A 49,714-nucleotide genomic window follows, 5' to 3' on the forward strand; every position below is an offset into this window, starting at 1 on the left:
GCTGGTCAGACTGACCCACCCAGGGGCTGGGGGCAGCACTGCAGGCTGCCCCCGGCCCCCACCAGGAAGATCACGATCTACGACTGGAGTACTAGCACACCTGCCAACGCGTCGACCGTTCCCGCGTCCAGACGGGAAGGTTGGGCAGCGCTGCGCGCCACTCGCGATTCGTCGTCAGGGTCGAGCACGATTGCGGCCAGAGCGCCCCCCGCATTGACGAGAGCGTCAAGCGATTGCGCGAGTTTTGGCGACGGTTTCTGCTTTCCGTTGAGTACGCGAGACAGATAGGCCACGTCGTAATTCATTGCGCGTGCGGCAGCCTTCATCGAATAGCCGCTGTCGCGCAGCGCTCTGCGAGCAAGATCGGCAAAGTCACGCATCGTGAACCTCGGGGGGTTGACTGGTGGTGCATCCAGAGTAGTCAACTCTGGTCAACTCCCGTGTGAGCATTGCGATTCCCGAGCATGGTCTGACGCAAGTAAGTACCCCCGCGACGCTGCGAACGTCCGGGGGCGTGGCCGACGCTTCAGAGGAGCGACGACATGACAGACCTTATCCGCCTCGCACTCGAACGGGTGAGAGCGGTCCTACTGGGCCGACGCACCCCCGGCAAGCACAGCAGCGCCTACGCGCCCCAGGGAGCGCCCCAGGCGCCCCGTACGGCGCCCAGGCCGGACGTCATGGGCGCCCGACTGGTCACGGCCCGCAGGACCCGCAGGGACAGGCGCCCAGCGCCCCCGCAGCCTCACCCCCGACGCGCGCCCCGTGACTGGGAGGCAGAGGAAGCCTGGGAACCCACGGGCGCCATGGTGCGGCCCTACGTCGCCCACCTGGGCGCCTCGCCCAGGAACGCCCGGACAGGCGCCCAGGCGGGGCCGTGGGCAGGCCCCTGGGGGAATGCCTCATGAGCGGAAAGCACCCCTTGATTGGCAAGCGCGTGAGCGGCCCGGACGGGAAAGTCGGCATTCTCACTGACGTAATGGGCACAACCGCATATCTGCGTCCGGAACGCGGCGGGCGGGAATGGCCTGTGCCCCTCGCGGACGTTGAGCCGGTAACCGAGAATGCCCAGGATTCCGACACGCTGAGCGTGAAACTCGCCGTGGTCAACAAGCGCAGTAGGGGTGAACTGTGACCCGCTCAATCATCAAAGGTGCCGACTGGACACTAGGGCCGGAAACGGCGCCGGAAGCGCCCAGGGGTATCTACTCCGCCGTATGCATCACGTGCGGCGCGGAGGCTCCGGCATCGGACAACGACGCGGTACCGGTCGAGATTTGGGCGCTCAAGCACACGGGTTTGAATCCGCATCATCGGCAGTACAAAGCCATGGTCGAGACCTATTGGCGGGTGGCCCCTGCGGTCGGTAACCCGTACCGGGAAATCGACGCGCAGAAAGCCGCACAGGGCGCCTGAGCGCCCAGTACGACCAGCAACACCCCCCGATGGCTGCCGCTCCGGGGCGCTGCGAGGCGCAAGGGCAGCACGCGAGGCACCCGCCCAGACTCCCCCCGTCCTGGGCGGGCAATGCCCCCAACTGCGCGAGCAAGGGCCGTAGTTGGGGGCCTCTTGGTGTGTGCGCCCAGGCACGCGGCGGGTCACAGTCCAGTCACGGTTTCTGACCCCGTAATGTGCTCCTGAACGGCCGTTTCCGCAGGTCACGGCTAGGTTCCCTTCAAGCTGTGTCCCCTTCGCTCGAGCGGGGGGACCCCCGTCGCCCCAGCGGCACGACTGCCCGCGGGAGCGGCGGGGGTGGCTGCCCGCGGCCGCGTACGGCGGCCGGGTACCGCCGGCGGTGGGCGGGGTCGGTCGCGCGCGGCGGGAAGGGGACGGGGCGGGGGTGTTCGCCCGCAGCGACTGGCGCGTCCGCACCCCGCACCTCTCGAGTCACCCATTGCGCGCCGGTCCGAGGACGGACACCCCCGACGCGGCCCCGACCCACCCACCCACCGTGGGCGCTACCCAAGCCCCCACCGGACCGAAAGCTGCGCCGCAGGCATAAGACCCGCACCCCCACCGGACAGGCAGCCACGCAGCGGTGGGGCATGGAAGAGCGTCAGTCGCGGCCGTGCATCGTGTTGGACGAACTGGGTTCGCTGAACGAGCCGTTGCTACCCGAAACGGGGCCGTCTGCGGACGGCCACAGGCAGCAGGGACTGCGGCAGGTCTTCAAACGCCACGGCTACTGACCGCGTCGGACGGCGGTGATCAGGTCGTTGGGGTCGGCGAAGGCTCGGTCGGCCGTGGTGGTGCGCATCACTGTGATGTGTTCTCCTGGTTCAGACCGCGGCAGGGACCGTGAACTCGTAGACCAGGACGTCCTGCTGAGCGTCCGTCACCAGTTCGGTGATCTCCAGCGCGCGGGCGTACTGGTCGTGCACCCGTCGGGTGACCCGGACCGATGGTGTCCCCGGGATCCGTGTGATCGTGTCGCGGTGGTGCAGGGAAAGACCCGCCCGGCGCATCCAGTCGTAGGCCCGCCGCAGCTCCGCGGCTCCCGTGCCGTCGGCCCGGTCGCGATAGCGGGACAGTTCCTCGACCTCGGCGAGCGCCACGGCGGAAAACGATGTCACCGCCGTCCGGGATTCCCGCCCGTCGGCCGACGCCGACCAGTAGCGGTGCACCAGCGTCGGCCGGCCGGGCGCCACTCCCAGAGCTTCGGCGTGCCCGGGCGGCGGCGCCTCCCAGGTGACACCGGCCCTGGTCACCGTGCCATGGGCGACGCGCCCGGCGCCGAGCGGGAAGCCGGAGCAGGCCGGTGTCTCCACCGGCACGCCGGGCAGCGCGGCATGACTGCCCCGCCGGTCGGTGGCGACCAGTCCCTCACTGCGGAGCAGGTGCAGCGCCTGGCGCACGGTCTCCCGGCTGGCCCCGAAGTGCTCGGCCAACTGCCGCTCCCCGGGGAGACGTTCACCGGGCGGAATGGTCCCGTCGTGCAGCTCGCCGAGCAACTGTGTCGCGATCCTCCGGTAAAGGGGCTCCCCTTCGGTGAGCGGATGGTCGTACGGGGTGGTGCGGGCCATGCCGCGCCTCCTGTTGGTGACGGTCCGTAGCTGTGTGGGCTCAGTGCGCCATCACATCTAGCATTGGTCTACACCAGCACGGAAGAGCGCTCCCACAGTTCGGCCGGAACCGTTCGGTCCTTCAGCCGCCGGAGCCCCCGTCAGATGTACGAGCGCATCCAGCGCAGCTTCGCCACCTGGTGGAACGGCCCGCCGCCTTCGTGGTCGTTGAAGTCGTACACCTCGATGGCCTTGTCCTCGTGCGCCCAGGCGTTGAAGGCCCCGAACACCGTCGAGGGCGGGCAGGTCTGGTCCTCCAGGGCCGCCGAGAAGAGCGCAGGGGACCGGCCGCGGGCGGCGAAGTGCACGGCGTCGAAGTAGGACAGGGTGCGCAGGACGTCGTCGAAGCGGCCCCGGTGCGTCTTGAGGTACAGGCCGATTTCCCGGTAGGGCTGCCGGTCGGTGAGCGTCGTCGCGCGCGGGAAGTCGCACAGGAACGGTACGTCCGGCGCGATGCCCGCCAGGTCCGGAACCAGACCGCCCACTGCGAGGGTGATGCCCCCGCCCTGACTGGCGCCGACGGCCACGGTACGGCTCGCGTCGGTCAGCGGATGCGCCCGCGCCGCCTCCACCGCGCGTACGGCGTCGGTGAACACCCGGCGGTAGTAGTAGTTCGCGGGCGCGTCGATGCCGCGTGTCATGAACCCGGGGTATGCCGGAGCGCCGCCCACCGGGTCGGCGGTGCCGCCGCCGGCGCCCCAGGCGCTGCCCTGTCCGCGGGTGTCCATCACGAAGTGGGCCCGGCCCGTGGACGCCCACAGCAGATGCTCGTGGGGCAGTCCTCGCCCGCCGCCGTACCCGATGAACTCCACCACCAGTGGCAGGGGGGCATCGGCATCGGCGGGCAGGGTCAGCCAGCCCTTGACCGGATGGCCGCCGAAGCCCGCGAACGTCACGTCGAGCACCCGCACCGTGGACAGCCCCGTGTCGACCGGCTCGAAACGTGCGTCCAGATCGTGCTCGCGCGCCTCGTCGAGTGTCTTGGACCAGAAGGCGTCGAAGTCCTCGGGCGCCGTGGACGCGCTGCGGTACGTGCGCAGTTTGTCGAGAGGGAGATCGAACAGGGCCATCGGGTACCGCCTTCGGGAAGAGACAGTGCGGAGCGAGGACACCGTACGTGGATCACCAGGGATGCCGCCAGAGGTTTCCATAAAAGCACCAGGTGAGAGGCGCAGAAAGCGATTTCTGCACCGCCGTCCGCACCGCCGTCCGCACCGCCGTCCGCACCGCCGTCCGCGCCGCCGTCCGCGCCGCCGCGAGTCAGCCGAAGCGCTCGATCCGGATGCGCTCCACGGGCTGCCCGGCCGCCACCAGCAGCCGGGAGGCGTGCTCGGCGAAGGCGTTGGAGCCGCACACATAGGCTTCCCACCCACCCGGGGGCCGCTCCGCCATGACGGATGCCACATGTGCGGCCGCCATGCGTCCCACGGCCACACCTTCCGGCGCGCTCCGCGTGAACACCACGGTGGTCTCCGCGCCGAACTCGCGCGCGTAGATCAGCTCGCCGGGACCGCGCGCCGACACCAGCAGCCGCAGCGGCAGGGCCAGGTCCCGCGCCCGGTGGTGCCGCACCATCGACATCAGCGGGACCACGCCGGAGCCGGCGCCCACCAGCAGCGCGGGCCGGTCGCCCGGCCAGGCGAAGAAGCCGCTGAGCGGGCCGCGCACCTCGATGCGGTCACCGGGGCGGGCCACCGTGTGGAACCAGCCCGAGACCTCGCCGCCCTCGACATGGTCCAGGGTCAGCTCGATGTGTCCCGAGTCGTCCGGAGCGGATGCGATCGAGTAGTGGCGCTGGGCCACATAGCCGTCGGCGGCGATCAGCCGCAGCATCAGATGCTGTCCGGGAACATGCCCCGGCCAGCCGGGCACCGCGAACCGGAACGTCGCCACCCGGGCGGTCTCGCGACGGATCTCGGTCAGGGTGGCCGTCCGCCACGTCGAGGCGGTCTGCTCGCTCACGCCGATACGCCCGGGCACCGCGAACCGCGTGGGCGGAACGAACGGCTCCGCCGCATTCCGCCCCGTCCCCCTCCCGAGCGCCGTCCCTGCCGTCCGTGTCGTCCCCATCGTCCCCGTCGTCCGTTCAGTCACCGGAGTACCGCTGCTCCTCCCAGGGATTGCCGCGAGGGTGGTAGCCGTTGCCCTCCCAGAATCCGGGCTCGTCGTGGTCCAGGAGCCGCAGCCCCGCGATCCACTTGGCGCTCTTCCAGAAGTACAGATGCGGCACCAGAAGCCGCGCCGGACCACCGTGCTCGGCGGGCAGCGGACGCCCGTCGTACTCCCAGGCGATCCAGGCCCGGCCACCGGTCACGTCGGCGAGGGGCAGGCTGGTGGTGTAACCGGTGTGTGCGTACGCGACCACATGGGTCGCCGACCCGTGGGGCCGGACCACGTCCAGGAACGCGTCGAGCGAGACCCCGCCGAACCGCACCCCGAACTTCGACCAGCTCGTCACACAGTGGATGTCACCCTCGTACGCCGACGCCGGCAGTGCGTGCGCCTGCTCCCAGTCCCAGGTACGGGGTGCGGTCACCAGACCGTCGATCCGGAAGGTCCAGTCGGCCGGCGCGAGGCGGGGGGTGACTTCGGCGGACAGAACGGGCCAGTCGTCTCCGGCGTCGTACTGGCCGGGCGGCAGTCCGGGATTGTCCACACGGGGCCGGCCGGTGAAACCGCGGGTGATGTTCACGTGATGGGTGTTCCGTTACGACAGGTGCTCAAGTGTTTCCGCGTTCAACCGTACGCGGTGGCCGCGGCCACCGCGCGGCCGGCCCGCTGGGGCGCTCCGGTGCCCGGCGAACCGGGCGATCCCGGAATCCGTCCGGATCACATCGCACGGCCGAGGAGATCGTCGGGTAATGTGGCCGTCCGGCTGCGGACCGCCCCAGCCCCGGATGCCGTGGGAGGTGAGACCCATCACCGCTTGTCAGATCGGGTGCTCTCACCTCGAAGCGACGCGGTTCACCGGCAGCAGGTGACCGCGAGGGCGCCCTTCGGCTCCCGAAAGGCTCCACGCCCATGCCGCATGTGCCGTACCGGTCCCCCTCACCCCTTTCTTCTCCTCCGTCCGGCCCGCCCTCCCGGGACGCGGTCGTCGCGGCCCTCCGCGCGGCCGGGTGCGTCTTCGCCGAGGACGAGGCCGACATGATCATCGCCGCCGCGCCGGCCCCCGGGGACATCGCCCCGATGGTCGAGCGCCGGGCAACCGGGCTGCCCCTTGAACTCGTGGTCGGCTGGGCGGAGTTCCGTGGCCGGCGGATCACCGTGGAATTCGGTGTCTTCGTGCCCCGGAGGCGTACCGAGTTCCTCGTCGAGCAGGCTCTCGCGCAGGCGCCGGGCGCGGCCGTCGTCGTGGATCTCTGCTGCGGCTCCGGTGCCGTCGGCGCGGCCCTGGCGGACGGGCTCGGCGGGGCCGAACTGCACGCCGCCGACATCGACCCGGCCGCCGTGCGCTGCGCCCGCCGCAATGTCGCCCCTCTCGGCGGCCGGGTCCACCGGGGCGACCTGTTCGCGGCGCTCCCCGGCGAGCTGCGGGGCCGTGTCGACATCCTCGCGGCGAACGTGCCGTACGTGCCGAGCGGCGAGATGGGTCTGCTGCCGCCGGAGGCCCGCGAGTACGAGCCGCGGGTCGCGCTCGACGGCGGCGCGGACGGCCTCGACGTGCTGCGCCGGGTCGCCGCCGGGGCACCTGGATGGCTCGCGCCGGGCGGCTGTCTCCTGGTGGAGATCAGCAGCAGGCAGGCCGAGTCCGCCGTCGACGCCTTCACCGCCGCCGGGCTGCGCACGCGCCTGGCCGTCTGCGAGGAACGGTACGCCCATGTCGTGATCGGCGTAGCGGCGTAGGACCGGACGCACGGACACAGCCGCGTGGTAGGGCGGGACGTCCACACGCAGCCGCGCGGCAGTGCTCACGTACACACGCGCCCGCGCGGCAGCGCTCACACACGCAGCCGCGCGCCACCGCTCACGCGTCCGGCGGTGTCGTCGCGCGGGCGATCAGGAGGGCCACGTCGTCGAAGTTGTCGGGTTCGTGGAGGGTGCGCAGCAGCAGGTCGCAGACCTCCTCCAGGGAGCGGGCGGGCCGGCCCAGCAGGGTGAGCAGCCGGTCGAGGCGCTCGTCCAGCGGGTCCCGGCGGGTCTCGACGAGACCGTCGGTGTAGAACACCAGCCAGTCGTCCGGCTCCAGCTCGACGGTGGTCGTGGAGAACCCCACCCCGCCCACGCCCAGCGGCACTCCGGTGGGCAGATCGAGCAGTTCGGGCGCGTGGCCGGCCCGGACCCGGGCCGGCGGCAGATGCCCGGCGTTGGCGATGGTGCACCGCCGCTCGCGTGGATCGTGGACGGCGTAGACACACGTGGCGATCGCCTCGTCCAGACCGGCGGTGATCAGGTCCAGGTGCTCCAGGAGCACGGCCGGGTCCAGGCCCAGGGAGGCCAGGGTGTGGGTCGCGGTGCGCAGTCGGCCCATGGCGGCCGCGGCGGGGATGCCGCTGCCCATCACGTCCCCCACGACGAGAGCCGTCCGGTCGTCCTCCAGCGGGATCACGTCGAACCAGTCGCCGCCGACCTCGCTGGTCGTGCCGGCCGGCTGGTAGCGGGAGGCGACCTCCAGTCCGCCCGTCACGGGAGGGTGGCTCGGCAGCAGACTGCGCTGCAGGGTGAGGGCGGTGTCGCGGGCGTTCTGGTACCAGCGGGCGTTGTCGATCTGCACGGCCGCGCGGGAGGCCAGCTCCCGCGCGAGCAGCAGATCGTCGTCGTTGAAGGGACGGGGGGTACGGCTACGGGTGAGATCGAGGGCGCCGAGCACTTCCCCGCGCGCGGTCAGCGGCACGGCGAGGTACGAGTGGACACCGGCCCGCATCAGCAGTGCCGCCGCCTCCGGGGAGCGGGCGATCCGCGCGAGATCCTCGTCCTTCACCCGCGGCACCATCACGGGCAGCCCGGTGCGCACGCACTCGGTGATCAGCCGGTCGGGCGCGTACTGGGTCACCGTGCCCGGCGGGTCGGCCGCCGACGGCACATCGGCCACGTCCACCGACCGCACCGCCAGGGCCCGCATCAGCGCCGGCTCGGTGGGACCGAGGGTGCTGCGACGGCCCCGCACCACCGCGTCCAGCAGATCCACCGCCGCCGCGTCGGCCAGTTCCGGCACGGCCACGTCGGCGAGTTCACCGGCCGTACGGTCGAGGTCCAGCGTGGTGCCGATCCGGGCGGAGGCGTCGGCGATCACGGCGAGCCGCCGCCGCGCGGTCTCGGTCTCGGCGTTCGCCCGGCGCTGCTCGGTGATGTCCACCACCGACATGGCCACACCCAGTACCGAGCCGAGCGCGTCCTCCAGCCGGTACAGCGAGATGGCCCAGGTGCGGTCCTCGTCAGGATCGGCCGGGGTGCGGCCGGTCGTGGGCCGGGCGACGACGGGCCGGCCCGTGTCCAGGACCTCGCGCGCGGCGTCCTCGACCGTGTCGACGCCCACCAGCGGCAGCACGTCCCGCATGGTGCGGCCCAGATGCTGTTCGGCCGGGATGCCGTTGATCTGCTCCAGCGCGGGGTTCACCGAGACGTACCGCAGATCGACGTCGAGCACGGCCAGGCCGATGGGGGACTGGGCGACCATCCGGGTGGAGAGCGCCACGTCCTGCTCCAGCCGGCGCACGGTCGACTGGTCGACCGCGAGGCCGAGGGCGTACACGTCCCCCTGGACGTCCAGCAGCCGCATGTTGCGGAACTCCACCAGCCGGGTGCCGCCGTCCTTGCGCCGGATCGGGAAGGCCCCGGCCCAGCTCACACCCGTGCGCATGACGTCGGCGAACAGCTTCACCACGGTGTCCAGATGCTCCTCGTGCACCATGATCCGGGCCGCGTACCGGCCCAGTGCCTCCCGCGCGCTGTACCCGAACAGCTCCTCGGCCTGAGGGCTCCACAGCACGATGCGCCCCTCGGTGTTCAGGACCACCGAGGCCACGCGCAGCACGTCGAGCAGGCCACTGGGCCGCACCGGGCCGGTCGCCGGTCCGTCCCCGCCGGCCGGGAGTGACCCCGCTGCACTCATCCCACGCCCCGCCTTCGCCGATTCCACGGCACGCCGTCACCGTGCCGACACCCCTTGTTCTACCGCGCGCGGGGGCGATTTTCCGCCGCTCCTGCCGTTCGGTTCCAGCTTCTCCCACCTTCGGGGCGGCCGCCCCGTGAAGCGGTCGCCGCCGCGGCGGCGCGCGGGTAGTGCTCCCCGGTATGTGGTGCTTTGCTGAATGAGGGGTGGAGCGGTGTGGCCACGGAAGGAGCGTTCACCATGGGTAGCCGGCAACCGCACCCGGAGTCCGTCTCGGTCGAGATCAGCGGATGCAGCAAGGACGACGCCCGGATCGTCTTCGACACGCTGTGCGCGTGCTTCTCGTCCGACCGGTGCTCCGACGACGTACCCGAGGAGTTCCACGCGACCCGCCCCATGGTGTGGCTCGGCACGTTCGACGTCGCCGACGCACACGAGGGTGGTGTCCGGCCGGCCCGTCTGTCGTCGTCGGTCGACGCCGACGTGCAGGGCGGCTACTGGGCGATCGACCGGTTCCGCACCACGCTCGACACCCTGTTCACGGTGCACGACCTGACCACCGTTCCGGGCGACCAGGAGAAGGAACTGCACGTCCGCCTCGAGAGCCGCTGAGGCCTCCGCGGGCGCTGTGCCCTCGATCCCGATTGTGCAACTAGTTGCACAATCGGGTGCGCGTGCCTTACAAATAGCGGGCACTGCCACCGCGCACGGAGGGCCCGATGAGCCGATACCCCCACCTGCTGACGCCCCTCGACCTGGGCTTCACCACCCTGCCCAACCGGGTCCTCATGGGCTCCATGCACGTCGGTCTGGAGGAGGCCGAGGGCGGCTTCTCCCGTATGGCCGAGTTCTACGCCGCCCGCGCGCGCGGCGGTGTGGGTCTCATCGTCACCGGCGGCATCGCCCCCAATGACGAGGGACGGCCCTACGAGGGCGGCGCGAAGCTCACCACCGAGGCCGAGGCGGAACAGCACCGGATCGTCACCGACGCGGTGCACCGCGAGGGCGGGCGCATCGCGATGCAGATCCTGCACTTCGGCCGCTACGCCTACCACCGGGACCTGGTCGCCCCCAGTCCCGTGCAGGCGCCGATCAGCCCCTTCCCGCCGCGTGAGCTCACCGAAGCCGACGTCGAGCGGACCATCGACGACTACGTGCACGCCGCCCGCCTCGCCCGGCAGGCCGGCTACGACGGCGTCGAGATCATGGGCTCCGAGGGCTATCTGATCAACGAGTTCATCGCCCGGCAGACCAACCACCGCACCGACCGTTGGGGCGGCTCCTACGAGAACCGGATGCGCTTCCCGGTCGAGATCGTCCGCCGCGTCCGCGAGGCGGTCGGCGACGACTTCATCCTGATCTACCGGCTCTCCATGCTCGACCTGGTGCCCGGCGGCTCCACCCTGGACGAGGTGATCACCCTCGCCAGGGCCGTCGAGTCCGTCGGCGCCACGATCATCAACACCGGCATCGGCTGGCACGAGGCACGCATCCCCACCATCGCCACCTCGGTGCCGCGCGGCGCCTACACCTGGGTGACCAAGCGGCTCATGGGCGAGGTGTCGGTCCCGCTCGTCACCACCAACCGCATCAACACCCCCGATCTCGCCGAGCGGTTGCTCGCCGAGGGCACGGCCGACATGGTGTCCATGGCCCGCCCGATGCTCGCCGACCCCGACTTCGTCGCCAAGGCCGCGCAGGGCCGTCCCGAGGCGATCAACACCTGCATCGGCTGCAACCAGGCCTGCCTCGACCACACCTTCAGCGGGCAGATCACCTCCTGCCTGGTCAATCCGCGGGCCTGCCACGAGACCGAGCTGGTCCTCTCGCCGACCCGCCGCCGCAAGCGGATCGCGGTCGTGGGCGCCGGCCCCGCCGGACTCGCCTGCGCGGTGAGCGCCGCCGAACGCGGCCACCACGTCACCCTGTTCGACGCCGCGAGCGAGATCGGCGGGCAGCTCAACGTCGCCCGAAAGGTCCCCGGCAAGCAGGAGTTCGACGAGACCCTGCGTTACTTCCGCACCCGGCTCGCCGAACTGGCCGTGGACATACGTCTGGACACCCGCGTCGCCGCTGACGACGTGGCGGGGCACGACGAGATCGTCGTCGCCACCGGCGTCTGCCCGCGCCTCCCCGACATCCCCGGCGTCGACCACCCGAGTGTCCTCGGCTACCTCGACGTGCTTCGCGACGGCGCCCCCGTCGGGAACCGGGTCGCGATCCTCGGGGCGGGCGGTATCGGCTTCGACGTGGCCGAGTTCCTGACCGACGGCGGCGACAAGGCGCACGAGAACCCCGAGACGTACTTCCGTCAGTGGGGCGTCGACCTCGACTACCGCGGCCCCGGCGGCCTCGCCGCACCCGAGCGGCCCGCCCCGCCGCGCACCGTGCACCTCCTCCAGCGCAAAACCACCAAGGTCGGCGCCGGCCTTGGTAGGACCACCGGCTGGATCCACCGCACCGAGCTCAAGCATCGCGGGGTCACCATGGTCCCGGGGGTGCGTTACGACCGCATCGACGATGCCGGGCTGCACCTCACCGTCGACGGTGAGAGCACCGTCCTGGAAGTCGACACGATCGTCCTGTGCACCGGGCAGGAGCCGCGCCGGGACCTGTACGAGACCCTGCTCGCCGCCGGCCGCCCCGTCCACCTGATCGGTGGCGCCGACGTGGCCGCCGAACTGGACGCCAAGCGTGCCATCAAGCAGGGCACGGAGTTGGCGGCGGCGCTGTAGGGGCGGCGCCGACCGTCCCTAGGATGAGCCCATGTCACTCCCGCACGCGATCCTCACCGCCCTGCTCGAGAAGCCGTCGGCGGGGCTGGAGCTGACCCGCCGGTTCGACCGTTCGATCGGCTACTTCTGGTCCGCGACACACCAGCAGATCTATCGCGAGCTGGGAAAACTGGAGGCCGAAGGTCTGATCCGGGCCCTTCCCTCCGAACATCCGGCCCGGGGGCAGAAGAAGGCGTACGAGGTGCTGCCGGCGGGCCGGGAGGAACTGGCCCGCTGGACCGCTGCCTCCCAGGATCCCAAGCCGCACCGCGATGTCATGCTGCTGCGGCTGAGGGCGGCGGCCGTGGTCGGCACCGAGGGCCTTCAAGCGGATCTGCGGCGCCATCGGGAGTTGCACGAGCGGCAGTTGGAGACGTACCGGGAGATCGAGCGGCGCGACTTCCCGCCCGGCAAGGACGGGCCGCAGGACCGGCTGCGGCATCTGGTGCTGCGGGCCGGCATCGACCTGGAGACGTTCTGGACCCAGTGGCTCGACCACGCACTGTCGGAGTTCGACCGACTGCCGCCGCCGGAGGGGCAGGAGCCGCCCCCAGCGGGGAAGGACTGACCACCGGGCAGCGGGGGTGGTCGACGCCGGCCGCCCGTCCGGAGCGCGTCGGACGTGATGGCGGCCGGCGCCGGTCTGGGTGTGCCGACCGCCGGACGGGCTGGTGACACGGTCGGCAGGGGGTGCGGTCGGCCGGTGACACGGTCGGCAGGGGGTGCGGTCGGCCGGTGACACTGCCGGGCGTGCGGTCGGCCGGGGGTGCGGCCGTCGATGTCCCCGTCCGCCTCGTAGCCGGCCGCACAGAACCCCTCGGCGCGCGCGGAAGCCGCCGGTCACCTCCGACGCGGGGTCCCCGCTCGGGGGAAGCCGGGCGTGGGGATTCGGCAACCGAGGACGACACCGCGGACAGGCGTGCCGGCCGCGCGGCTCCGGCATGAGCCGCCGGCCGGGCCCTAGCTGCGGCCGGCCCGGTTGCGGCGGCGCAGGTGCCAGGCCGTGGCGAGGAGACCGGTGGCGACCAGCGCGCCGCCGCCCACCAGCGTCACCGTGCCGTAGTCCGTCGAGCCGCCGCCGACGCCACCCATCACCCCGAGGGTGGGCGAGGCGGTGGGAGTGACCGACGGGCCGGACACCGGGGAGACGACGACGGCCTGGGTACCGGCGGTGCTGCCGTCGGCGCACACCACGACCACCGTGTAGGTGCCCGAGCCGACGTTCGACCAGGCGGCGGACTGGCCCGCGGCCGTCCCCGAGAGCGCCACCTGACGCCCCTGCGAGGGGCTCGTCTGGCCGCTGCTGAGCAGTGAGGCCGTGCCCCAGTGGCCGTCGATCCGGCTGCACGCACTGGTGACGACCGAGACCGTCGAACCGGTGGTGCTGACGGAGATCCCGGCCGCGGCGGCCGGCCCGGCCAGGGTCAGAGTGAGCGCGGCGGCGGCTGCCGCGGTCGGTCCGGAGCGGAGCAGTGGCTTCGAGATGCGCATGTGGACTGCCTTCCGGCGGCACGGCCGGCGGTACATCCCTTGCGCCGCCGAGGTCGGGGAGCGCCCGTGCTGCCACGAAGCCAGCCAAAGGGCAGCGGGACCGGCCCGCACCCCGGCCGCATCCGGGCAGGTGACGCCCGCCCCGCATGGTGTCCTCGGGGGTGTCTCAGCGCCGCCCGCCCGTCGTCACCGTGCGCTCGGCCGAGAAGCCTCCCCAGGTCCCGTCGGGCAGCACCGCCCGGATCCGCACCCGGTGGGTGATTCCCGCCTCCCGGCCCAGGTAGAAGCGGTAGGCCGCCCGGTCGCGCGGTGCGTCACCGCCGTAGACCAGCGAGGTGGCCGTGCGGCCGTCCAGACGCAGCTCGTACTCGGTGATCACCCCGTCCACGCGCGGCGGCGTCCAGGTGAGAGCGAGGTAGTGGGCGCCGCCGGATTCCTGGCTCACGGCGCGGAACGCGGTCGGTGCGGTGGCGGCCGGGCCGTCCGCGCCGCTCGCGCTGCCCGCGGTGGTGAGGCGGACGGTGGCGCCGGGCGGGGAGACATTGCCGGCCGCGTCCCTGGCCCGGACGGTGAAGGCGTAGCGGGTGCCCGGCCGCAACCCCGTCACCACGGTGGACGTCTGGTCGCCGCCCACACTGTGGATCTTCTTCCCGCCCTGGTGGATGTCGTACGACACCACGTCCCGGTCGTCCGCCGAGGCGGACCACGACAGCTGGGCCGCCCGGCTTCCGGCCGGCCGGCCGTGCGGCGCCGCCGGAGGTGTGGGAGGGGAGTCGTCGGCCGGGCCCGCCCCGGGTGTCGTCGTCCGCACCGCCCGGCTGGGCGGCCCCAGCCGTCCGTCCGTGCCCCGGGCCCGCACCGTGAAGACATGCGTGGACGCGGGCCGGAGCCCGGTGATGTCCACCATGTGTTCGGAACCCGGAACGTCCCTGACCTTCGTGGTGCCCCGGTATATCTCGTAGCGGTTCACCTTCGCCCCGGTGGCGGCGACCGCGTTCCACATCACATGCGCGCTGGTGGCGCTTCCGGCCTCGGCCGTGACACCGGTGGGCGCCCCGGGCGGCTCGCCGCTCGCGTCGTCCTGTCCGCCCCATCGGCAGGAGGCGGCCAGCAGGACGGCCCCGCAGAGCGCGAGGAGGCGACGCGGGGACACGTGACGCGAGGACACGGCTGGGGGAACGCCACGCACGACTCTGCCTCCCGGGGGATGGGGCGCGGGACCGGTCCGGATGTTGGTCCGTACCAATATGCCGCCCCTGGCATGTCCTCATCAAGGGTCGGGTGGAGGTCGCCACGCATCGCGGTGAGCGCTGTGGTCATTAGTGTGATCGTGTGCCGTATGACCCTGTCGGGGGTCGTCGCGTCACCACATTCAGGATGAATGGTGCAAAGTGCCCGAATGTGTGCGTCAGTGTCCCCGACGAGAGGTCCTCCTGATCGTGTCCCGTGTCCGGTCGCTCACCCTGGCCATGGCCGGTGCCGCCCTGCTCGCCCCCTCGGCGCCCCCCGCCTCCGCACCCCAGCCCCGCACCGAACCGGCCGCACGGCGCGCGCACCCCGGTCCTCCACGGCACGCGGAGCCCGTCATCCGACGATCCGCCGAGCCCCTCATCGGGGGACACGCGGAGCCCGTCATCCGGGAACACGCGGAGCCCGTCACCCGACGACACGACCGGGACGCCGTCGCAGCACGGCGTGCGGAGCCCGCCGGCGCGCGGAGCACGGACCCCGTCAGCGCCGCGGACCTGCTGTCCAAGGTGCGCGCCTGCACCCCCGTCTCCCGCGGCCGCTACCGCAAGGACCACGGCTCCCGGGCCACCGTCCCGGTCTGCGGCACCCGTGACGCCGTGTTCTGGAAGGCCGACATGGACATCGACTGCGACGGCCGCCCCGGCAGCCGCTGCAACCCCCGTACCGACCCCCACTTCTCCGCCTCCACGGCCTTCGCCCAGTCCGACGGCCGTCCGCTGAGCCCGGAGAAGCTGCCCTATGTCGTCGTACCCGCCCCCAGCGCCGTTTGGAACTACCGGTCCCACGGTGTGCGCGGCGGATCCGTCGCGGCGGTGGTGTACCGCGACCGGGTGCGCTACGCGGTCGTCGGCGACACCGGCCCCGCGGACCTCATCGGTGAGGCGTCCTACGCCGCGGCCGAGTCGCTCGGCATCGACCCCGATCCACGTGCCGGCGGTACCTCCTCGGGGGTCACCTACATCGTGTTCAAGGACAGCGAGGTGACCCCCGTCGAGGACCACGAGGCCGCGGTCGCGGAGGGGAAGCGGCTGGCCCGGGAGTTCGTGGACGGCGACGGCTGACGACGCCGACCGGGCGTCACCGCTTCCTTCTCACACCTTCCGGTAGGCGTACGCCTCCGTGGCCGCCGCCTCCACCGTGGACAGGTCCGCCCCCGTGGACGCCGTGACCACCGCGGCCACCGCCCCTTCGACGAACGGCGCGTCCACCAGCCGGGTGTGCCCGGGGAGTTCGTCCCCCTCGGCCAGCAGCGCCTTCACGGTGAGCACCGCGCTGCCCAGATCGGCGAGCACGGCGACCCCGGCCCCGCGGTCGACGGCCGCGGCGGCCGCGGAGATCAGCTCGGCACTGGTGCCGAAGCCGCCGCCCTCGGTGCCGCCCGCCGGTGCCACGGACACCGCGCTCCCGGCGCCCGCCAGGCCCTTCGCCAGCTCCGCCACCGACTCGGCCACCGCCGCGCTGTGCGACACCAGGACGATCCCCACCAGCTTGTCCTCATTCATCGCCGGCCTCCGCCTCCGCCGCGGCGTCGGTCAGTGCGGCGATCAGCAGCGCCGCCGATGTGGCCCCGGGGTCCTGGTGACCGATACTGCGCTCACCCAGATAACTGGCCCTGCCCTTGCGGGCGAGCAGTGGCGTCGTGGCGACGGCTCCCTCCTCGGCCGCGTCGCGGGCCGCGGCGAAGGAGTCGCCGAGCGCGTCCACCGCGGGCACCAGCGCGTCGATCATCGTCTTGTCGCCCGGTGCGGCGCCACCGAGCTGCATCACCGCGTCCGTGCCGGCCCGCAGCGCCTCCGCCAACTGCCGCTCGTCCACCTCGTCGGCGTCACCGAGCGTCTTCCCGGTGCGGCGCAGCAGGGTCCCGTACAGCGGGCCCGAAGCGCCGCCGACCTTCGAGATGAGCAGACGCCCGGCCTGGGTCAGCACCGCTCCGGGAGTGGTGGGCGGCTCCTTGTCCAGCGCGTCCCGCACGGCCCGGAACCCGCGCTGGAGGTTGGTGCCGTGATCGGCGTCCCCGATCGGTGAGTCGAGTGCGGTGAGCCGTTCCGCCTCGCGGTCCACGGACGCGGCGGTGGCTGTCATCCAGCGGCGGAAGAAGTCGGCGTCGAGCACGGTCACTCCTTGCGTGGTAGGTACTCCGGAACCCTTCACCCGGCGGTGTTCACCTGGCTCCCCCGAGGATGCCCCGGCCTTCAGGCCGGGGAGGAATCGGACCCCTGCGAAGCAGGGCAGGAAACGGGGTTTCGCCGTCAGGGCGAAGGACCGCCCACCCGGCCGGGTATACGGCACGCCGTACGTTGCGAGAACCAAGCGCGTACGTCGTGCTGACCGAGAACCAGGACAGCACATGGACCTCCGAGCTTTGCTGTATGACCCCGGGCTGGTTTCAACCCGGCTGGTGCTGATCGTGGAAGACCTGTCTGGTCGCTGACCCGCAGGCGGCGTGAGCCAGGAATCCCCTGCTTCAGCTGGGGGAGGATTCAAATACCCCAGCGCAGTCCCGCGGTACGTACCGGCGCGTCCCACAGCCGCAGCAGTTCCTCGTCGATCTGGCACAGGGTGACCGAGGCGCCCGCCATGTCGAGGGACGTGACGTAGTTGCCGACGAGGACACGGGCCACGGGGACCCCGCGCTCGCCGAGCACGCGCTGCACCTCGGCGTTGAAGCCGTACAGCTCCAGCAGGGGGGTGGCGCCCATGCCGTTGACCAGGACCAGCACGGGGTTGCGCGGGGTGATGTCCGCCAGGATCGCGTCGACGGCGGCCTCCGCGATCTCACCGGACGTCATCATCGGCCGCCGCTCCCGGCCCGGCTCGCCGTGGATGCCGATACCCAACTCCAGCTCCCCGTCGGGCAGATCGAAAGTCGGTGAGCCCTTGGACGGAGTGGTGCAGGCGCTCAGCGCCACACCGAAGCTGCGGGAGTTCTCGTTCACCTGCCGGGCGATGGCCTCCACCCGCTCCAGCGGCAGGCCCTGCTCGGCCGCGGCGCCCGCGATCTTCTCCACGAACAGCGTCCCGCCCGTGCCCCGGCGGCCGGCCGTGTACAGGCTGTCGGTCACCGCCACATCGTCGTTGACCAGGACCTTCGCGACCTGGATGCCCTCGTCCTCGGCCAGTTCCGCGGCCATGTCGAAGTTGAGTACGTCGCCGGTGTAGTTCTTCACGATGAACAGCACCCCGGCCCCGCTGTCCACCGCCGCGGCCGCCCGCACCATCTGGTCGGGCACGGGGGAGGTGAACACCTCGCCGGGACAGGCCGCCGAGAGCATTCCCGGCCCCACGAATCCGCCGTGCAGCGGCTCGTGCCCGGAACCCCCGCCGGACACCAGGCCCACCTTCCCGGCCACGGGGGCGTCCTTGCGGACGATCACCCGGTTCTCCACGTCCACCGCCAGTTCGGGGTGCGCCGCCGCCATGCCGCGCAGCGCGTCCGCGACCACGGTCTCCGGTACGTTGATCAGCATCTTCATGGGTGCCTCCTGGGGAGCTTGACAGTTGGGTCTTCCTGCGTTTTTGCTGGTCAGAGTAGGTAGGGGCAGGCCCCGACGTTGACGGTGCGCAGCGGCCCGAAGCGGGCTGTGGCGGTACTGATGCTGGCTCAATGCTGACTATGGTGACGGGACGTCAGGTCTGCTGGGTGGTCGGATGCGGGCCGGCTGAAGTCCTCTTGTCCGAAGTATCGACCTTGCGGGGGCGAAGGTCACGTACGCGGGCACTCAGGTGTGCCCGGGAGCGGGGCGGGCCGATCGGTGCGCCGGCGGCGGCCGCCGGTGCGCGGCCCACGCGGCTGCATCTCCACCCAGGGCCCCGCTCCGTGCAGGAGCCCCGGCTTCACCTCCTCGGCCATGGCTACTGGACGGGCCCCGCCTCCGCCACGCTCATCGGCGTCGGACGACCGGCCCGCGACGCTGCCCGTGAGATCGCCGGGTTCCTCGCCGCCCGAGGGTGGTCCGGGTGGGACGTCGGCCCAGTACGCTGATCATCGGGCAGGGCACCGACGCGGGCAGTTGTGATGTACGGCGGTCAGTCGCGTGAAGTCCGGGGCGCCGGGTCCAAGATGGACCGAATCCGCTGCAGTCCCTCGTGATTCACGGAGAACCAGGCCCAAGTGCCGCGCCGTTCGCGTTCCAGGAGCCCGGCCTCGGTCATGATCTTGAGGTGATGGCTGACGGTGGATTGCCGCAACTCCAGGCTGCCGGCGAGGTCGCATACACAGGCCTCACCATCGGGCGCCTGCTCCAGTAGCCGAAACAACTGCAACCGGGTGGGCTCGGCGATGGCTCTCAGCATCGCGGACAACTGTTCGGCTTCGGAGCGCTCCATAGGCTTGCAGTTCAGCCCCGGCCCGCACGAACCACCTTCGAAGAAGCCGTTCTCCGACGCTTGCAGATCTATGGCAACCACCCGTGGACCATATAGGCCGTGGGATCGCTTTGACACGATCGAAAGTGGTCGCACCGTCCTTTCAACGAAGGTTCGGCAGTTGTTGGGGTCTGGCCAGGGCTGTCAGGTGGTGCCGTCGGTTGGCGTGGTGTGCCAGGCAACGAGTGCGGCAGTGGCGGACACCAGCGCGAGGACGACGAACAGGTGGGGGTACCCGCCGAGAGGAACGGCCAGGGCGGTGCCGGCGAACGGGGCGAGTGCGGAGGCGGTCGTCGCGGGGGCGGCAAGGATGCCGGAGAGGCGGCCGTAGCGGTTGGCGCCCCACCGGTCGGTGATGGCGGTGGCCTGCAGCAGGGTCAGGTTGCCGCGGACGGTACCGGCGATGACGGCCAGGACTGCCAGCAGAAGGTAGGGGCCGGTGATGCATGCGAAGGCGGCGGTGGTCGCTCCTCCCACGCCGATGAGGGCGGTGGCGCGCATGGCGGGTGAGCTTCGGCGGGTCAAGGCGGCATACAGAGTACGGCCGAGAGTTTGGCCTGCTCCGCCCAGCCCCAGAGCCCAGGCGGCCTGGGTGGGGGTGTAGCCGCGGTCGAGCAGGAGGGGGACGAGGGTGATGACCACGGCGTACATCGCGAACGCCGAAAGAGTCAGGGCAGTGGCCAGGAACAGGAAGGGACGGCTGCGGGTGATGGCGGCCGTAGTGGTGGTTGCGCCGGCTGCGGCCGGGGGCGGGGCGGGGGGCCAGGGACCGCGCAGGGCGAAGGCGTGGGCGGGTACGGTGACGGCGACCAGGACGGCGGCGAGGATCAGATAGGTGTGCCGCCATCCGAAGCGGTCGGCCAGTTGGGCGGTCAAGGGTGCGAAGACCGTGGAGGCCAGACCGCCGGCGAGAGTGACGATGGTCAGGGCGCGTACGTGGTCGGGGGCCCACCAGCGCGTGAGTGCCGCGAACGCGGGCTGGTAGAACGTGGAGGCCATGGCGAGACCGGCCAATAGCCATCCGGTGGTGAACAGGGCCAGGTTGGGCGCGGTCGCGATGATGATCAGGGCGGCCGTGCCAATGACGGAGCCTGTGGTCATGACCGTGCGGGGGCCGTGGGTGTCCAGGATGCGGCCGACGCGGATGCCGGCCAGGGCGGAGACGAGCAGAGCGGCGGAGAAAGCGGCCGTGGTCATGGCCGCGCTCCAACCGGTGGCGCCGGTGATCTGCGGATTGAGGACAGGAAACGCGTAGTAGACGATGCCCCAGCTGGTGATTTGGGTCAGGCACAGGGCTGGCAGAGCCCCCTGCGGCCGCGTCGGTCTGCCGGGGGCCGCGGTCGCGGAGGAGGCCGTGGAGAGGTCGCTCATGTGCCGTCAGCAGCAACCAGCTGCGTCGGACCGCTGTTCGGACCGGCCGGCGGCTGCGGGGCTGCAACAGGTACTGCCGGGCTGCTTGGCGAGGGCGTCGGCGTCGGCCTTGACGACGTACACCTGCCATGGCTCCTTTCCGGGGCCGCGCACCCAGACTTTGTCCTGCAGGGCGTAGCAGCAGGCGGTGTCCTTCTCCTCCGCGGTGGCCGGCCCCGCCTGCGCCAGCCGGGTGGCGGCCGTCCGGACGTCTTCGGTGGAGGCCACCTCGACGCCGAGGTGGTCCAGGTGTGTGTCCTCGCCGCCCGTTCCTTCGATGAGAACGAGCTTGAGCGCAGGCTCGGTGATCGCGAAGTCGGCACAGCCGTCACGGGGCTTGGCCGGTGCGGTGTCGAACAGCTTGCTGTGGAAGGCGATCGCGGCTTGCAGATCAGGTACTCGCAGAGCGAGTTGTACCCGTGACATGAGAACACCTTCTGCTGGTTGGAGGGTGCCCGCGGCCGTGACGGCGTTGGGCACGGATGTTCAGACGTTGCAGCAGCCGCCGGAGGGGGAGACGGTGATGAGCTGGACCGGCTGCGGGCCAGACCTGCGGGACCGGCGCCGATGACGACCACGGGCGGAACAGAGGCGGTGGTCATGGTTGCGACGACTCCCCGGCTTCGACGTCTGTCGATGTCGATCAGCATGCCTATGAGATCGATGTCCGTCAACATAGAAGTCCATCGAAACTGTGCTCATTCTGGCGTACGGTGGTTCCGCTTACTACTTGGCAAATTATTAGATGCCTGTCAACATAGAAGTATGTCTAATCTGGCAATGGGCTCCGCCGACCTGCACGCCACCGCGTCGCGGTGCTGCCGGCCGCTGGGCAAGGAAGAGCTGTCCGCTGCGGACTCGGAGGAGATCGCCATGATCTTCAAGGCGCTGGCCGATCCCGTCCGGCTGCGACTGTTCTCGAAGATCGCGGCTCAGCCGGCCGGAGAAGCTTGCGTCTGTGACATCCAGGATGTCGGTGTTTCTCAGCCCACGGTCAGCCACCACCTGCGCAAGCTGCGAGAAGCCGGGCTTCTTGAGTCCGAGCGCCGTGCCAGTTGGGTGTACTACCGGGTCGCGCCCGGAGCGCTGGCAGTCATGGCGGGCCTGCTGTCGCAGACCACCTGAGTGGTCGACGCCGGCCGCCCGCAGAGGGGGTGCCCCGGCCGGATGCAGCGGCTCCCGGGCAAGTGCACTTGCCCACCGGTAACGGATCCCAGAAGGGACGCTGGGAGGGGAGACATCATGTGTCAGAAGGGGGCCGGAGCCGCGTGTGACGGTACGTGCTTGGAGCTGAGCGCAACCGACATGGTCTGGTGGTCCAATGTGTTCAAAACCCTCGGGGATCCTGTTCGTCTGCAGTTGCTGATACAGCTCGCGGAACGGGCCGGGGCCGAGGCGGCGGTGCATGAACTGGCGGATGTGGGGGTGTCTCCGGCGACCGTCAGCCATCACCTGAAACGGCTGCGCTGCATTGGTCTGATCGAGAGCAGGCGTGATGGCCGCCTTGTCTACTACAGACTGGGCGCGGGGGTGCGCGCCGCGCTGATGCAGATCCTGCACCAGCGCAGCCAGGTCGGCACGGGACAAGCGTTCAGGCGAGACCAGGACTTCGGCTTTGCACCCCTGGATCCGGACGCCACGGCACGACCGTAGGCCGAGTTCCAAGCCCGGTGCTCAGCCCATGGCGGCAGCCGTGGACGTCATCATGGGCTGGTCCAGGTGAACGGTCGTATCGCACAGGCGCTCCACCTGCGCCGGGTCGTGGGAGACGAGCAGGACCGCTCGGCGGCCGTGCAGTGCGGCGATGGACTGTTCGACCTTGTCCCTGCTGCGTTCGTCGAGTGCGCTGGTGGGCTCGTCGAGCAGCAGTGCTGCCGGCTCCAGAGCCAGGGCGCGGGCAAGGCAGAGGCGCTGGCGCTGCCCTGCGGACAGGTTCTGCGCGGGCGAATCGAGCCGGTCGGCAACCTCCTTCCACAGTCCGGCCTCCTCCAGCGCCTGCTCTGCCCGCTCCCGAAGGGCCTCCTGGGAGGCCCGCAGGACATGGCGGAGACCGAACAGGGCGTTGTCGAGGATGCTGCCGCCGAAGACGACCGGTGTCTGGGGCACGAGTACGATCTTGGCCCTCAGATCGGCGTCTCCCTTGCCGGGCGCGATCGTCCGGTCGAGCACCCGCAGTTCCCCGTCACGGGTCAGCCCGTTGGGCAGCAGTTCCACCAAAGCGCGCAGGACGGTGGACTTGCCCACTCCCGACGGTCCGCACAACCCGGTGGTGGAACCGTGTTCGAGGCTGAACGAGACGGGCCCGACCAGGGTTTTCTCGCGGCTGCGTACGCGGAGCTCGCGCACGGTGATTATGTTGTCCATCGCTCCCCCTCGAAGCGGTTGCGCAGCGCGACCGCCGCGCTGAGAAGTACTGCCGTGATCAGGACCAGCACCATCGCGCTTCCCCATGCCTGGGTGACGGCCCGGGGGTCACCCGAGTCCTGGGAAAGAGTGAAGATGTGGGTCGGCAAGGCCTGTACCGGCGCTTCGACGATGCCGCTCGGCACGGCGGGCGCGCCGAAGAAGACAGTCGCGGTGAACAGCAGCGGGGCGGTTTCGCCCGCGGCTCGGGCCAGGCCGAGGAGCAGGCCGGTGATCGTCGCCGGCCAGGTGTACGGAACGACGACGGAGCGGACGAACTGCGCGCGCGTCAGCCCCAGGGACAGGGCGCTCTCCGTGAGTTCAGGAGGAATGCTCCTGACGCGGGCGGAGGTGGTCAGAGCGATCACCGGCACCACGACGGGAACGAGTACGATCGCGCCCGCCAGCCAGGACCGGCCCCAGCCCATCGTGGTGGACAGGATCACGAAACCGGCCAGCCCCAGCAGGATGGTGGGCGCCCCTCCGAGGACGACGGTGAGGGTCTGCAGCACGCGTGCCGTGCGCTCGGAGGCGTGAATTCCGATCAGGACGCCCGCGCCGAAGCCCAGGGGCAGAGCCAGGACGGCCGTGGCGGTGATGAGCAGCAGAGTGCCGACGATCTGATCGCGCACGCCTCCTCCGGCCGCGCCCGTCGCCGGCGTGAACCAGAAGGACGGATGGAACGCCGAACTTCCCCGCGTCACCAGCAGAGCGAGCATGCCGGCGAGGAGGATGCTGGGCAGCAGCAGGGCCCCCATCCGCAGCGCCATCATCAGTCGGTCCCGCTGCAGCCGCATCCGCGGCGTGTCCCGGAACCGGAACTGGGGGACGCGCTCGGCCGCTGAGCCTCGGGTGCGACCTCGTGTGCCCCAGATGGTGGCGGCGGCCACCAGCGCCAGGAGGATGAGGCCGAGTCCACACAGAGCGGCGAAGTAGGGACCGGATGTTCCGGCCAACACGGGTTCCGGGCCGGCGAGCTTCGTCGTGAGCGTCTGGCCGGGGTGGACCAGCGAGTCGAGGAACCCTCCGAAGCTGGTGGGCATTCGGCCGTCCGCCCGGCCCACGACCAGGAAAACGGCGATGGCCTCGCCCAGTGCCCGGGCCAGACCGAGCAGAACGGCCGCTCGCATGGCCGGCCGCGCCAGCGGCAGTACCGCCGAACGGACCACTTCCCGCCGGGTCAGGCCGAGTGAGTAGGCAGCCTCGCGGACGCGGTCGGGCACTGCGGAGAGTGCGTCGACACTGACGGCCACGATCGTGGGAGTGATCATGACCGCGAGAACGATGCCGGCGGCCGCGAGACTGTCCCCGCCGGGTACGTTGGCGAATTTCGCGATGACAGGACGGACGACGATGATGCCGATGAGGCCGTAGACGATGGACGGCACGGCGGCGAGCAACTCCACGCACATACGCAGCGGTCGCGCCAAGCGGGGCGGCAGGTACTCCGACAGCGCCACGGCCGCTGCCCAGCTGACGGGAACGGCGATGACGAGGGCGAGAACCGACACCACCGCCGTGCCGTAGATCATTGCCAGGCCGCCGTACACGGAGTTGGCCGGGCTCCACGAGGCTTCGGACAGCAGCGCCAACCATTCCACGTGGCCGCCGACGATGCCTGCGGTGAGATACCCAACGACGGTCAGGAGCAGAGCCGCCACGGCGAACGCCCCGGCATACACCCAGCCCCAGATCCACTTCGAGGGGCGCGGGCGGCCGCCGGTGTCGGGTGCGACGGGCGGCCGAGTCAGGGTTTTGGTGGTCATCGGTTACTTCCCGATTTCCTTGAGGGTCAGGTAGCCGTGCTTGGTCATCAGCTTCTGGCCCTTGGAGGAAAGGACGTAGTCGATGAACTTCTTGGCGGCTCCCTCCGGCTGGCCGTCGGTGATCAAGTACAGAGGCCGGGCCATGGGGTACTTGCCGGACGCGATGTTCTCGGGGGAGGGCTCGATGCCGTCGAGCGTCACCGCGGCCAGACCGTCGCGCCCTTCGACGAAGCTGGTGGACAGCGGTGCCACGGCGCCCGGTGTGGACTCCAGCTTGTTGCGGGTTTCGAGGTTGCCCCCGACGATGGCGTAATTGCCCGACTCCGGCGGCGGCGGGGCCTTCTCGTCCCCGTAGATGTACTTGTCGAGGACCTCTCGGGTTCCGCGTCCCGGCTCCTTGTCGTAGACGAAGACGTCGAGGTCCGGGCCGCCCACTTCCGACCAGTTGTTGATCTTTCCCTCGAACAGGTCACGAACCTGGTCGGCGGTGAGGTTCTTCACCCCGCCGTCGGCGACTTCCTTGGTGACGATGACACCGACGGCGTCCGCACCGATCTGTGTGGGGAGGAAGTCGGTGCTGGGGCTGGCGGCCTTGTCCTCTTCGGCCAGAGGCTTCGAGCTCAACGCGATGTTGATCTGGCCCGCTGCGAGCTGGGAGATGCCGCCGGCCGAACCTCCCTGAGTGGCCACGGTGATGTCGAGCCCGTCGGCCTTGAGGGCCTCGGCTGCGTCCGCGGCCACCGGCGCTACGGTGGTCGACCCGCTGACCTGCAGGGCTCCGCCCTTTCCTGCTCCGCCGTCGGCGCAGCCCGCCAGGGACACGACCGCCAGAGCCGAGGTGATGAGCCATGCGCGGCGGCGATTCTTGCTGAACATTGCTGAAGCCCTTCCTTCGTGCGAGACCGCGGTACGTGGGATGAGGGGGAACGCGGCGTGTCGCGGTGCCCCTTGGGCGGTCACCGGTGTGACGGAAGGAGAAGGGCCGGCCGGGAGAGAGGCACATCCCGGTCGGTTGTGCTGCCGGTCGTGCGGAGCGGACCGGGCAGGCAGGTCGAGGCAGCGGCGACAGCCGGTGCCGAGAAGAGTGGAGATATGCACATGTCAGGTCCTTCGGGGTTGGCGGTGCCCTGAAAGAGACGCGGGACGACTCTTCGTGAAGAGCGGCTGCCCGCGCAGGCTGCGGTGGATCTGGCGAGCGGTGCCGGCGGTTCACACCCGTCGGCACACGGACGCAGGCGACCGGGCGCCGTGGCCCGGTCTGTGGCGGTCTCTACGAGGCCGCGGTGAGCCAGACGGTGCCGGACGCGTCCAGATGGACGTACGTACCGTCGGCTGCGTGGCTGGTGTGCATGGAGCCGCTGAGGAAGTGCCAGGTGCGGTCGGCGCGTTCGGGCAGCAGGGTGCTGAGGTTGATCCGAGCCTCTGCCGGGGACGGGTTGTGCAGGCCCAGCACCACGCGCGAGCGGTCGGCGGGCTCGTGCAGCACACCCTCGATGCCGTCGGCGTCCAGCCTGCGGACCAGGGCGTCCTCGGCGAAGGCGGCCGCGATGTGGGGCCTGTCCAGACAACGGGACAGAGCGGGAGCCCCGTGCCACAGGGCCTGGGCGGGTGCGAGGGTAGTCACAGCAGGGGCCTTCCTGTCATGGCGGATCCGGGTTTGTGTCCCAGAAGGTGCAGGACGGTGGGGGCCACATCGGCCAGCGTGGCCCTCTCCGGCAGTGCGGGTGCCGGCGTGTCGCTCCTGTTGGGGACGACCACCAGTGGGACGGGGTTGGTGGTGTGTCCGCCGTAGGACCGCACGGTGCCGTCCGGTGCCTGCTTGGTCATATGTTCGGCATTGCCGTGGTCGCCGACGGCGAGCACCCACCGGCGACCGTCGCGGGCCGCTCGCAGGATCTGCTCCATCGCGGCGTCGGTGGCCTCGCAGGCGGTGACGGTGGCGGCGAGGTTGCCCGTGTGTCCGACCACGTCGATGTTGGCCAGGTTGGCGATGACCAGATCGACGTCCGTGCGGGCGGCGGCTTCGACCACGGCCGCGGTGACGCGGTCGAGATTCATCCGGGGACGGGCGACGTAGTCCGCCTCTCCGTCACCGGTGATGCGCACGTGTTCTTCTCCGCTGCGCTCCGTCGCGTCACGGCCGTTGATGTAGTACGTGACGTGCTCGAATTTCTCCGCCTCGGCGATGCGGACACTGCGCAACCCCGCCGCGGCGAGCTCGTCGGCGAGGCCGCCGGAGGCGTCCGCGCGCTCCACGAGAGCGGGTATGGCGGTGCGGGTGTCGTACTGGGCCAGGCTGACCATGTCCACCGAGCGACCGGTGGCCGTCAGGTGCTCACTGAGGCGGTCGGCGAACTGCTGGATGCGGTCGCTGCGGAAGTTGAACCACAGCACCGTGTCCCCGTCGGCGATCCTGGCGTCTCCCGCAGGCGTGAGCACGGTGGCGGGAACCCATTCGTCGCCGCGCTCACTGGCGCCGACCGCTGTGTGGATACTGTCGGTGGACGTGCCGTGCCCGTCGGCGACCAGGGCGACCGCCTGTTCGGTCAGATCGAGCTTGCCGGCCTTGTCCATCGCGTAGCCGCGACCGATGATGGTGGCGATCCGTCCCGCACCGGTCCGGGCGGTCAGCTCGGTCACCCGCGTCAGGTAGGTCTCGCCGGTGTGGTCGGCGACATCGCGGCCGTCGGTGATCGCATGGATGAACACGCGCTGCACCTGGTGTGCGGCTGCGACGGCCAGCAGTTCGCCGAGGTGCTCGACGTGGGCGTGGATCTGGCCGTCCGAGCACAGACCGATCAGGTGCAGCGCGCCCGCGGCCGCGGCGGTCTTCTCCAACAGGGCGCCCAGTCGTGGATGCGTGCGCAGGGAACCGCTGTCGATGGCCTGCTGGACCAGCAGGCTGTCGTAGGGCAGGGGCCGTCCGGCCCCGATGACCATGTGGCCGATCTCGGAGTTGCCGACCGTGCCGGGAAGCAGGCCGACCGCTTCGCCGGAGGCCTCGGCCAGGGTGCTCGGGTGACGGGCGACCAGGTCGTCCAGGACAGGGGTGTGGGCCAGCGTCAGGGCGTTGTCGTCGGCCGCATCGGCGTGGCCCCAGCCGTCGAGGACCAGGAGGACGCCCGGGCCGGCGAGCACCGGTTCAGGTGTGCTCACTTGGTGCTCTCCAGGGTGGGGTGCAGGGTGTCGAGGGTCTGCCAGAAGGTGGGGAAGGACTTGGCGACGCAGCCGGGGTCCTTGATGACCACGCCTTCGGTGCGCAGGCCGCCGATGGCGAAGGTCATGGCGATGCGATGGTCGTCGTAGGTGTCGATGACCGCGCCGTGCGGGGTGCCGCCGGTGATGTACATCGCGTCCGCGTGTTCCTCGACGTCGATGCCCATCTTGCGCAGCTCGGTGGTGACGGCGGCGATGCGGTCGCACTCCTTGACGCGCAGGGAGGCGATGTTGGTGATGCGGGTGGTGCCCTCGGCGTAGGCGGCGGCGATCGCCAGGGAGGGCACGACGTCGGGCATGGCCTCCATGTCGATGTCGATGCCGTGCAGGGGCCCGCCGGTCAGGGTGATCGAGTCGTCGGTGACCTCGGTGCGGCAGCCCATCCGTTCCAGGGCTCGGACGAGGTGGACGTCTCCCTGGTGGGAATCGGTGCCGATGCCCGGGATGACGACCCGCGACTGCAGGATGGCGGCGGCGGCCAGGAAGTAGGACATGCCGGAGGCGTCCGGCTCGACCGTCACCTGTCCGCCGCGGGCCTGCTGCCCGGCCGGGACGGTGAAACTGCGGTATTCGTCCCGGTCGACGCTGACGCCCATCTCCTTGAGCGCGGCGAGCGTCATCTCCACGTACGGCTTGGAGATCAGCTCGTCGCTGATGGTGATCTCGGTGTCGGTCTGGGCGCGCAGTGCGTTGATGATGAGGCTGGAGGTGAACTGACTGGATACGGCGCCGCTGATGGATGTGGCGCCGCCCTTGAAGGAGCCGCCGATCACACGGATGGGCGGGCTGCCGTTGCCGCGCACCGCGGTGGCGTCCACACCGAGCGCGGGCAGGGCCTTGAGCAGGTCTCCCATGGGACGTTCCTGCATGCGGGCGTTGCCGGTGATGACCGTGGTGCCTTCGGCGTGCCCGGCCATGGAGATCAGGAACCGCAGCGGGGTGCCCGCACCGCCGACGAAGATCTCCTCGCTCGGGGCGCGCATCGCCTTGCCCGTGGGGGTGACGCGTATACGAGCAGTGGCGTGGTCGATGTCGCAGGTGACGTGGCCGAACGCCTCGATGGCGCGGGCGAGGTAGACCGTGTCGTCCGACAGCAGCGCGTTGTCGATGACGGTTTCCTGCCCGGACAGGGAGGCGATGGCCAGGTAGCGGTTGGTGTAGCTCTTGGAGCCCAGGACGCGGACGGTCTCGTCGAAACCGGCCAGTGTCCGGACGGTGAGGGACTCGGCCTCGAGGCGCGGGTCGGGCGTGGCGGACATGCGGTGCCTCCAGCGAAGGGGGGACGGGTGGTGGGTGCTTGCGGCCGGTGAGGGGTTCAGGCTTTGCCGACCCGGCAGGCGAAGCACTTGAAGGCCTGCTGGCCGGAGAGGTTGTCGTAGAAGCGGTCGTCAGGGAGGGTGTTGGCCGCCTCGTAGCGTGGGTCGTCGAAGAGGTCGCCCAGCTTCTGTGCAGGGCCGAACGTGTTGGGGACGAACACGGTGTCCGTTCTGATCCCCTCCCACAGCAGAGCCGTGCCGGTCACTGATCCGCGAGGGCTTTCGACGCGGACGTCGTCGCGGTCGGCGATGCCCAGGCGGCGAGCCGTGTCGGGATGGATCTGGATGAAGCGGATGCCGTTGAGCTGCTTGCCCGTCGGTGTCCAGTGGGTGACTTCGGCGAAGTGGACGACACTGGGCCGGCCGGTCATGCCCATCAGCGGGAAGTCGCGGTGCACCGCGTCGCTGCCGGGCACCCCCAGTCGTACCGGATGGGTGACGGCCTGGGGGTTGATGGGGTTGGTGACGAACTTCCTGCTGTAGGCGAGGGTCGGGTTCTTCCCGGTGACCTCGGGATGCGTGTAGAAGATCGGCAGGGCGCTGTGACCGGTGACGGCCAGCTTCTTCTCCAGCTCCGAGGTGGTGATCTCCACCTTGCCGCTGGGGGTGAGGAAGCGTTTGCCCCGGTGGGCAGGGTTCAGCGACTCGGCGGCCTGGTACCAGCTGGGGTGATCCAGGTAGAGGGTGCTCATGCCGGGGTGGTCGGTGGTGGGGCACGGCCAGCGCAGCGGCTCGGTCCGCTTGCGCATCCGCGTGCGGGTCATGCCGCCCATGCCGGGGGTGTGGGTGACGAAGTCGTCCCACAGGTTCTTGTAGTCCATCCACCGCTCGGGGAACGCCTCACGCCATTCGGCGCCGGGCCGGCGGGTGTCCAGCTCCGCCAGGGCGTGGGCCAGGCCGATCCAGATCTCCCAGTCCGGCCGGGACTCGCCGACCCGGTCGACGACCTGGTCCTGCCAGCGGATGGCCCGGTCGTCGCGGCGCATGTAGACGCCGTCCATCTCCAGCCCGCTGCAGACCGGCAGGATGATGTCGGCGTAGTACGCGGCCTCTTCCATGAAAAGGCCGGTGTAGACGTAGAAGTCGAGCTGCTCGAAGGCTTTCTTGACCTTGGTCGTGTTCGCGGAGGACACCAGCGGGTTGCCCTGGGTCATCACCGCGCGCAGCCGGTAGGGGTTGTTCGTCAGGATGGACTCGGCGAAGTAGTCCGGGCCGACCGGCAGGGCTTCGCGCCGCTCGGGCACCTCGGCCTTCAGCGGCGGCAGGTGGAGGTCGCCGGGCCAGGTGTTGTGCATGAAGTTGCAGCCGCCGCCCGGCTGCCCGATGTTGCCGGTGACCGCGGCCAGGAAGGTGGCGACCCGGTAGGTGTCGAAGGCACCGAGCTGGTGGGAGATCCCGGCGTTGCAGAAGATCGCCGCCGGCTTCGCCGTCGCGTACTCCACGGCCATCCCGGTGATGACGCCGGCCTTGAGACCAGTGACCTTCGCCGCCCATGCGGGGGTGTACTGGTGCTTGGCCAGATGGGCGCGCAGCTCGTCGAAGCCGACCACCCACCGCTTGACGAAGGCCTTGTCGTACAGCCCCTCCTCCACGATGTGGTGGAGCATGGCCAGAAGCAGCGCGAGGTCGGTGTGCGGCTTGGGCGCCACCCACCGGTCGGCCACAGCTCCGGTCGGAGTCAGACGCGGGTCGACGACGGTCAGGGTGGCCTTGGTCTTCTCGCGGCCGCGCAGCAGGTAGTCGAAGGTCACCGGGTGGGTCTCGGCCTGGTTGGTGCCCAGGAACAGGTAGTGGCGGGCTGAGCCGAGGTCGTCCTTGCCCGTCGACCCGTCGGTCCCGTACCCATTGGTGAAGTTCCCCAGACCGAAGGTCGTCGCCAGGGCGTTGCCGCCGGCGTCGTTGCAGACCGGGCCGACGTCGGCGTTGTTGGGGCTGCCCAGCATCGTGAACAAGCGGGCCACGAGCGATCCGGTGCCGCGGGGCATGCGGCCGGTGGTGCGGTTGGCGATGGTGTGCGCCTGTCCGGCATCGCGCAGTGCCAGGAACTTCCTCGCGATGGTGCGCAGGGCCTCTTCCCAGCTCACGGCCTCGAACGTGGAGTGGGGCGAGCCCTTAGCGCCGGAGACACGGCGCAGTGGACGGGTCAGTCGCTCGGCGTTGTAGACGAGCTGAGGCATCAGCTCGGCCTTGACGCACACCTGTCCCTGCTGGACGGGGTCGTGGTCCTCGCCGCGCACGGCCAGTACCCGGCCCGCTTTGAGATCGACGTTGAGTCGGCAGTTGGAGTTGCAGAACTGGCAGGCTGTGGCGACGGTCTTGTCAGGGGTCAGGGCAGCGGACTGGTCGGTGAAGTCCGTGCCTGTTCGGCCCACGGGCCCGGATGTCCCGCTCGTTGCGCCGGGTTCCGCGGCGTGTGCGGAGACCACCGGAAGCAGAACCGGCGTTCCGAGGCCGGCGCCGCCGATGACGCTGCCGCGGACGAAGCCCCGTCGGGACAGGCCGTGCTGATCGTGCTTCATGGAGACGTGGTGATCCTTCCGCCTGGTGTGGGGAACGAGGCGGGCATGGCGGTGCCCGGGCCGTGCGGGCACGCCGCACGACCTTGTGACAAGCAGATGTGTTGTGGTGGTGGTCAGTGCGTGGGTGTCGGCAGTGAGCCGGCTTCGGCCCTGGTGCGTACGGAGGCCAGGAACGCCCTGAGGATCTTGTGTTCGGCTCCCGGCGCGGACGACAGTTCAGGCTGGAAGAGACTGCCCATGAAGAACGGATGGCCGGTGATCTCCAGTGCGCGCGGTGCGCCGTCGCTGTCCCAGGCACTGAGCTGCAGCGAGCCCTGATTGGCGGCGTTCATGAAGGTGTCGGTCAACCCGTAGTCGCAGTGGAAGATCTCTTCGACCTCGGTCGTGCCGTAGATGGTGGCGAGCCGGGAGTCCTCCTTGACCTTCAAAGGAGCCTTCTCCCCCCGGAAGGAGCACTTCAGCGGTGTCACGAGGGGCATCAGCTTCTCGGGGTCCTCATCGATACCGTCTGCCTCCGGCAGGTGCAGCACGTTCTGGGCGTGCTCGATCAGGGCGCTGAAGAAGCCGCCGCAGGTGCCCAGGAACGGCAGCTGGTTCTCCCGTGCATGTCGTACGGCGATGTGCACGCCCTTCTGGTTGAAGTACGGCGCTCCCGGCACCACCCATATGCCGTCGAAGCCGTCCAGACGGGAGGCGTCGTGTATCTCGGTGGTCGGTATCCACTCGGTGGTCAGGTCCCACTGCTCACGCATCGCGTCGATCTTCGGGTGGGACGGCTCGTCGTGATTGCCGCGGTCTCCCACCAGGGCAAGGCGTGGCTGAGCAGAGACTGACATCGTTTTCCCTTCAACTGTTTCAGGAAGGTGTGGAACTGCCATCGCCAGTGACGGTCCCAGCCTTGTGGGCCCGGCAGAGCGCGTGCCGAGCGCTCCGCCGGCGCGGAAGTGGTGCTGTCTGAGGTGATGTCAGGACCGTGCCGCCACGCACGGATCCCGGGACAGAGAAGTGAGGGGTGCTACCGCCGCTCCGGCGGAGGTGTGACTGCGAGTCGTTGCCTACCGGATGTACGCATGTCTTCCAGCCCCCGATGCACCCCGTGCGGGAGCCCCTCTGCAGAACCCCCGTGCTGCTTCCCGCTCAATCTATCGATGGCGGTCTAAGTATTCGAGGGTTGCTTGAGCGGACTGGAAATGATCGCGCCACATCTGCACCGAGGAGCTCGGTCGCCCCGGGAGAGGGCGAGCAATGATCCGACCTCGGCCTCACCAGCCGCGTCGTCGGGATCGGCGCCCTGGCCGGCAGGGCCGGCGGCGGAGGGCCGGCTGGCCGGCCATCGGGTTGTCGCGTGTGTCTTTGCGCACGCCGGCACGGCAACTGGGCTCAGTGAGAGGTGCATTGTGGGGGGTTTGGGGAGATGGCCGGATCCGGCACGCAAAGTCGGCCGTTATCAACAGTGAAGGCTGTTGATAACGGTCAATGCTGTTTAGTTTGGCCTGGCTGGTGTCCGGGCTGCCCTTCATTCCCCCGTGGGCGGGCCGGCCCCGGCCGCCCTACGGGGCGCCAACCTGTTGCCTTCGAGGAGAAGCAAGTGAACCCCTCTGCCGGCCATCCCCGCCGATGGCAGATCCTGAGCATCCTGTGCCTGAGCCTGGTGCTGATCGGTCTGGACACCCTCATCCTGAACCTGGCGCTGCCCAGCATCCAGAAGGACCTGGACGCCACCAGCAGCCAACTGCAGTGGATGGTCGACTCCTACGCCCTGGCCTTCGGCGGACTGCTGCTCATGGCCGGCGGCCTGTCGGACCGGTTCGGCCGCAAGAGGCTGCTCTCCGTCGGGTTGGGCGCCTTCGCGCTGACCAGTCTCGGTGCCGCGTTCGCCTCCAACGCCGAAATGCTGATCACCTTCCGTGCCCTCATGGGTATCTCGGCCGCGCTGATGATGCCCGCCACCCTCGCCATCATCAAGGACGTCTTTCCGCGCGAGGAGCAGGGCAAAGCGATCGGCATCTGGTCGGGCGCGGCCGCCGTCGGCGTGCCGCTCGGCCCGCTCGTCAGTGGCATGCTGCTGGAGCACTTCTGGTGGGGCTCGATGTTCCTCATCAACGTGCCCCTGGCGGCCATCGCCTTGATCGGCGGAGCCAAGCTGATCCCCGAATCGAAGGCGGAGGGGCACCCCGGACTGGATCTTGTCGGCGCCCTTCTGTCGGTGGCCGGACTGGTCGCCATCGTCTACGGCCTGGTCGAGGCTCCGCACAACGGCTGGGGTGACGTCATCACCCTCGGCTCCCTCTTCCTCGGCGTAGTCCTGATGGTCGCCTTCGTCGTATGGGAGCGGAAGACCGCCCATCCGATGCTCGACGTCGGCCTGTTCCTCAATGGCCGCTACGGCGGCGGTGCCCTGGCCATCGCCTGTACCTCCTTCGGCCTTTACAGCGGCCTGTACCTGCTCACCCAGTACCTGCAGTCGGTGCTCGAACTGGACCCGCTGGGCGCGGGCCTGCGCATGCTCGCCATCGGCACGATGATGGTGGGGGCCCCTTTGTCGGCGAAGCTGGTGGAGCGCACAGGGCTGAAAGCCACAGTGGTGCTCGGCCTGCTGCTGTGCGCTGCGGGAATGGGCATCCTGGCCGGGCTCACCGTCGACGACGAGACGCAGGCGCTCATCGGGCTGGCCGTGTTCGGTTTCGGGATGGGCATCGCCCTGCCGGCTGCCGTGGATTCCATCCTGGTGGTCTCCGCCGCCCGTCAGGCGGGAGCCGGTTCTGCGGTGGCGGATGTGGGTATGCAGGTCGGAGGCGCGCTCGGCATCGCCATCAGCGGCAGCGTGATCGCCACGCTGTACCGCGACGACCTGCCCCAGGCAGCTCAACTGCCCGGCGAGGCCGGGCAAGCGGTACACGAATCCTTGGCAGGCGCGACCGCGGTGGCCCAGCAGCTCGGTGGCGCCGCCGGCCGGCGTGTCCTGGATGCCGCGCAGCAGTCGTTCGTCGGTGGATTCGCCACCACGCTGCTGATCGCCGTCGGCGTTGCCGCATCCGGTGCCGTGGCAGCCGCGTTCATCATGCCTCGTTCCCGCGTCACCGGAGACGATGGTTCCGTGAAGTCCGAAGCCGCCGCTCACAGCGACAGCGCCGACGCCCCTGCCGCCACCTGAAGCCCCGGGAGCGGACAGTGCATAGGATCGACTCGATAACCCGGTCCGCCCCGCAGGTCAGGATCGGGCCGGCCGGGCCGGACGCCCGGCCCGCTGGTGAGAGGGAGGTGGCGATGGCCCGGCCATCGAAGCTCAGGGTGGCGGTCAGCGATCCCGCCCAGTGGCTGAGTGAACGCGAACGGGCGCAGATGCTGGCGCCCAAGCTTCGGGCCCTGGCAGACGAGACCCGGCTGACACTGATCCTGCTGATCGCCCAACGCCCTCGTACCGTCAAGGAATTGCAGGAGGCCACTGGCCTGAGTCAGACCCTGGTCAGTCATCATCTGGCCCCGCTGCGGGAGCAGAACCTCGTCGAGGCGATCCCCAAGGGCCGTAGCAATCAGTACGTGATGTGCTGCCAGACCTTGGCCGAGCCGCTGCGCATGTTCGCCAGTCTGGCCGCCATGGATCCCGAAACGGTGGCGGCCTGCCTCCAGACGGAGGCTGACCAGCCCACTGCTGTCCAAGGGGCCTGACCGCTCACCCCGAAGGGGCCGGTGCTTCCCGCTTCAGAGGGAAGCACCGGCCCCTTCGGGGTGGAGCGCGTTACTGCCGCAGGTTGCTCTGAAAGCGGTCTCGAATGTCCAGAGTGCTGAGTGCGTTGGTCGCGCGCGGCGGGATCGCGCCCGTGCGGGGCAGCGTCTTGATGCAGATCAGGTGTGGGCCGGAAGCGGCCTGGGCCCGCACCATCGCCGCTTGCACAGCGTCTGCGTGGTCACAGACGATCGCGCCGGCGTAGCCGGCGGCCATCGCCATGTCGGGGAACGAGGTGGTCGCCGACGTCGTTGCCTGCCCGCCCGTCGACTCGTGTACCCGGTTGTCGAGCACTACGTGGATCAGATTGGCGGGTGCCTCACTCCCGATCATGGATAGCGCGCCCAGGTGCATCAGCAGCGCGCCGTCCCCGTCCAGGACCACCACGGTCCGCTCCGGATGCGTCAGTGCCACGCCGAGGCCGATGGAGGAGGCATGGCCCATGGACCCCTGCATGTAGAAGGTTGCGGGTCCATCCGCCACAGCGAACGTGTCACGACCGGTGAAACCGGTGGTGGCGACGACAGCCGCCCGCGGTGCGGCCGCGGTGACGAGTCGGATGGCCTCCGCGGCCGGCAGACCGTCGGTATGAGGGTCGTTGGCTGCGGTGGCCTTGCCGATGGCGCCACGCTCGACCAGCACGAAGGGCGCACGCTGCTCGGCCAGGTCCTTCCCCGCCTTTTCCAGGACCGTGGAGAATTCCTCCACCCCGTCCTGCGCGTACAGGGTGTGGTGCGGGGTGTCGACGCTGTCGAGGAGCCCAGGCGTCGCCGGCCCCATCACCGCGTGCTGGGGCTCGTCCGTGGCCGGGTCGGGCCAGCCGCGCAGACTGGTGAAGGTCAGGATCGGCAACTGATAGGTCATCACCAATGAGGTGAGCGGATTGATGAGGTTGCCCAGCCCGGAGTTCTGCAGCATGACGTAGGCGCGTTGCCCGCCAAGGGCAGCACCGGCGGCCACCGACAGCGCGCTGCCCTCGTTCGGGGCGGGCACGTACCGGCCCGGCTGGTTGCTCAGGTGCGCGATCGGACCGCCGAAGTGGGAGCAGGGAACACCGCTGGCGAAGGTGAAGCCGCGGTCGGCCAGCAGGTCGCAGAAGTCTTGAGCGGAAATCATGGACGGGGCAGCTCCGTTTCAGAGGTGGTGAGCCGTGCGGCGGCCGTCTCCTGGACTGCGGCCGGGGAACTGCGGGCGCGGCGGCGCATCTTGACACCCTCGACGATGATGGGGATACCGGAGACGAGGACGATACCGATGACGATGGCTTCGATGTTGTCGCGGACGAAGGCGATCTGCCCGAGGTAATGGCCGACCAGGGTCAGGCTGACCGACCACAGGACCGCACCGATCAGGTTGAACAGGAAGAACGTGCGGTAGGCCATGCGTCCGACGCCTGCGGTGATGGGGATGAAAGTGCGGAAGACGGGGATGAAACGGGCCATCACCAGGGCCTTGGGACCGTGCTTGAGCATGAACTGCTGAGCCCGTTCAGCGTGTTCCTGTTTGAAGAAGCGGGAGTTGGGGCGACGGAAGAGGGCGCCCCCCACTTTCCGGCCGAAGGCATAGCCGAACTGGTCGCCCAGGACGGCGGCCACGGCGATGGCGAGCATGACCAGCCACAAGGGCTGGTGGAGGAACTGGTCGTTGGCCACGAGAAGCCCCGCCGTGAACAGCAGCGAGTCGCCGGGCAGGAAGAAGCAGACGATGAGGCCGGATTCGGCGAAGACGGTGGCCATGATGCCCAGCAGCCCGAAACCGGATATGAGAGCTTCGGCGTCGAGCAAGGGCGATGAGGCGAGGTTTTGCACGGGCCCCCCTGGATGACGGCGCGAGTGAGCGGATGCCGTCTGCCGGCCCCGTAACGGGGCCGGCAGACGGGCGCGGGGTGATCAGGCGGCGGCCCAGTCGGGCCGCTCGTCAATACGTACGACGGCGCAAGTGATCGACACCCCGCCCCCGTGGGCGACGATCAGGACGTGGTCACCGGGACCGACCTGCCCGGTCTCCACGAGGTGCGTCAGACCTACGATCTGATCGTTGACCGTCATATGGCCGAGGTTGCGGCCGAAGTCGAGCAGGCCCTGTTCGGCGGAGAGCCCCATGGGGTCCAGGATGACCTTCAGATAGCTCTCCTGGCCGGTGAAGACGTGGCAGACACGGGTGACGTCGCCCGGTTCCAGACCGGCCTCGGCCAGGGTGCGGAGTGCTATCTCCGTGCGCAGCTCGCCCTGACGGCGCACGACCTCGGCGACGGTCTCCTCCAGCCCGCCGGCGGCGGCCAGACGCTCCTTGAAGTCGATGTCGCGGCCGACCGTCAGCGACGGCGGGAAGAGCGGCTCGGTCCCGCGGTACTGCTCCTCCACTTCGGCGGTGGAAGCGGTGTTGATGGACAGCAGGCTCGCGAAACCGTCGGACTTCGACAGCAGGATCGCGCTGCCTCCGTCACCGACGACACCGTTCTGGATGCCGAAGGCCCACCGGTTGAAGCTGGGGGTACCGACATTGTCGGAGCCGGTGAGCAGAGCGGCGTTGCGTTCGGGCACGGCCTTGAGGTAGCAGGCGGCCAGCTCCAATGAGCCGATCAGGCCGCTGCAGGCCTGCCAGACACGGAAGGAGGGCACGTCGCGGTCGGTCAGGTGCCGCAGAATGTAGTGCTGTGGCGACCAGCCCTCGGGCCCCTGCTCGTGGCCGCAGGCGTGGATGTGGAAGTCGATGTCGTGCGGGTGCAGCGCGGAGCGGTCCATGGCCTGCCGGGCGGCGGCGATCGCCATGTCCGGAGCGGGCATGTCGCCGGCGACCGCGGCGCCGGTCCAGCCGTAGAACTCGTACTCGTCCGCGTCGTACAGGCCCAGCGCGACGGCTTTGCGGGCGTCGACGATCTCGGGGATGTACGTGCCCAGACCGGCGATGCGAATGTCGGTGGTCTTCATGAAGTCGGTCCTCGTCACTCGCTCGGTCAGGCCGAGGCGTCTGCGGAGTTCAGTTCGGCGGCCAGGGCTTGTGCGACGGTGGTGATGGTGCCGTCCTTGAGGAGCTGGACCATGGGCAGCTTGACCTGGTAGCGGCGTTCGATGCGGTTGCGCAGTTCGACGGCCATGAGGGAGTCCATGCCGAGCCGGTTGAGCGGCCGGTTGGTGTTGACGCGTTCGGGGCGCAGTCCCATCACCACGGCGACCTCCTGCTTGAGGAAGTCGAGCAGCTCGCCGCTGGGTGCCGTGTGCCCGGAGACCGGGGCCTGCGGAGCAGGCCGGGCCGCGGGGGCGGCTGGGACGGCGGGTTCGGGGGCCGGTGTGGCAGCAGCTTCCGCAGGTGTGTCAGCCGTCGCCGGCGGAGTGGTGCCCGCCGAGGCGTCTGCGGAGTTCAGTTCGGCGGCCAGGGCTTGTGCGACGGTGGTGATGGTGCCGTCCTTGAGGAGCTGGACCATGGGCAGCTTGACCTGGTAGCGGCGTTCGATGCGGTTGCGCAGTTCGACGGCCATGAGGGAGTCCATGCCGAGCCGGTTGAGCGGCCGGTTGGTGTTGACGCGTTCGGGGCGCAGTCCCATCACCACGGCGACCTCCTGCTTGAGGAAGTCGAGCAGCTCGCCGCTGGGTGCCGTGTGCCCGGAGACCGGGGCCTGCGGAGCAGGCCGGGCCGCGGGGGCGGCCGCAGGGGTGACCGGCGTGGGAACTGGCGCGGGCGTGACCGGGCTCGGAACCGTGGGCTCGGCGACCTGCGACGGCGCGAGAGGCTCGACGCTCGCCTCCTCATGAGCCGGTGCATGCGGCGTCGACCGGTCGCCGCCAGTCAGGTGCTGCAACAGCGGGGCTGTCGAGGCACTCGGATACGCGCGGGCCCAGACGGGCCAGTCGGTCGGCAGCACTGCGGTGTGCACCCGGCCTTCCGCCAGGATCCTGCCCAGTAGCGTCAATCCGTCGGCCGGGCTGAAGGAGCTCATGCCCTGCGGCAGCAGGGTGCGGTCTTCCTGCTGCTCCCTGCGAGCCACCATGCCGACGCTGTCCCAGAATCCCCAGTTGACGACGGTGGCAGGCAGCCCCTGAGCGTGCCGGTGGTGAGCCAGCGCGTCGAGGAAGGCGTTTCCTGCCGCGTACCCGCCCAGCATGGGGGAGCTGAGCAGGGCGGAGCCGGAGGAGAACAGTACGAACGCCTCCACCGAGTCTTCGTGCAACAGCCGGTGCAGGTTCCATGCGCCGGAGACCTTGGCCGCCAGCACTCGGTCCATCTCGGCGGCGGTCATGTCACTCAACGGGGTGTAATCGATGATCCCGGCGGCGTGGAAGACACCGCGAACGGGCGGCCGGCCCGCGCGGCGACGGGACGTGAGCATGGCCCGCATGGCCTGGGTATCGGCCACATCGACGGCCTGATACGTCACATGCACTCCGCGGTCGCGCAGCTGCCTGAGTACGGCGACGGCGTCGGTCTGCGGATGGTTCCCGTCCAGTGCCGCATCATCCTCCGGCAGTGTGCTGCGGCCGGTGAGCACAAGGTGCCGGGCTCCTTGGTCGGCCAGCCACAACGCCAGTTGGCCACCGATCCCGCCCGCACCACCGGTGATCAGGTAGGTGCCGTCGGCGTGCACGGTCACAGCCCGGCCGCGCGGACCGGTTGCCGCAGTGGGCGGCCGGCCGAAAGACAACACGATCTTGCCGGTGTGGCGGGCTTGGGCCATCAGGCGGAAGGCATCTGCGGCCTTTTCGGCCGGGTACACCGTGTGCGGAAGCGCCTCCAAAACACCCTTGTCGACCAGGGCGACGGCGGCCCGCAGCAGCGCTCCCGCACGCGCGGGAACGTGCTGGACCATGTGCACGACGTCGATGGCGTGGAAGGACAGATTGCGGGAGAAGGCGCCCAGCGGCAGCGAGTTGTCGTCGAGGATGTCGCGCTTGCTGAGTTCCACGTAGTGCCCGTACGGGGCCATCAGCGACAGATTCGCTTCGATCGCCTCACCGGTCAGGGTGTTGACGACAACGTCGAAACCCTCCTCGCCGACGGCCGGTTTGAAAGCATCGGCGAAGGCAAGGCTGCGGGAGTCGGCTACCTCTTCGACACCGAGCTCGGTCAGCAGCTCGCGCTTGGCGTCACTGCCGGCGGTGGCGAAGACACGGGCTCCCTTCCAGCGGGCGACGTTCAGTGCGGCACGGCCGGTGCCGCCGGTGGCGGTGTGGATGAGGATCTTCTGGCCGCGCTCCAGGCCGGCCATCTCGTGCAGCGCGTAGTAGGCGGTGAGATAGGCGGCGGGCAGTGTCACGGCCTCGGCCGCGGTCAGCCTGGCCGGCTTGGGCGCGGTGAGGCAGGCACGGGCGACGACCTCGGAGGCCAGTGAACCCTCGGCGATGGCAATGACCTCATCGCCCACCGCGACGTCGGTGACGGCACTGCCGGTCTCACTGACCGTGCCGACACACTCCCAGCCCATGACCGGCGGCTTGTCGTCCTGCCCGGGGTACATGCCCAGACTCATCAGCACATCGCGGTAGTTGACACCGGCGTGGCTGACCTGGATACGGACCTCGTCAGCGGCGAGGGCACGCGAAGGCGTATCGGTCAGACGCAGATCGTCGATGACGCCGGGCGAGGGCAGGGACAGCGCCTGCGACAAGCGGTCGGCGGCCGACGGGCACAGACGGGCTGCCAGGCGCCTTCCATCTCGCAGAGCCATCTGGTCTTCGGAGTCTGCGTGCTGTAGCAGTTCCGCCAGGGCGGCAACGCTGGCCGCCGACCGGTCGAGGTCGACCATGCGCGGGGACAGCGCGGGGGATTCGGCTGCCAGTGTGCGGCCCAGCCCCCACAGCACGGCCTGAACGGGATGGCGTACCCGCTCTGCCGTACCGGCGGCCTGGGCGAGCTGGGTGACCAGCCACAGTGGCGGATGGTCGAGCGGCTCCTTCTCCAGAGCCCGAGCCAGGTACAAGACGCTGTGCCCGGCCAGCAATTGGGCCCGGCGGATCTCGGTGGGCGTGGCGTCCAGGCTGACCTGGGCGTCCAGGGCCCAGAGGTGAATGATGCCGTGACAGGCGCCGTAGCGGGCGACATCGCCCAGGAGTTGTACGAAGTGATCTTCCTTTGACGGGTCGATGCGATAGCGGTCCCCGCCTCCGGCAAGGTGGCCCGCGCCGGCGGTGACGGCCACCACGCGCTGTCCGCGGTCGGTCAGCTCTCGCACCACGGCTCGCCCGGTCGGCCCACTGTCGGTCAGCACCAGCCAGAAACCGTCCCGATGGGTGGTGGCCGTGACGGGAACGGTCAGGGGGGCCTCGTCCCAGGTGAGCGTGTGCAGCCAGGTGTCGAGGTCGTCGCTTCCGGCGGGGGCCGGTGTGTCAGCCATACGGGGTGGTGTCACGGTGTCCTCGGTGTGGGGGTTGAGCAGAGCGGGGGCGTGGCCGGCCAGGTACTGCAGGCGCAGGCCACGCATCTCGGCGATCAGGCGGCCGTCGTCGGCACGGATGTCGATGTCGGCGACGAAGGAGTCCTCGCGCGGGGAGGGCAGCAGCCTGGCGTGGCTGAACAAAGAGGCGGGCGGCTGCTGGTAGAAGCGGATTTCGTCAATGCCCCCGAGGACGAAGACGCCTTCCTCACCGGGAACGGTCAGCGGGCGGGCCGCAGCCATGGCGTGGCCGCTCGCATCGAGGAGCGCCGGATGGAAGTGGTAGCGCGCAAGGCTGTCCACGAGCGCGGCCGGGCAAGCCAGCTGAGAGAGGACCTCGCCGTCCGTGCGCCACAGTTCGGTGATGCCTTGGAAGGTGCCGTTCCACTGGTTCCCGCGGGCTGCGTTCCACGGGTAGAAGTCGCCGGCGTCCTGGTGCTGCGGCAGGCGGGCGCGGATCGCCTGGAGCGGCTCGTCGGGTTGGGGAATGCCGCCGGGCAGGGCACGGGCAGTGGCTTCGGTGTGCAGGATCCAGTCACTGGTGTCGGCGTCCCGGCTGTGGATACGGCAGTGCAGGGAGCCGTTCGGGCGTGGGGTGAGGGTGACCTGGACCTCGGGTGCCGGCCCGTCCTCGTCCAGGAAGAGGGCGCGATGGTAGTGCACGTCGCTCACCGACAGCGCGCCGGAGTCCAACTCGGTGCGCGCGGCAGCGGCGATCAGTTCGAGATGGGCGGTGCCCGGCAGGATGATCGTGTCCTGGATGCAGTGGTCGCGCAGGTAGGGGTTGTCGGCCAGACGCAGAGGGCCCTGCCAGACGCGGGTGGTGCCCTCGCCGCGGACCGACCGGCCCAGCAGCGGATGCGCCGGTTGCCGGGACGGTTCCGGTTCGGCAGTCACCGCGACGGCGGGCGCTGCAGGAGTGGGAGTACGGCTGATCCAGTGGCGGGTGCGCTGCCACGGGTAGGACGGCAGGGGCACGTAGCGGCCCCCTGCGGTCAACGTGCCGAGGTCGAGACCGGCGCCGGCTGTGTGCAAGGCCGCGGCCGAGGTGAGCAGGGCGCTGCGCTCGTCGGAGTGACGGCGCAGACTGCCGACTGCGGTGGTGTCCGTGCCGGTGGCCAGGCGGCTGGTCTCGCGGATACCGGACACGAGCAGCGGGTGGGGGCTGACTTCGATGAACACCGTGTTGCCGAGGTCGAACTGGCCGCGGACCGCGCCGACGAAGTCGACCGGCTGGCGGATGTTGCGCACCCAGTAGTCGGCGTCCATTCCGGAGCCGTCGATCACTTCGTTGAGCAGGGTGGAGTGGAGCGGGATGCGGCCCGCTCGCGGGGCGAGATGGGACAACTCGGTGAGCAGGTCCTCGCGCAGGGCGTCCATCTGCGGGCAGTGTGAGGCGAAGTCGACGTTGACCCTGCGGTTGTCGACGCCGCGGGCGTCGAGTGTGGCCAGCACCTGGCCGAGGGCGTCGACATCGCCGGACAGCAGAGTGGAGGTGGGGCTGTTGATAGCAGCCACCGCCACGGTGTCCTCGTGACCGGCCAGTGCGGCTGCGGCCTCGTCGGCGGGCAGGGCGACCCAGGCCATGGTGCCGAGCCCGGAGAGGCGTTTGGCCAGCCGGCTGCGGCGGCAGATGACCGCTGAGGCATCGGAGAGCGACAGCGCTCCGGAGATGTAGGCGGCGGCGGACTCGCCCATGCTGTGCCCGATGACCACGTCCGGCTCGATGCCCCAGGACCGCCACAGTTCGGCCAGAGCGATCTCCATGGCCCACAGGGTGGGCTGGATGATGTCGAGCTGCTTGAGCCGCTCCTCGTCCGCGGAGTGCAGCAGTTCGATGACCGACCAGCCGGTCTCGGTCCTGATGGCGTCGTCACATGCCTGCATGGCCTGGCGGAAGACCGGTTCTGCCGCCAGGAGTTCGCGGCCCATACCCGGCCACTGCGAGCCCTGGCCGGGAAAGACGAACGCGATCCTCGGCGCCGCTTCGGAGTCGGTGTAGTCGCTGAAGGACAGGCCGGGTTCACTCTCCCCATCGGCGAAGCCCTGCAAGGCGGCAGAGGCTTCGGCGTGGCTGTCGACGGGCAGCGCGAGCCGGGCGTCGTGAGTGGTACGCCGCAGTGCCGAGGAATGGGCGATGTCGCGCAAGGACTGCTGAGCGCCGGGACCGTCGAGGTGGTCGGCCATGGCACGGGCGGCGTCGGTGAGGGCTTCGGGAGTGAGGGCGGACAACACCAGCAGCTCGCTGCGAACGGCCGGCGTCTGCGCGCCGGAGGCGGAAGCGGGAGCGGACGGCTCGGGAGCGGCTTCGAGGACGAGGTGGGCGTTGGTGCCGGAGAAGCCGAAGCTGGACACTCCGGCGATGGCGGGCCGGTCCCCCTCGGGCATCGGTGTGGCCTGGGTGGGAACCGTCAGCGGCAGGTGGTCCCAGCCGACGGCCGGGTTGGGGTTCTTCAGGTGGAGACTCGGAGGAACCGTCTTGTTCTCCAGGCACAGCACGGCCTTGATGAGTCCGGCGATGCCGGCAGCTGCTTCGGCGTGGCCGATGTTGGTCTTCACCGAGCCGACCAGACAGCGCCGGTCGGGCGGGCGGTGCCCGATGATGTCGGCCAGGGCCTGCAGCTCGACCGGGTCACCGACGCTGGTGCCGGTGCCGTGGGCCTCGATGTAGTCGATGTCGGCCGGGTCCACACCCGCGTTGGCGTAGGCGCGGCGCAGTACGTCGCGCTGGCCCTCGACGGCGGGGGTGACCAGGTAGCCGCTGCTCTGGCCGTCGTTGCCGACGGCGGAGCCGCGGATGACGGCCCGGATGCGGTCACCATCGGCCAGAGCGGCCGACAGCGGCTTGAGGATCACCGCACCGACGCCGTCGCTGCGCACGAAGCCGTCCCCGGAGGCGTCGGCGAACTTGCAGCGGCCGTCGGAGGCGAGCATGCCGGCGCCGGAGAAGACGACGCCCTCTTCCGGCAGCAGGACGAGGTTGACGCCGCCGGCGATCGCCAGGGGGCACTCGCCGAGTCGGATTGCCTGCACGGCGTTGTGTACGGCCACGAGCGCGGAGGAGCAGGCGGTGTCGACAGTGAAGCTGGGGCCACGCAGGTCGAAGGCGTAGGACAGGCGGCCGGAGGTGATGGCGCGGGAGGCGGCACCGGTCATGGCGTACAGGTCGAGCTGATCGCGGTCGTCGTACTGCATGTGCCAGTAGTCATTGCCCAGTTGGCCGATGAACACGCCCGTGTCGGTGCCGGCGATGCGGGGGAGGGGCTGGCCCGCGTCCTCAAGTGCTTCGTAGGCGACTTCGAGCAGCAGCCGCTGCTGGGGGTCCATGCGGTCGGCCTCGCGAGGGGAGATGCCGAAGAATTCCGCGTCGAAGGCGTCAATGTCACGGAGCAGGCCGCCCCACCGACTCACCGTGCGGCCGGGTGTGCGGGGCGTGGGGTCGTAGACGGCGTCTATGTCGTAGCGCTCGGGCGGGATGTCCGCGATGGCGTCGCCGCCCTGGAGCAGCATGTCCCAGAGCTGTTCAGGGCTGGTGGCGTCGGCGAACCGTCCCGCCATGCCGATGATGGCGATCGGTTCACTTGCGGTCTCAGCCGCGCGGGTGGAGTCGTGAGGCATGAATGTCCTTCCGGGCATGGCAAAGCCGTTCACTGGTGAAGCAGCACGGAAGAAGCTGTGGCATGGGCGCGGCGGACCGGCAGCAGGACCGGCCCGGTGGCGGGCGCGCACACCGGGACAAACACGTGAGTGGGGCGGGAAAGAGCCGGCTCCGCTGGCTGAGCGGTCATGTGCGGGGCGAGTGCACTGACCGTTCACGGGCCGGGTGCGGCTATCGGCACAGCCGCTGTTCCCCGATGTCGTGGTGGCACTGGATGGATGATCCCTGCGCCGTTATCCCCGCTGTTTCGACATGTATCGAGATTGACCCGACGTGCGGCGTCCGCGCAACGCGGCGCGGAGTGACGCTCGTCACAGTCGGTGAAGGGATGGCCTCTAGTTGACATTCATTGAAGGAGGGGCAAGGCTGGAAGCTTGATTCGTTGTTTGTCTATATAGGCGGTCGTGATGCGCTCGCTCCCGCGTCACCGTCCGAGCCGCCGCGACAGGAGCCGATCCCGATGAGTGACCCCGCCGACCCCGCTGGTGTCGACCGGACCGGCTCCTGCTGTGCCGCGATCGCTGAATTACGGCAGCGGGCAGAGCAGCGCGCCGCGCAGCACGTGCAGGCGGACGGCAGCGAAGACGCCAGTACCTTCTCGCCCGGCCCGTGCGAAATGCCTGTGACTGCCTCCCCGCCCTTCGTGAAAGGACACCGCACCGTGGTTGACCTCAGCCCCGACCGCCTCCCTGTCGCCGTGATCGGAGCCGGCCCCGTGGGCCTGGCTGCGGCAGCGCACCTGGCCGAACGCAGCGTCCCCTTCGTCGTCGTGGAAGCCGGTGACGCCGCGGCGACGGCCGTTCGAGCCTGGTCCCACATCCAGCTCTTCAGCCCCTGGGAGTTCAACACCGACCCCGCCGCACGCCGCCTGCTCGCGGCCGCCGGATGGGACGAGCCCGACGCCTCTGCTCTGCCCACTGGCGGAGACCTCGTCAAGCAGTACCTCCAGCCGCTGGCCGAGTCGCCCGCGCTGGCGCCTCACATCCGCTACGGCGCCGAGGTCACCGCCATCAGCCGTCTGGGCATCGACCGTCTGCGTACCGCCGGCCGGGAATCGGCCCCCTTCGTCCTGCGCCTGGCCGACGGCGAGGAACTGCTCGCCCGCGCCGTCATCGACGCCTCCGGCACCTGGCGCCAGCCCAACCACGTCGGAGCCAACGGCCTGCCCGCCCGGGGAGAGAAGGAGGCCGCCGCCTGGATCAACCACGGCCTGCCCGACGTCTTGGGAGCCGACCGCGACCAGCACGCCGGCCGCCGCACCGTCGTCGTCGGCGCCGGTCATTCGGCAGCCAACACCCTGCTCGCGCTGGCCGAACTGGCCGACAGCGCGCCGGGTACCACCATTGCCTGGGCCATCCGTGGCGCCGACCCGTCCGCATCTTTCGGCGGCGGCAGCGACGACGAGCTACCTGCCCGCGGCGCCATCGGCTCTGGCCTGAAGATGCTCGTGGACACCGGCCGCGTCACTCTCGCCGCCAACTTCCGTACGCATGGCATCCGTTTGCTGGGTGACGATCCCACCCGCGACCAGGTCGAACTCATCTCCCGAGGCCCGGACGGCACCGAGCGAGTCCTCACCGCCGACCGGATCGTCGCGGCCACCGGCTTCCGGCCCGACTACCACATCGCCGAGGAGCTCCGTCTGGAACTCGACCCGATCATGTCCGCGTCCCGCGCCCTCGCTCCGCTCATCGACCCCAACCAGCACTCCTGCGGGACCGTTACCCCGCACGGCTATCGCGAACTCACTCATCCCGAGCCGGGCTACTACGCCGTCGGCATGAAGAGCTACGGCCGCGCCCCGACCTTCCTCATGCTCACCGGCTACGAGCAGGTCCGCTCCATCGCCGCTGCCCTCGCCGGCGACATGGAAGCCGCCCAGTCGGTCGAACTGCAACTGCCCGAGACCGGGGTCTGCTCGGTGACCGCCGGCGGGGAGGCAATCGCCCTGCGTCTGGGCCTGACCAAGGACCAGCACGAGCAGCTCCTTCACGTCACGGCCAAGCACCTGGGCACGTCAGCCACCGCCTCGGAGGCCGTGCTGTCCGCTGCCACAGAACTCGGCATCGACCACACTGACGCCCTGCAACTCGCCGCCTATGCTGCCGAGATGTTCGACCGGCCCGGCGCGCCCGGCTGCTGAGCACCGACAACGCGGTTGTCCCTCCCGATCCGGGAGGGACAACCGCGTCGTCGACGGTCCGGTGTCAGGAGGCGCGGTGCACCTTGTGCTGCGCCGCCTGAGCCCTGGGCCGCACCACCAGGAGGTCGATGTTCACATGAGGCGGTCGGGTCACCGCCCATGTCACCGTGTCGGCGACGTCCTCGGCGACCAGCGGATCGGGGACGCCGGCGTACACGGCGTCGGCCCTGCTCAGGTCCCCGCGGTAGCGGTTGAGGGAGAACTCCTCGGTGTGCACCATTCCCGGCGCGATCTCGATCACCCGCAGCGGCTCCCCGCACACCTCCAGCCGCAACGTCTCGGCCAGTACGTGGGCACTGTGCTTGGCGGCACTGTAGCCGCCACCGCCCTCGTAGCAGGTGAACGAGGCCGTCGAGGAGATGACGACCACCACTCCGTCGCCGGACGCCTTCAGGCTCGGCAGCAGCGCCTGGGTCACGTGCAGTGCCCCGACGACGTTCACCTCGTACATCGACCGCCAGTCGCCGGGATCGGCGTTCTCGATGTGCTCCGTTCCGTAAGCGCCGCCCGCGTTGTTGACCAGTACGTCACACGCCGGCAACTGCTCGGCGAAGGCGAGGACCGCCTCTCGATCGGTTACGTCCAAGGGGGCGACCCGAGCCGCTCCGCCCTCGTTCCTGATCTCTTTCGCGACGGACTCCAGACGATCGGTCCGGCGTGCGGTCAGGACGACCTCGAAACCGTCGCGAGCCAGTGCTCGTGCGGTTGCCGCACCGATCCCGCTGCTGGCTCCCGTGACGACGGCCGTCCGCACAGGCCCATTCGTATTGGCGGTGCGCACGTCTGTCATGCTTCCCCCAGCTAATGATTAGATACATATCTAATCAAGCGATCTTGGCAGGAGGTGGAACTGGTGTCAACATAGATGCATGTCGAAGCTAGCGCAGATGGCGGCCGCCGCCTCCGCCCCGCCCTGTTGTCCGTCTCTCACGGACCGTGAGCTGACCGACGAGGAAGCGGAAGTCACCGCCGCCATGTTCAAGGCGCTGGGAGACCCGGTGAGGCTGCGCTTGTTCTCCAAAGTCGCCTCCCACCCCGACCGGGAAGCCTGTGTGTGCGACATCGCCGATGTCGGAGTCTCCCAGCCCACGGTCAGCCACCACTTGAAGAAGCTCCGTGAAGCGGGCCTGCTGCTGTCCGAGCGGCGTGGCACCTGGGTCTATTACCGGGTCGCTCCCGCAGTCCTTTCCGCACTGTCCGGATTCCTCGCCGCTCGCGACTGAAGTGCCTCCCGGTGCCGGCGAGCCCTGTCGTGTGTGGCTGAGCCCCGCCGCGCCGCACGAACCCGAGGCGTGCCCCACGGCTTGCCGCTGAGCCGCGCTCGTATGATGCGTGGCGGCGCTTCGGCGTGTCCCCAACGCCGTGCGGGCATCCCCCGCACCTGCCCTCCGAGGGATTCGACCTTCCCGAGTTCCGGGAAGTGGTTGACACCTGCCGTAGATCGACGCCAAGCTGATTCTTGATTCGGCAACAGTCGATATAGCGAAGTCGTGATGGTCCCTTGTAGCGTTGCCATAGCCGCCGCGTCATCCATCTGGCGCATCGATGCGCACGGGACCTCCGCCCCACTGATCACCGGCACGTCGCCACTCTGGCCGCGTCTCCCCGTCTCCGTCGGTTCGCCTGTTCACATCGCCCCTGCGTGAGAGGACTCGCACATGACCAGCACCATCCTCACCACTGCTCAGGCCCACCCCAACCACATCTTGCGGAGCAACGGCAGCCGCCCCGCGGAGCCCAACATCTTCCTGGCAGGCGGGAAGGACATCCCTGAGGATCTGCGGGCGCACCGGGTCGAACACTTCGCGGAGCGGGTCAAGTTGCAGGTTGAGAACCGCTTCGAGCATTTCGAGGCAACCACCGAAGTGCGACACGTCGACGGTCGTTCCCTGCGTGTCTACGGCTGGATATACCGGACTTACATGGCCGAGTAGGCGGTTCACCGCATCACAAGCGTGGCGGACCTGCGGCGGCGGTCCCCGCCCTCGGGCGGCCCCGCCGGCCTCCTTTACAACCTGACGCTCAACGAAAGGCCTCTCCACACCATGGCGCGCGAGTCGGGCAGTGCCCGGACCACCGAGAGTGGACTGCCCATCGAGCCGGTCTACGGGCCGGAGGCTCTCGAGGGCTGGGA

General features: G+C 69.9%; 40 protein-coding genes and 1 pseudogene. 14 read left to right on the forward strand and 27 right to left on the reverse strand.

Translation table 11 applies throughout. The annotated features are described in order from the left end of the window. Window positions 1–77: 77 nt before the first annotated feature. Window positions 78–380, reverse strand: coding sequence for a multiprotein-bridging factor 1 family protein (locus ACIF9R_RS33780; protein ID WP_399986238.1), 303 nt, complete (start codon window positions 378–380; stop codon window positions 78–80). 524 nt (window positions 381–904) lie between these two features. Here ACIF9R_RS33780 and ACIF9R_RS33785 point away from each other — a divergent pair. Next, window positions 905–1,135, forward strand: a complete 231-nt coding sequence (locus tag ACIF9R_RS33785; protein ID WP_399986239.1) for a hypothetical protein — start codon at window positions 905–907, stop codon at window positions 1,133–1,135. Continuing rightward, the gene (locus ACIF9R_RS33790; protein WP_399986240.1) at window positions 1,132–1,416 is read left to right on the forward strand and encodes a hypothetical protein; all 285 of its coding nucleotides are present in this window, start codon (window positions 1,132–1,134) and stop codon (window positions 1,414–1,416) included. The genes ACIF9R_RS33785 and ACIF9R_RS33790 overlap by 4 nt, the downstream gene beginning before the upstream one ends. 863 nt (window positions 1,417–2,279) lie before the next feature. Here ACIF9R_RS33790 and ACIF9R_RS33795 read toward each other — a convergent pair. The 4 genes from ACIF9R_RS33795 to ACIF9R_RS33810 form a co-directional block, all read right to left on the reverse strand. Continuing rightward, on the reverse strand, window positions 2,280–3,023 hold the full coding sequence (locus tag ACIF9R_RS33795) for a GntR family transcriptional regulator (protein WP_399986241.1): 744 nt from the start codon (window positions 3,021–3,023) through the stop codon (window positions 2,280–2,282). A gap of 140 nt (window positions 3,024–3,163) precedes the next feature. Further along, complete coding sequence (locus ACIF9R_RS33800; protein WP_399986242.1) at window positions 3,164–4,132, reverse strand: acetylxylan esterase; 969 nt, start codon at window positions 4,130–4,132, stop codon at window positions 3,164–3,166. A gap of 190 nt (window positions 4,133–4,322) precedes the next feature. Then, window positions 4,323–5,132: a ferredoxin reductase gene (locus ACIF9R_RS33805; protein ID WP_399986277.1), complete on the reverse strand. Its 810-nt coding sequence runs from the start codon at window positions 5,130–5,132 to the stop codon at window positions 4,323–4,325. Window positions 5,133–5,148: 16 nt separating this feature from the next. Next, the gene (locus ACIF9R_RS33810; RefSeq protein WP_399986243.1) at window positions 5,149–5,754 is read right to left on the reverse strand and encodes a sulfite oxidase-like oxidoreductase; all 606 of its coding nucleotides are present in this window, start codon (window positions 5,752–5,754) and stop codon (window positions 5,149–5,151) included. 329 nt (window positions 5,755–6,083) lie between these two features. Here ACIF9R_RS33810 and ACIF9R_RS33815 point away from each other — a divergent pair, with 329 nt between their 5' ends. Next, window positions 6,084–6,908, forward strand: coding sequence for a putative protein N(5)-glutamine methyltransferase (locus ACIF9R_RS33815; protein ID WP_399986244.1), 825 nt, complete (start codon window positions 6,084–6,086; stop codon window positions 6,906–6,908). A gap of 121 nt (window positions 6,909–7,029) precedes the next feature. On the opposite strand, the gene ACIF9R_RS33820 is transcribed toward ACIF9R_RS33815, so the two are convergent. Further along, a complete protein-coding gene (locus ACIF9R_RS33820) occupies window positions 7,030–9,114 on the reverse strand; it encodes a SpoIIE family protein phosphatase (RefSeq protein ID WP_399986245.1) in 2,085 nt (694 codons plus the stop codon). 240 nt (window positions 9,115–9,354) lie between these two features. Between ACIF9R_RS33820 and ACIF9R_RS33825 the strand changes: the two genes are divergently transcribed. The 3 genes from ACIF9R_RS33825 to ACIF9R_RS33835 all read left to right on the forward strand — a co-directional run bounded on the left by ACIF9R_RS33825 (window position 9,355) and on the right by ACIF9R_RS33835 (window position 12,456). After that, window positions 9,355–9,726 carry a hypothetical protein gene (locus ACIF9R_RS33825; protein WP_399986246.1) on the forward strand — a complete coding sequence of 124 codons (372 nt, stop codon included), beginning with the start codon at window positions 9,355–9,357 and terminating at the stop codon, window positions 9,724–9,726. Between the two features lie 107 nt (window positions 9,727–9,833). Then, entirely contained in the window at window positions 9,834–11,849 is a 2,016-nt protein-coding gene (locus tag ACIF9R_RS33830) for an FAD-dependent oxidoreductase (protein ID WP_399986247.1), read from the forward strand. 31 nt (window positions 11,850–11,880) lie between these two features. Beyond that, on the forward strand, window positions 11,881–12,456 hold the full coding sequence (locus tag ACIF9R_RS33835) for a PadR family transcriptional regulator (protein WP_399986248.1): 576 nt from the start codon (window positions 11,881–11,883) through the stop codon (window positions 12,454–12,456). A gap of 392 nt (window positions 12,457–12,848) precedes the next feature. Here the strand turns inward: ACIF9R_RS33835 and ACIF9R_RS33840 are convergent, their stop codons facing one another. Then, complete coding sequence (locus ACIF9R_RS33840) at window positions 12,849–13,379, reverse strand: hypothetical protein (RefSeq protein WP_399986249.1); 531 nt, start codon at window positions 13,377–13,379, stop codon at window positions 12,849–12,851. A gap of 166 nt (window positions 13,380–13,545) precedes the next feature. Further along, on the reverse strand, window positions 13,546–14,532 hold the full coding sequence (locus ACIF9R_RS33845) for a fibronectin type III domain-containing protein (protein WP_399986250.1): 987 nt from the start codon (window positions 14,530–14,532) through the stop codon (window positions 13,546–13,548). A gap of 286 nt (window positions 14,533–14,818) precedes the next feature. On the opposite strand from ACIF9R_RS33845, the gene ACIF9R_RS33850 reads away from it, so the two are divergent. Then, entirely contained in the window at window positions 14,819–15,691 is an 873-nt protein-coding gene (locus ACIF9R_RS33850) for a glycoside hydrolase family 75 protein (RefSeq protein ID WP_399986251.1), read from the forward strand. Window positions 15,692–15,721: 30 nt separating this feature from the next. Here ACIF9R_RS33850 and ACIF9R_RS33855 read toward each other — a convergent pair whose 3' ends face one another. From ACIF9R_RS33855 to ACIF9R_RS33880, 6 genes and pseudogenes are all read right to left on the reverse strand, one after another. Further along, entirely contained in the window at window positions 15,722–16,132 is a 411-nt protein-coding gene (locus tag ACIF9R_RS33855; protein WP_399986252.1) for a PTS-dependent dihydroxyacetone kinase phosphotransferase subunit DhaM, read from the reverse strand. Further along, window positions 16,125–16,742, reverse strand: a complete 618-nt coding sequence (gene dhaL / locus ACIF9R_RS33860) for a dihydroxyacetone kinase subunit DhaL (protein WP_399986253.1) — start codon at window positions 16,740–16,742, stop codon at window positions 16,125–16,127. Before dhaL ends, ACIF9R_RS33855 begins: the two co-directional genes overlap by 8 nt. A gap of 368 nt (window positions 16,743–17,110) precedes the next feature. Further along, window positions 17,111–18,103: a dihydroxyacetone kinase subunit DhaK gene (gene dhaK, locus ACIF9R_RS33865; RefSeq protein ID WP_399986254.1), complete on the reverse strand. Its 993-nt coding sequence runs from the start codon at window positions 18,101–18,103 to the stop codon at window positions 17,111–17,113. Between the two features lie 553 nt (window positions 18,104–18,656). Continuing rightward, complete coding sequence (locus ACIF9R_RS33870) at window positions 18,657–19,037, reverse strand: ArsR/SmtB family transcription factor (protein WP_399986255.1); 381 nt, start codon at window positions 19,035–19,037, stop codon at window positions 18,657–18,659. A 102-nt stretch (window positions 19,038–19,139) separates the two neighbouring features. Beyond that, window positions 19,140–20,228: pseudogene (locus ACIF9R_RS33875) on the reverse strand (MFS transporter); the annotation flags it as partial. Between the two features lie 144 nt (window positions 20,229–20,372). Continuing rightward, a complete protein-coding gene (locus ACIF9R_RS33880) occupies window positions 20,373–20,831 on the reverse strand; it encodes an ArsI/CadI family heavy metal resistance metalloenzyme (RefSeq protein ID WP_399986256.1) in 459 nt (152 codons plus the stop codon). Window positions 20,832–21,170: 339 nt separating this feature from the next. On the opposite strand from ACIF9R_RS33880, the gene ACIF9R_RS33885 reads away from it, so the two are divergent. Then, window positions 21,171–21,530: an ArsR/SmtB family transcription factor gene (locus ACIF9R_RS33885; RefSeq protein WP_399986257.1), complete on the forward strand. Its 360-nt coding sequence runs from the start codon at window positions 21,171–21,173 to the stop codon at window positions 21,528–21,530. A gap of 159 nt (window positions 21,531–21,689) precedes the next feature. Beyond that, window positions 21,690–22,058, forward strand: a complete 369-nt coding sequence (locus ACIF9R_RS33890; RefSeq protein WP_399986258.1) for an ArsR/SmtB family transcription factor — start codon at window positions 21,690–21,692, stop codon at window positions 22,056–22,058. Between the two features lie 21 nt (window positions 22,059–22,079). Here ACIF9R_RS33890 and ACIF9R_RS33895 read toward each other — a convergent pair whose 3' ends face one another. The 8 genes from ACIF9R_RS33895 to ACIF9R_RS33930 all read right to left on the reverse strand — a co-directional run bounded on the left by ACIF9R_RS33895 (window position 22,080) and on the right by ACIF9R_RS33930 (window position 32,461). Beyond that, window positions 22,080–22,769 carry an ATP-binding cassette domain-containing protein gene (locus ACIF9R_RS33895; RefSeq protein WP_399986259.1) on the reverse strand — a complete coding sequence of 230 codons (690 nt, stop codon included), beginning with the start codon at window positions 22,767–22,769 and terminating at the stop codon, window positions 22,080–22,082. Next, a complete protein-coding gene (pstC, locus tag ACIF9R_RS33900) occupies window positions 22,757–24,574 on the reverse strand; it encodes a phosphate ABC transporter permease subunit PstC (RefSeq protein ID WP_399986260.1) in 1,818 nt (605 codons plus the stop codon). Before pstC ends, ACIF9R_RS33895 begins: the two co-directional genes overlap by 13 nt. 3 nt (window positions 24,575–24,577) lie before the next feature. Then, the gene (locus tag ACIF9R_RS33905; RefSeq protein ID WP_399986261.1) at window positions 24,578–25,450 is read right to left on the reverse strand and encodes a phosphate ABC transporter substrate-binding protein; all 873 of its coding nucleotides are present in this window, start codon (window positions 25,448–25,450) and stop codon (window positions 24,578–24,580) included. A gap of 394 nt (window positions 25,451–25,844) precedes the next feature. Further along, entirely contained in the window at window positions 25,845–26,198 is a 354-nt protein-coding gene (locus tag ACIF9R_RS33910; protein WP_399986262.1) for a hypothetical protein, read from the reverse strand. Then, a complete protein-coding gene (gpmI, locus tag ACIF9R_RS33915; protein ID WP_399986263.1) occupies window positions 26,195–27,730 on the reverse strand; it encodes a 2,3-bisphosphoglycerate-independent phosphoglycerate mutase in 1,536 nt (511 codons plus the stop codon). The genes ACIF9R_RS33910 and gpmI overlap by 4 nt, the downstream gene beginning before the upstream one ends. After that, the gene (gene aroA / locus ACIF9R_RS33920; RefSeq protein ID WP_399986264.1) at window positions 27,727–29,049 is read right to left on the reverse strand and encodes a 3-phosphoshikimate 1-carboxyvinyltransferase; all 1,323 of its coding nucleotides are present in this window, start codon (window positions 29,047–29,049) and stop codon (window positions 27,727–27,729) included. Before aroA ends, gpmI begins: the two co-directional genes overlap by 4 nt. A 56-nt stretch (window positions 29,050–29,105) precedes the next feature. Continuing rightward, on the reverse strand, window positions 29,106–31,625 hold the full coding sequence (locus ACIF9R_RS33925) for a molybdopterin-dependent oxidoreductase (protein WP_399986265.1): 2,520 nt from the start codon (window positions 31,623–31,625) through the stop codon (window positions 29,106–29,108). Between the two features lie 113 nt (window positions 31,626–31,738). Further along, window positions 31,739–32,461 carry a hypothetical protein gene (locus ACIF9R_RS33930; protein WP_399986266.1) on the reverse strand — a complete coding sequence of 241 codons (723 nt, stop codon included), beginning with the start codon at window positions 32,459–32,461 and terminating at the stop codon, window positions 31,739–31,741. 752 nt (window positions 32,462–33,213) lie between these two features. Between ACIF9R_RS33930 and ACIF9R_RS33935 the strand changes: the two genes are divergently transcribed. Further along, window positions 33,214–34,779, forward strand: a complete 1,566-nt coding sequence (locus ACIF9R_RS33935; RefSeq protein WP_399986267.1) for an MFS transporter — start codon at window positions 33,214–33,216, stop codon at window positions 34,777–34,779. 113 nt (window positions 34,780–34,892) lie between these two features. Continuing rightward, window positions 34,893–35,294: an ArsR/SmtB family transcription factor gene (locus ACIF9R_RS33940; RefSeq protein WP_399986268.1), complete on the forward strand. Its 402-nt coding sequence runs from the start codon at window positions 34,893–34,895 to the stop codon at window positions 35,292–35,294. Between the two features lie 70 nt (window positions 35,295–35,364). Here the strand turns inward: ACIF9R_RS33940 and aepY are convergent, their stop codons facing one another. From aepY to ACIF9R_RS33960, 4 genes are all read right to left on the reverse strand, one after another. Then, the gene (gene aepY, locus ACIF9R_RS33945) at window positions 35,365–36,468 is read right to left on the reverse strand and encodes a phosphonopyruvate decarboxylase (RefSeq protein ID WP_399986269.1); all 1,104 of its coding nucleotides are present in this window, start codon (window positions 36,466–36,468) and stop codon (window positions 35,365–35,367) included. After that, window positions 36,465–37,136: a DedA family protein gene (locus ACIF9R_RS33950; RefSeq protein WP_399986270.1), complete on the reverse strand. Its 672-nt coding sequence runs from the start codon at window positions 37,134–37,136 to the stop codon at window positions 36,465–36,467. The genes aepY and ACIF9R_RS33950 overlap by 4 nt, the downstream gene beginning before the upstream one ends. Before the next feature lie 105 nt (window positions 37,137–37,241). Beyond that, a complete protein-coding gene (locus ACIF9R_RS33955) occupies window positions 37,242–38,282 on the reverse strand; it encodes a ketoacyl-ACP synthase III family protein (protein ID WP_399986271.1) in 1,041 nt (346 codons plus the stop codon). A gap of 26 nt (window positions 38,283–38,308) precedes the next feature. Continuing rightward, complete coding sequence (locus tag ACIF9R_RS33960; protein WP_399986272.1) at window positions 38,309–45,337, reverse strand: SDR family NAD(P)-dependent oxidoreductase; 7,029 nt, start codon at window positions 45,335–45,337, stop codon at window positions 38,309–38,311. 701 nt (window positions 45,338–46,038) lie between these two features. Between ACIF9R_RS33960 and ACIF9R_RS33965 the strand changes: the two genes are divergently transcribed. Continuing rightward, entirely contained in the window at window positions 46,039–47,520 is a 1,482-nt protein-coding gene (locus ACIF9R_RS33965; protein WP_399986273.1) for an FAD-dependent oxidoreductase, read from the forward strand. 64 nt (window positions 47,521–47,584) lie between these two features. Here ACIF9R_RS33965 and ACIF9R_RS33970 read toward each other — a convergent pair whose 3' ends face one another. After that, entirely contained in the window at window positions 47,585–48,370 is a 786-nt protein-coding gene (locus ACIF9R_RS33970) for an SDR family oxidoreductase (protein ID WP_399986274.1), read from the reverse strand. Window positions 48,371–48,449: 79 nt separating this feature from the next. On the opposite strand from ACIF9R_RS33970, the gene ACIF9R_RS33975 reads away from it, so the two are divergent. After that, on the forward strand, window positions 48,450–48,803 hold the full coding sequence (locus tag ACIF9R_RS33975) for an ArsR/SmtB family transcription factor (protein ID WP_399986275.1): 354 nt from the start codon (window positions 48,450–48,452) through the stop codon (window positions 48,801–48,803). Between the two features lie 435 nt (window positions 48,804–49,238). Next, entirely contained in the window at window positions 49,239–49,514 is a 276-nt protein-coding gene (locus ACIF9R_RS33980) for a DUF5988 family protein (RefSeq protein WP_399986276.1), read from the forward strand. Window positions 49,515–49,714: the final 200 nt, after the last annotated feature.

The organism is Streptomyces sp. NPDC086080, from assembly GCF_044540255.1.
Taxonomy (GTDB): domain Bacteria; phylum Actinomycetota; class Actinomycetes; order Streptomycetales; family Streptomycetaceae; genus Streptomyces.

Bases quoted from the DNA above. Each gene is read 5' to 3' on its own strand.
- ACIF9R_RS33855 (WP_399986252.1), bottom strand. From the start codon at position 16,132: ATGAATGAGGACAAGCTGGTGGGGATCGTCCTGGTGTCGCACAGCGCG.
- aepY (WP_399986269.1), bottom strand. From the start codon at position 36,468: ATGATTTCCGCTCAAGACTTCTGCGACCTGCTGGCCGACCGCGGCTTC.
- ACIF9R_RS33885 (WP_399986257.1), top strand. From the start codon at position 21,171: ATGTCTAATCTGGCAATGGGCTCCGCCGACCTGCACGCCACCGCGTCG.
- ACIF9R_RS33940 (WP_399986268.1), top strand. From the start codon at position 34,893: ATGGCCCGGCCATCGAAGCTCAGGGTGGCGGTCAGCGATCCCGCCCAG.
- ACIF9R_RS33830 (WP_399986247.1), top strand. From the start codon at position 9,834: ATGAGCCGATACCCCCACCTGCTGACGCCCCTCGACCTGGGCTTCACC.
- ACIF9R_RS33980 (WP_399986276.1), top strand. From the start codon at position 49,239: ATGACCAGCACCATCCTCACCACTGCTCAGGCCCACCCCAACCACATC.
- ACIF9R_RS33785 (WP_399986239.1), top strand. From the start codon at position 905: ATGAGCGGAAAGCACCCCTTGATTGGCAAGCGCGTGAGCGGCCCGGAC.
- ACIF9R_RS33895 (WP_399986259.1), bottom strand. From the start codon at position 22,769: ATGGACAACATAATCACCGTGCGCGAGCTCCGCGTACGCAGCCGCGAG.
- ACIF9R_RS33880 (WP_399986256.1), bottom strand. From the start codon at position 20,831: ATGTCACGGGTACAACTCGCTCTGCGAGTACCTGATCTGCAAGCCGCG.
- ACIF9R_RS33955 (WP_399986271.1), bottom strand. From the start codon at position 38,282: ATGAAGACCACCGACATTCGCATCGCCGGTCTGGGCACGTACATCCCC.
- ACIF9R_RS33815 (WP_399986244.1), top strand. From the start codon at position 6,084: ATGCCGCATGTGCCGTACCGGTCCCCCTCACCCCTTTCTTCTCCTCCG.
- pstC (WP_399986260.1), bottom strand. From the start codon at position 24,574: ATGACCACCAAAACCCTGACTCGGCCGCCCGTCGCACCCGACACCGGC.
- ACIF9R_RS33805 (WP_399986277.1), bottom strand. From the start codon at position 5,132: ATGGGGACGACACGGACGGCAGGGACGGCGCTCGGGAGGGGGACGGGG.
- ACIF9R_RS33840 (WP_399986249.1), bottom strand. From the start codon at position 13,379: ATGCGCATCTCGAAGCCACTGCTCCGCTCCGGACCGACCGCGGCAGCC.
- aroA (WP_399986264.1), bottom strand. From the start codon at position 29,049: ATGTCCGCCACGCCCGACCCGCGCCTCGAGGCCGAGTCCCTCACCGTC.
- ACIF9R_RS33930 (WP_399986266.1), bottom strand. From the start codon at position 32,461: ATGTCAGTCTCTGCTCAGCCACGCCTTGCCCTGGTGGGAGACCGCGGC.
- dhaK (WP_399986254.1), bottom strand. From the start codon at position 18,103: ATGAAGATGCTGATCAACGTACCGGAGACCGTGGTCGCGGACGCGCTG.
- ACIF9R_RS33960 (WP_399986272.1), bottom strand. From the start codon at position 45,337: ATGCCTCACGACTCCACCCGCGCGGCTGAGACCGCAAGTGAACCGATC.
- ACIF9R_RS33975 (WP_399986275.1), top strand. From the start codon at position 48,450: ATGTCGAAGCTAGCGCAGATGGCGGCCGCCGCCTCCGCCCCGCCCTGT.
- ACIF9R_RS33820 (WP_399986245.1), bottom strand. From the start codon at position 9,114: ATGAGTGCAGCGGGGTCACTCCCGGCCGGCGGGGACGGACCGGCGACC.
- ACIF9R_RS33970 (WP_399986274.1), bottom strand. From the start codon at position 48,370: ATGACAGACGTGCGCACCGCCAATACGAATGGGCCTGTGCGGACGGCC.
- ACIF9R_RS33905 (WP_399986261.1), bottom strand. From the start codon at position 25,450: ATGTTCAGCAAGAATCGCCGCCGCGCATGGCTCATCACCTCGGCTCTG.
- ACIF9R_RS33780 (WP_399986238.1), bottom strand. From the start codon at position 380: ATGCGTGACTTTGCCGATCTTGCTCGCAGAGCGCTGCGCGACAGCGGC.
- ACIF9R_RS33835 (WP_399986248.1), top strand. From the start codon at position 11,881: ATGTCACTCCCGCACGCGATCCTCACCGCCCTGCTCGAGAAGCCGTCG.
- ACIF9R_RS33925 (WP_399986265.1), bottom strand. From the start codon at position 31,625: ATGAAGCACGATCAGCACGGCCTGTCCCGACGGGGCTTCGTCCGCGGC.
- ACIF9R_RS33825 (WP_399986246.1), top strand. From the start codon at position 9,355: ATGGGTAGCCGGCAACCGCACCCGGAGTCCGTCTCGGTCGAGATCAGC.
- ACIF9R_RS33800 (WP_399986242.1), bottom strand. From the start codon at position 4,132: ATGGCCCTGTTCGATCTCCCTCTCGACAAACTGCGCACGTACCGCAGC.
- ACIF9R_RS33795 (WP_399986241.1), bottom strand. From the start codon at position 3,023: ATGGCCCGCACCACCCCGTACGACCATCCGCTCACCGAAGGGGAGCCC.